Consider the following 57671-nt stretch of genomic DNA (forward strand, 5'->3'; position numbering starts at 1 on the left):
TTAATAATGTCTAGGGCTTGTGATACTTGCATAAAAATAAAGGCTTCTAAGTAAACTTAGAAGCCTTTATACAGGGTCTAGATGATCGTTCAACCGATCTGTTTTAGCTTAAATGATCGGCATTACTGCTATTGCCTAGCGTATATTTGGTACTAAAAAGAAAAGGGCAAAGTTAGTTCGCCTCAAGATTAATCATCTTGCTGTACTTTGTTTTAAGGGCATATTTCTGCATGCGTTGAAAGATGAACTCAGTCACAAAAACTATTTCAATTAACTATTTATTTTAGATGTTATGTTTTTAGGTAACTATTATTTTGAGGTTATTATGATTTTTAGGTAACTATGATTATTCAAATAACTAGCGTTCGAATAACTAGCGTTTAAATAATCAGTGTTCAAATAAGAAAAGCCTGCTTAATAGTATTAAGCAGGCTTTTATCGCGGGTCTAATTAATATTAATCATTAATGATTAATATCTCTACTCGTCTGTTTTCAGCGCGACCTTCCGGGGTTTCATTTGATGCCACAGGTTTGTTTTTACCAAAGCCACTAGAATCTACTTTATCTTCGGGAATAAGGCCCACTTGGGTAATGAAATTAGCAACAGTTTGGGCGCGTGCTTGCGACAGCGCCATATTCAACTCCTCGCTACCAAGGTTATCGGTATGTCCTGAAACCATAATGTTAGCACCAGGGAAATTCTTAATGGCTTCAATAATCTTATTCAGTAAAACAAAATTACTCGACTCTATTTCACTACTACCTGATTTAAACGCAAAGCCTTGGGCGCGAATAAGTACATTGTTTAACTGACGATATACATTGGCCTCTTCAGGGCTATACATTGACTGTACTCTAGAGAATCTTTCATCATCCGCTCTTTTTTGCGCCTGTGCCTGCTCATATTCCATCTTAGCTTCTGCTTTATCTTTTGCTAACTGAGTTTGTTTTGTTTCAGCAGATTCCATCCCCGTTAACAAGATTTTACGCTCTTCAACAACGTTTGCTACTGCTGCACTTAGATTATTCACCACTTCTTTGTTTGGCCGGTTGAAGCCAACATCAGTATCAATAGATTTAACGACTTGGCTCAGTTGATCTTGATACCAAAGAATTCTTTGTTCTGCATCAAAATTGGCATTTTTAAAGGCCGTTTCAATATTGACTATGCCCTTAGCCTTTTGTACCAACCATATTGCTCGGTTAGAATGCACGTTGGCTTTTTGAGTATCAGTCCGATCGGCTTCTATTGTCGCTAAAGCAAGACGGTATTCATCTTCTGCCATCGCCATAGTGCTTGGTGCTATATCAGCTACATCATTTTTCTTGGCGTTAGTTAGCGCTTGTTCAGCAACACTGAGCATATTACGCTTTAATGAATTTAGCTCTATGTCTAAATATTGATTGCGCAAGGCATTGATATCGCGTGTGGCTTTTTCATCCTCTCCAACTTCAAGTAAGGCTAATACTTTTGCCAGTTCTGATTCAGCTTTTTTAAAAGCAGCGGGCGCAGCTGAGCTAGCATTGACATTTATCGCTCGGTCTCGGGCATTGAAAACCTCCTCAAAAACATATTTTGCTTTTACGGCTTGTTTCTTCGCCGTTTCAATACGTGCTATAACTTCGCTGGCACTATCATTTACTTTTGGGCTACTATTTTGAGCTTGTTCAAGTGCGTTTTGATAAATATTTTTGGCATTTTTCAATTGTACGGGCGAGTAGAGTGCTAAGTTTTCACGCTCGGCGGCCTCAATGCTGGTTTTAGCCTGAGCCAATGTCGGGTGTTGTACTAACAGTTCCTGCTCAGACATTAGTGTTTGTGTAGCACAACCACTTAAGATGGTGATAAGTAAGGCTACCGCTGTATATTTTACTTTCATGTCATTATCCTTTTAACAGTGAATTTATTGAAGCGCTTATCTTGCGCTAAGTAACTAATAAAATTTGCTAAACTTCAACTTTGGCTCACCCGCTACAATATGAGTGTAAACTCGTTCAATTTACAGCCAAGTGGCAGGTGTTATTATTTCCTTATGCTGTCTGTTTTATCTAGATTAACATTAGCACCGCTAGAGATTTAAACCAGTAACTATCACCCAAAAAGCATGAAAATTTTGAGAAAAACTTTGTTGTTAAACGGGATGGTTTTATAAGCTTTGCCGTTGTTTTAGGGAGATTAAGACACATTCAAATGCTGTGAAGGGCTTAGCATGAGTTGCTGATAGGCTAAGCCCGCTAATGTGCGGTTGTTTACTTCTAATTTTAATAATATCGCTGAAACATGCTTTTTAACCGTAGTTTCTTTGATGTCGAGATCATAGGCAATTTGCTTATTTAACTGACCATCGGCTATTTGGGTTAATACTATGTATTGCTGAGGGGTGAGTTGGCTTAATTGTTTGGCCAGTTTCTGGTGCGCTAAATCTATTTTTTGGTCGGCATTAAATTCGATATTTTTTGGTAACCAAATCCCCCCGGCTAAAACGCTATCAATGGCTTGTGCTATGGTGGCTAAATCAGCTGATTTAGGAATAAATGCCGCTGCGCCAAAGTTAATTGCTTTTTGCATAGTTTCAGAATTGTCGTCTGACGAGACCATGATTACGACAATATCGGGAAAATGGTTTTGCAGTTGGGTTAAGCCGGTAAAACCATCATTACCTGGCATATGTAAATCTAGAAAAACGATTTCTAAGCTGTTGTTAAGGGTAACCGCTTTGAGTAGATCGTCAAAGTTGTCTACTTCTAAGCTTTCGTGATCCTCAATACATTCGACTATGGCTTGTTTTAATGCGGTGCGAAACAAGGGGTGATCGTCGGCGATAATTACTTTTGCTTGATTCATTACAGCAGCCTTTTATATGATGACAACACTAGGAGGTCGCCCAATACACTGAAAATAATGGGCGTATTATCAAGTCTATTCGCTTTATTCCCTCAGCGGGAACTAATTTAACAGACGGCTTAATTTTTTCTTATTAAAAAAAGCGCCAGTAAAAACCAGCGCTTGCTATGCGTTGAAAATAGCATGATTTTTAGAAACTATAACCTATGGTCAATGCAAGGGTTTCAGGATCCCCGTAATAACCAATCAGTGTCGTATCTCCACCTAAACCAGGTTGATAACTGCCATCATTATTTTGTGCGCCTAAGAAGGCGTAGTTACCGACTAAGTATTCTTCGTCGGTAATATTTTTCCAATGCAGTGCTGCAGTCCAGTCACCGTCATTGCTATACCAATTAACGCCAAAGTTAAGTAGACCATAGCCGTCTTGAGTTAATAGGTTTTCGGTAACGTTTAAGTCATACTCACTACGGTAATAGTAGTTACTATTAACAACAAAACTACCAACCGATGTGTCGATATTATAAGCAAAACCAAGGTTAGCGGTAGTTTCAGGCGTATTAGTAATAGTGAAGCTATCGCTAATATCTATCTGGTTACCGTCATTGTCAAATGATGTTACTTCGTCAAAAGATGAGTCAATCAAGCCTAAACTGGCAAAAATATTTAAATTATCTGTGGCGGCATATTCAATTTCTAATTCTAAACCTGATGCCGTCGAGGTACCTATATTACCTAAACGTTGACTCAATGCACTGTTGTCTGCTGTGGGTAATACCGTAACAAATTGTCGGTCTTTATGATCAAGATAGAAGGCTGTCGCATTAACCCTTAAATTATTATTCCACTCACTTTTCAGGCCAACTTCAAATGAATCTACCACTTCTGGATCTACCGCTGGCTCTGGACCACTGGCTCTTGGATTAAAAGTGCCTGATTTAAAGCCTTGTGAATAACTGGCAAAAAACATCATGTCGTCTGAGTATTGATACTCTGCGCCTACACGCGGGGTAAAGCGCGACCAATCTTCTTTATCATTAAGCACTTCAGGGAATTGAACATTACCACGTTCATAACCGGGTACCCAGCCACTTTCTGGATAAACTGTTTCAAATACCACACCATTACTAACGTTAGCTATTTTTTCTTCTTTGGTATAACGCGCACCTAAGGTCATGGAGAATTTATCGGTAATACTGTACGAACCTTGAGCATAAACAGCATAGCTTTCACTGTTATTACAACCCGTTACTTCTCGAGTTAGCCCAGGTAAAGCCAAAGACTTGCCAAAACTCTCTAAAATAGCATCGAACTGGCCACATGACTCACCATCAAAGTAGTACAGACCAGAGACAAAGTTTAAATTATCTGAGTTATAGTTTAGCTGAAATTCTTGCGTAAATTGTTCATCATCATAAATGGCGGGTACATCGAAAATACGTTCGGCGGTATTATCAAAATCAATATTTGTTTTTGAATAATTATCACGGCTTGAGGTGATTGATTTAACCGACCAAGTATCATTGATCATATATTCAGCTGTTAGGCTAAAGCCTTCTGACTCAACACTATTCCACGTAGGCATACTGGTGTAAGAATCATAAACACTATTGGGTACTGGCGCATCAGTCACTATGCTTGGCAGTAAACGATAACCGCCTTTTGCATTTGAGTCGTCGGAGGTTTTATCGTAATTAAAACGTAAGAATAAATCCTCTGTCGGTTCGAACTCAATGGTAAGTCGACCAGCAAAAATATCTTTATTATAGTTCTCTAAGCTTTGACCCGGTAAGGCAGATTGTAAAAACTCCCCATAACCACCTCTTTTTAGGTCAGCCAAAGCAAAGCCAACATATAATTTATCAGCTATTACTGGAATTTTACCCGCAACTTTATAATCTTTACGATCGTAAGTACCAAAGGTTCCTGTAAGATCAAGTTCTACATCGCCAGACATTTTTTTAGTGACATATTTAATCGCACCACCAATGGTATTTTTACCATATAAACTACCTTGAGGACCTCGTAATACTTCAATACGTTCAACATCAAGAATATCTAATACGGCTCCCTGTGGACGGGCAATATAAACATCATCAATATAAATGCCGACACCAGGTTCATAGCCCCAAAGTGGATCATCTTGACCAACACCACGAATAAAAGCCGTTAAGGTTGAGTTAGTACCACGACTGGCCTGTAAAGTCGTATTCGGTGAGAACTGTTGAACTTCTGTCATCACACTAATGCCATTTTGTGCTAATTGTTCAGCGCCAATAGAAGTGATTGCGACAGGTACAGATTGTAAACTTTCCAATGATTTTCGAGCGGTGACTTCAATCCGCTCCAATGTTGGATCATTGTTTAGCTGTTCATTCGCTTCTGCGGCCAAGATGCTTTGACTGGTCAGTGCGGCTGAAATGGTGATGGCCAAAACACTTAGCCTTAGGTTGTAATGCTTCATAATATTTCCCTGTGTTTTAAATCTAATCAATCGCTAATTTGCGCGGTTTTTATTTCTTCATTAGTGTGCTTAAAACTTTATAGTAAATTTGCCAGAAGACAATTTGTACTATAGTAGTATGTCGTCAGTATTCGTTTTTAAGTGACTGTAATTAAAGCTGTTAAATATAATTTTATTTATTGCTATAGCGTGGTTTTAGCGAAATAGCTAATAATTTATATCTCCCAAGCTTCGAGTAAGTGCAATACGGTGCTAATAGAGGTGTTAATGACAAACGGTGCTTCACTGCCGCCATCAATTTTCTGTGGCGCTACCGCAATGCCATGGCCCATATTTTCAATCTCAATGAGTTCGACATTCACTTGCTTGTTCTGCCCTTGCCATTGGCTAATTTTATAGCCCAGGTGCTTTGAGATAATGGGATTTTTTGACGACTGAGTTAACTCGGCCCAATGGATAGCAAGTTGTTGTGAATTTTTTGGGTTAACAATTATGTCTTGAGAGCCGGTCCAAATTGACAGCGTAGGCCAATGGTCTGCTGAGCTATTTATTTGATGCACTAATTGGGTTAATTGCTCAGGGTTTTGTGAGGGGCCGCTGCGCATGCAGGCAATAGCCGTGGTTAAATTATGGGCGCAAGGGTAGGGTATGCCAGCAATAATGGCACCGGCAGTAAATAGCTGTGGGTAATTAACTAACATCGAACTTGCCATCGCACCACCGGCTGACAATCCTATAATATAAATTTTGTTAAAATGATGTTCAGCATTAACGCTCGTGATCATGTTTTTTATTGACAGGCTTTCACCTTGGTTTTGCTCTATATCTTGTGAAGAAAACCAATTGAAGCAGCCTTGAATATTATTGTCTTGGCTTTGCTGTGGAATAAGTAGCGAAAATTGTTTTTTGTCTGCTAAAGCCATTAAGCCACTTTGCTGTGCGAGCACTTGCCCTTGTTGAGCACAACCGTGTAACAAAACAATAAGGTTTTTATTGTCTTTAGCGCCTTGAAAATAACTGGCGCTTAGCTCACCAGGATTAAGGCCAAATCCAATTAATGCCGTTGGCTTAGCTAGGCTGCTAGCACTTAACAAGCTGATGGCAATGATGATAAACATCGATAAATATTTAGTCATGTTAAATTTCCTCCATAGTAAAAAATCAAAAATCAAAAATCAAAGCTTACAATTAAGAGGCCAATAAAATCATTTCAGCTTAGCAGCATGGCTTATAAAACCAAGTTGTAAAATGCTACTTTAGGTCCAGAAAAAGAGCTGATAATTATGGTTAATAATAAAACTAGTGGTTTGAGTCTGCGGGCAAAAACGTTAAGCTGTCGAGATAATCACACTAGGTTATGACTGTGTGGTTAATCACATGAATCTAATATGAATGTGGCATGAACGTGATATGAAGGTGACAAGAAAGTTAAGTGAAATTTTATTAAAGTGACATTAAAACTAAGTTAAAGAGGCATAAAGTATGACAGTTAAAAAGTTGGCGCAGCGTTTGTTTATTATCAAGCCATTATTAAATTTTGCCTTTGTTGCCTGCCTGGTGTTTATTGTGATTTTATTTCTTAATGGCTCGATTGCTGAGCAAAATAGCTATGGTGTACCGAGTTTGTTATTAGCCACATGGAGCTTGTTATTAAGTGCGATATTAGGTTTATTAGTTAATACGCCAAATATTGACGATATGCCCAAAGGTTGGTTTGCCCGGATGAAACATTGGCTAGCAAAAAGTATATTTAAATTGGCCGCAATCGTTTTCATTTTTATCAGCTTAGCACTGCTCTATGTAACGATAAAACTGTTGAGTGTGTGAGATTTAATAAGCTATTTATTATGATGAACCTACCTACCTAGCACTTACCCATCAAGCCCTCTGCTAAAGCGACTTACTGATGTTCAATTTAATATCAACAGTTACTCGTGCAATAATTGTTGGTGAATACTGAACAGTTTTGTCATAAATTTAGCCAGATAATAGCCTTATGTAATAGCCCTATTTAATCGGGTTTATTTATTTTTAAATCGGGAGTTTTTAGCTTGTTTTAAAAGGAATTTCTCGGTTGAGGCTAAATGGAGTTGTAGGTAAATCATCATCAGTTAGTATACTATCTTTGCTTGTCAGTAAATTATTCCTTCAGAAAAAGAGCAATAAATAATGGAACATGAACAGCACCTAGCCTTACTTGGCGCTATAGCTCAAGGCGATAAAAAGGCGTTTTCAGCACTTTACCAAACCACTAGTAAACAACTTTATGCGGTTAGCTTAAAAATGTTAGCTCGTAAAGAATTAGCTGAAGAAGCTTTGCAAGAGGCTTATGTGCGTATTTGGCATAACGCATCAGAATATCGAGTGGGCAAGGGCACAGTGTTGACTTGGATGATCAGCATAGTACGTTATCGGGCGCTAGATATTTTGCGCTATAACAAAATTAGAAAGGAAGATGAATTCATTGAGCCAGACAGCGTTGATCTAGATACGCCCGAGAAAAACCATGATATAGAGCAGCTGTTACTAGACAAATGCTTACAAAAACTTGATCTTCAACAACGTCAGGCTATTTATTTGGCCTACTTCAATGGCTGCTCCCATCAGGAGGTGGTTAAACACCTAAATAATCCTTTGGGTACTGTTAAAAGCTGGATAAGACGCGGTCTTACGAGTTTACAAAGTTGCTTAACCTCATGAATTATTTATCTGAAAACCTCAAAAATGCCCTAGCGGCAGAATACGTATTAGGTACCTTGCGCGGACCTGCTCGTCAGCGCTTTCAAAAATTAATGATGCAATATCCACCGATCAGCGAGGCAACCCACACTTGGGAGCAGCAGCTAAATGGCTTAGGAGAAAAAATTCCACCCGTGACACCTGATGCTTCAGTTTGGCTGCGCATCGAACAGCAGCTAGGGTTTGTTACTGAACCAGAAAAAAATAATATTGTGTCGATAACCAAGGCCAAGCCAAAGGTTTGGCAAAGCATCGCGGGTTTAGCGTCAGCGGCTGCCTTGGTGCTAGCGGTATTATTAGTCAATGTTGAACCCATATCAGCACCTGATGCTCAGCAACTCGCTTTGGTCAATAATGAACAAACTGAGCTGCTATGGGCACTAGAAATTGGCAAAGACACTATTGATATTCAAGCGACTAAAACCTTAGTGGCGCAGGCCAATGCGGATTATCAATTATGGATAGTACCAGCAGATGGCACAGCGCCTATTTCTTTAGGCTTATTACCTAAAACGGGTAAATTGACCTTAAGTAAACCTCAGTTGTTTGATCAAATTGAAATTGCTGCTTTGGCGGTGAGTTTAGAGCCGCTAGGTGGCTCGCCTAATGGTTCACCTACTACCGTGCTATATACCTCTAAATTGGTTACGCTTTAGTTTATTAATCAGCGCTAATGAGTTTTACACCTAGCGCATGATTTGTGCTAAATAAGATGATAAGCGAAACGCAAGTTTCGCTTTTTTTTTAATTTTTTGTTATTACCCTGAATTAAATCTACCCATTGGCAGTCTGTTATTAGTGTGCTGTATAAATTGTCAAAAATTAAAAATATTGAGCGGGATTACAGCATAAGTTTAACTAGCTGGTACAAGTTGTGTAAGCCGCATAAGTTGAAAGCTCACCTAATCATAAAAGCACAAATGTATATAGTGTCATTGAGAGCTAGCTTTAAATCAGCTTGTGTTAATTAATATGTATAGGTTGGATGAACAACATAATAAATAAAACAGCACAAAAGTATAAAAGTATAAAACTATAGTGATGCTGCGGTAAATAAGAGCGCTATATAAGCTATGACACGCTTTTAATAGGGTAGGTAAATATGACCTATTAGCGTATTTAAGATGATTAATCTAGCGTGTTTAAGCTGATTAATCACTTGGAAAAATAATTAATTTAAAAAAAATGACTTTTTTGCATCCAATACTTAATTTCAAACGTTTAATTATATGAAGTCTAAAAAAAGTACGATTAATAATCATAAAATTAAAAAGGAAACGTCATGAAAAAATATAAATTAACCCTTATTGCCTCGATAATTATGAGTGCAACCTTGTCTCAAGCGGTTACAGCATCAAGTCATCGTGAAGCACCTAATGTAACGCGCATGCCGACAATAGATTCAACAGATTTTTATTCCTTCAATAGTTACGAAGCAGGACGTGGCGATTACGTCACCCTAATTGCGAATTATATTCCTTTACAAGATGCCTATGGTGGACCTAACTATTTCGCAATGGATCCTGCTGCGACTTATGACATACATATCGACAGCGATGGCGATGCCGTTGAAGATATTACTTTTAGTTTTAATTTTAGTCAGATGCTAGGCAATGACAATGCGGGTATTGCCTTGATGGTAGGTCCAGAAGGTGAACAAATATCTGTTGGTGTACCGCTTAAGAATGTGGGTAAGATCACGGCGGATAATCAGGGGGCAGCAAATTTTTCTGAAAAATACACGGTTAAAATGACTTCAGGCCCGATGCGCACCGGCACTACGGTTGATGTTACTAATATGGACACAGGTGGCACAAGTTTTCGCAAACCACTAGATTATATTGGTACTAAATCATTTGGCAGCGCCGCAGAGTATAAAACTTACGCCGATAGCTTTGTTTACTCAGCAACTATTCCTGGATGTGACGTCCCAGCTAAAGTGTTCGTTGGTCAGCGTAAAGATGCATTTACTGTTAATTTGGGTAAGGTATTCGATTTAGTCAACTTTGTGCCTGTTGAAGGTGACAGTGTTCGTGGTAATGGCGATGGAGAAGGTTTTCCAGACGGTATTACTCAGTCATCAATGAATGATGATTTAGCTGATAAAAACGTCACCAGTATTGCTATTGAAGTACCAACAGCTTGTTTAATTGGCGAAGGTAATGGTGTTATTGGTAGCTGGACTAGCGCAAGTTTGCCGCAAGCAAGAATTTTGAATCCTAATGCGAGTTTTGATAGCACTGAAGTGAACGGTGGTGCAATGACTCAGGTTTCACGTTTGGGTTCACCGTTAGTCAACGAGTTGGTTATCGGCTTAGCAGATAAAGACAAGTTTTCTAGTTCACATCCCAGTAATGATGGTCAGTTTATCAATTATGTCACACACCCAACATTACCAGAGCTACTGAATATTCTGTTTAAAGATGCGGTAAACACTAGACTGGGCACTGAGTTAGAAACACTGGCACCAACAAACTTTCCACGAACTGATTTAATCGCGGCATTTTTGACTGGTGTTGCAGGTGTTAACCAGCAATCAATCGTTACAGGGTCTGAAATGTTGCGCTTAAATACCGGTATTCCTGCCAAGCCAGTTAGTGAGCAATCTGCATTCGGCGTAGCTGGAAACGATTTAGCTGGTTTTCCAAACGGTCGTCGTCCAGGTGATGACGTAGTTGATATTGCACTTCGTGTAGTCATGGGTGCTTTATGTCATGACATTCCAGTGAATGGTGAGCCGACCAACTTAGGCTTTTGTATGCCAGAAGATGCTAGTGTTGGTAATGCCGCCTTTACTGATGGCGCACCTAGCGATGCATCTATGACAGGTACTAGCTTCCCATATTTAGCTATGCCGTTACCCGGTTCTGAATAAGGAGCACTTTAATGCAATATAATAAACGCAACATAGCATCGCCTATTATCGCAGCACCTAAACTTAAGGTGATAGCGTTAAGTTTAGCGACCACTCTGGTACTTGCCGGCTGTAATGATGGTTATCAAGCGCCAAGCGCGCCAGCCAATGCGGCACCTACTATCATAACGGTGGATTTGATTACTCAAACAGAAACGCCGATCACCGATATGTTAAGTGCAGCTGACGCAGATGGCGACGCTTTAAGCTTTAGCCTTGATCAACAGGCAATGTTAGGTGTGGTTACTGTTAGCGGCAACGGTGGATTTACTTACCAGCCAAATAACGAAGTAACCGGTAGTGACAGCTTTACTTTTTCGGTAACTGACGGCGTAAATACCGCGGTTACTGGTACAGTTAACATTACTATTGAAGCGCTGACCGTATCTTTTAACAGCACGAGTCGTGCAGCCTTTAATCAGCAATCTAATGATAAACCTTTGGCCGTAAATGGTCGTGCGTTTACTCAAGATGTTGAGGATCCAACGGCATACGACGACTTGCTTCCACAGTAACATCGAGCTTGACTGCGCCAAGGAAGGCGCCCTTTTATGGATAATAATATGCCAATACTAATTTATTTGCGACGTTACACCAGCTACTTTTTAGCCTTGGTTTTTATGACTAGCGCACACCTTGGATATTCAGCAAGTTATGTACCCCAATCAGACCAAAGTATCGTTGCCAGTTGGACGGTGCCTCAACCCGCAGCACAACCAAAAGTGTTTATTGCGCAACTGATCAGTGACGCGAGTAAACCAGGTTTAGCCAGTCGCTATTATGGCCGCACCAGCGCATTACTTAAGCCCTTACTGTTAGCGGCGCCTAATGATCTAGAGTTACAATTTTATTCAGCGACGGTATTGCAGCACTATCATGAGTTTGATCAGGCACAACAACTGCTTTCTCAGATACTTGATCTTCAGCCTGATCATGTCGGCGCTTGGTTAATGAAAGCCAATATTCACATGGTTCAAGGTGATTTAGTGGCGGCTAAACGCGCTTGTTTACAAGTGTTGGGGCAGGGCAGTCTTTTGCTAAGCACAGCTTGTGTACTGGAAGTTAATGCTGAACAAGGACAAGTTGCCCAGAGCTATCAGCAACTACAACGCGTGGTTAATATGGCGGGTAACATTCCACGTGAACAGCATGTGTGGCTTAAACAAATTTTGGCTGATCTTGCCCAACGCCAGCAGTTACCAGAGCAGGCAATTCAGCATTTGTCAGATTTTCCTTTAGCACAAGCGCCCGTGAGTTATTTGGCGTTATGGGCTGATATTCATTTGGAGCAACAACAAGGTCACATTGTATTAGATAAGTTAGGGCCAATTGTATTGGCCAGTGACAGTTTTGATGATGCATTATTACTGCGTTTAGCTTTGGCAGAGCAAGCAGATAATTCAGCTAGAAATTTAGCCAGTAGCTCAGCTAGTAATTCAACCAGTAATTTAGACAAAAAAGTGTGGCAACAGCGACTAAGCCAGCGCATTGAAATACGCTTGCAGCGCAATGACACAGCCCATGCCGCCGACATTGCCCGTTATTATTTAGATATTGCACCTGATGCTATTAAAGCGCTGCACTGGGCAAAAATTAACTGGCAACAAGCTAAATTAGGCCCAGATAAACGTTTACTTGACCGCGCAATGGCAAAACAAAATTCGTCTAAAAGCGCAACGCAGGCATAAGCCATCAACATTATTCCCATTAAGTCATAACAGTAGTGAGATCAAATATGCAACAGTGGTTAAAAATAGGCTTAATCGGACTGTCGTTCTTATTAGCGAATACTGTGGCGGCTCATCAGTTGAGCACCAGTTATATTATTGCCGAAATTGATGACACGGGTCGCATTAATGGCGAATGGCAATTGAGTTTAACTGATTTGGAATTGGCTGTGGGTTTAGATCTCAATGCTAACGGTGAGTTAACCTGGGGAGAAGTAAAAAGTCGCCAAGCTGAGATCGCCAGTTATTTAGCAGAAAATTTATTACTAAATCGTGACAAGCTTACATGTAACCTGCATTTTGACCTTGTAGAGCGATTACAAGATCATGCTAACGAAGCCTTTGCTGTGACTGACTTTTCAGGGCAATGTGCTATTAGTGGGCCATTAAATATAAAATATAGTGCGATATTTGCTTTAGATAGTAGCCATGAAATGGTGCTAAACATTGGTGATGGCAGCAATATGCACAGCTTTGTTTTGGATGATAACACCAGACAAATAGTGATAGATTTACGTGAGGGAAGTTGGCAGACCACCTTTAAGCAGTTTGTCTATCAAGGCATTATTCATATTTGGATCGGCATTGATCATATTCTATTCTTGTTAGCACTATTGTTGCCGGCGGTACTAGAACGTAAAAACAAGCAGTGGCAAGCTATTACCAGTGTTAACGTTATTTTGACTAATACAGTATGGATTATTAGCGCATTTACTTTAGCCCATTCGCTGACATTAACCGCAACCGCTTTAGGCTGGTTAAACCCAAGTAGTCGTTGGGTGGAGCTTGGCATTGCTTTATCCGTTTTATTTGCTGCCCTGAATAATATTTGGCCTCTAGTACTACGTTTAGCTTGGTTAACCTTTGCTTTTGGTTTGTTACACGGTATGGGATTTGCTGGCGTATTAAGCGAGTTAGGTTTACCTGCTGATCAACAATTGCTGAGTATATTAGCCTTTAATCTTGGCGTTGAAATCGGTCAGTTAGCTATATTAGCTATTTTATTACCGGTATTAATTTTATTGCGCAAGAGCAAACTCTATAGCAAAGGTGTGATGCCGATAGGTTCTTTATTCATTGCCTTGATGGCGGTGCAATGGAGTATTGAGCGTTGGTGAGTTTGATTAGCGTTTAGCTGCGCTACGTTAGCTGGATGTTAGCTTAGGTAGTAGCGGTTTAACGACAGTGTATTCTCACTAAGTGATCGATAAATTGAGTTATTATTATATATACCGCTTTTCTTGAAAATAAAAAGCCCTAGTTAACTTAATCACTAGGGCATTTTATTTGTTATTTTGTCTGCGCTTTAAGACTGCGCTTTACGATATTTCTCGCACGCTACTTCATCTTCACATTCGCCATACAAGTATAAACTGTGATTGGTCAATTTTACTTTATGAAATTTTGCCACGTCTTCTTGGCGCTGTTCGATTACATCGTCTTCAAATTCAATCACTTTACCGCAATTCAAGCACACTAAGTGATCATGGTGTTTCTTATGACTTAGTTCAAATACTGATTTACCACCTTCAAAATGATGACGAGTGACAATACCTGCATCATCAAATTGGTTTAATACGCGATATACTGTCGCCAAACCAATTTCTTCATTTTGCTCAAGCAAAAGTTTGTATACGTCTTCAGCACTGATGTGTTGGTTATTGGGGTTTTGTAAAATGGCCAAAATTTTAATGCGCGGCAGAGTAATTTTTAGTCCAGCTCTTTTTAGTTCTTCATTTTGTTCAGGCATTAATTTTGGTCTCTACATCTGCTTTAAATATAGGGAAAATTATAGGGGGTTATGAGCTTGGTTGAAAGGGCTAGTTGTAAATGATTGTCTGTTTTGTTGGTTTTATTGGCTTAAAACGTCATAATACTTTTCTGGTCTGATGAGTGTGATGTTATAAACCTTAGCCTTGATATCAGTACTCACGTTTTTATACCACTTTTGAGGAAAACCTATGTTTAAAAAAGCTTGGCAAATGAAATTATTACTAAATATCTGGCCACCATTTCTATTTACCGGCATTCGTGTTGTAGATGTTTCTGAGGATTTTCGTCAAGCCAAAGTGCGTTTAAAATTAAACATGTTTAACCAAAATGCGGTTGGTGTACATTTTGGTGGTTCGTTATATGCAATGACAGATCCCTTCTGCATGTTATTGGTAATGGCGCGATTGGGAAAAGATTATATCGTTTGGGATAAGTCAGCAGACATCGACTATATTAAACCCGGCAAGGGCACAGTAACCGCAGAATTTTTCATTACCGATGCTTTGATTGCCGATATTTTGACCCAGACCGCGCAAGGCGAGAAATACCTGCCTGAAATTCCGGTGTATGTAAAAGATGCGCAAGGCGAAATTGTCGCTAAGCTCAATAGAAAACTCTATATTCGCAGAAAAAAATCAGCGTAATAACGGCTGTAAAGTGGCTAATACTTAGGGTTGAAATTTTAATGATTTATGCTGATAAGTCGGCTAAGGTAAAGTAAGGCGTGAGCTTTATTTTGATTATGAGATAAAAAACGGGAACACATGGCTTAATGTGTTCCCGTGAGAAGCGTTAACTACTGTGCCGTTGATGCACTAGCATTTATGACTTAGACTGAAGACTTATGCTTTATGAGTCATCAGTTGATAAACCTAGCATGCTCTTTTTTAATCTTTCTAAATCAATCGCATTTGAACGTACGGTAAGTTTAATATGGCTGTACTCATATTCTTCTTTAATAACACTCATATTAGCACGAATTTCACCTATGATACCTTTAGCGGTATAGGGGATAATAACTTCGTCTTCAATCATCTCGTCCTGTGCAACGCCAACAATATATTTATGCAATTTACTGATATCAGCAGGATTACGGGTTGAAGTCATCATAGCATCAGGGAACTCTTCCATCAGCGCTTGTTGTTGCTCAAGGCTCAGTTGGTCTGATTTGTTGAGTACCAGTAATTTCTTACTGTCTTCAACACCCACTTCTTCTAATACGTCATGCACAACATCGAGTTGTGCACGAAATGAAGGATCGGCAGCATCAACCACATAGAGTAATAATGATGCATCATGAGCTTCTGCTAAAGTGGAATGAAATGAGGCGACTAAATCGTGTGGTAATTTTTTAATAAAACCGACAGTATCTGACACTAATATTCGTGGTTGAGTGATGGGATATAAGGCACGAACTGTAGTGTCAAGGGTAGCAAAAAGTTTGTTTTCACCTTCAACATCACTACCGGTAATGGCTCGCATCATCGATGACTTGCCGGCGTTGGTATAACCCACTAAAGCGACACAAAAAAGCTCAGAACGTTGGCTACGTCGGCCTTTCATTTCGTCTTGAACACTGACTAACTCACGCTTGAGTTCGGCTAATTGGTCGCGAACTGCACGGCGGTTTAGCTCTAGGGTGGTTTCGCCAGCGCCTTTACCCATTTGACGTTCTTTATCACCCGTTGATGTTTCACGAAGGCGCGGTGCAACATAATTAAGTCGAGCAATTTCAACTTGTAATTTTGCTGTTTTGGTCCGAGCATGGCGACTAAATATTTCAATAATAATGCCGGTACGGTCAAACACCTCTACGCCTAACTGATTCTCGACATTACGCAGCTGAGATGGGCTTAAATCACAATCAAATACCACCACATCAGCGCAGGCAAACGGCAGGTTATCCGACGGAACATTTACAGGGTTAAGGATAAATTCCGCTTCTTCTAAGTCTTCATCCTCTTCTAAGCCTTCAACCACACCCTTGTTACCGGTGAGTTGCGCTATTTCAGCTAGTTTTCCTAAACCGAGTACATTAACTTTTTGGGTAGAACTCAGCTTTTGCGATTGTGTGCCGACTACTTTAAAGCCTAAGGTAGTGACTAAACGGGCAAGCTCTGCAAGTGACTCGGTTGCTTCATCACCTTTAAAATTCGGTGTGCAAATAGAAATAAGTAACGCGTTAGTCAGTGATGCTTTTGCTGTTAGTTGCATAATTTTTTATGTTAGTGCACGTTAAGTGCAGCCCTAATTTATATCTAAAGTTACCTCATCCTACGCTGTTATAGGTAAGCTTTATAGAGTAATTGCAGACTAAATTGTTGTAAGCGAAAAATTGTCGATATATTGAGATATCAGTTAACTCATTAAAGAGCGTATTTAGGCCATAATGCCTTAAGGCCAAGGTGAGTAAGTGTTTTATGATGAACGCTTTTTAGCCACTGGTTCACCTTGTGAGTGTGTGAGGGGCGTAAAAACTAATCGTCAGCTCGACAGTTGGCCTGTTAGAAGTTAATAGCGTTAGACGTTATTAACCTTGTAAGTCATTACTGTTAAGAGTCAATACCGTTAGGAATCAATGCGATTGAGCTTTAACCTTAACGCGAGCTAGTTTGAAGGAAAACCGAGCTATTGTTGAACGAAAAAACAGCTCATATCTGACCGTGTTTTTTTGGCGAACTGGCACAGAACAAGCAATCATAAAAAAATTAAATGGCGATAAGCATCAAGTTAACTTAGTCAAAAAAAGTCACGCTTGTACTGTCATTAAAATAATGAAGAAATAAAGTTTATCTCATCCTGTTTTCGTCCATTTGCAGACAGTTTGGTTACTGTTAGGACAAGAAGTGGCCATAAAAGGCACAAGGGAATAATCCAGATATAATGTATATAAAATATACTTGCTGCTAAAATTTGCAGCGCAATGAACCAAGTATACATGGTGGTAATAATTCTAGGGATATGATTAATTTTTCCAAGAGGGGGGGCATCTTTGAAATAGATCAAATTAATCCGTCAGTTGTAGGAGAACAATGAAGTTGTTTACTCTACCTTTGCTAAAGCTATATTGAATAGCAACTACTTCATAGGCAATATAAATAAAGTTATTGACCAACCCCGTTAGTTAATACTCTGTGCCAATAGCCGAGCAATATAGTTCTTTACTGCAAATGAAGGAGCTCACTAATAATGACCATTGACCACAGAGCAGCAAAGCTAACAATTGCCACATAGAACTTGGCATCAGAATATTAATGATGGTTGAAATATTTATCTAAGGCTCACTAATGCCAACGGCTGTGTGAAAACTCTCAGAGTAAATTTTTTATGCGACGCTACGTGAATTAGCAGGTGGTTTTACCTCAAACGTACTACAGAATTTAATCTACAGAGCCTTTTTACGTTGATAATATCCAATTACGCAAGTTCGAAATAGTTTTCACACAGGCTTGCCACAAAGAAGACATTAGCTTTTAAAGACAATCAATACTTTGGATTAGGTTTTGTATCGCTAACGAGCTCGTAGAATAACTCGTTTATTATGAATTTCCCAAAAAGATCGGGGTACCAAATGCATTACCTATATCAAATAAATTGTCTACAGCGCGATACAGGAACACAAAAATTTAGAGATTTTGGCTGAATTAGTTATTCTACAGCCTCAACGCCAGGTTAAGCGGCAAAAATTGTTGGCTAAAATTGTGATCGAGTGAAACAGCCAACTGTTTTCTTATCCGTTTAGGCGCCTTATAGCAGTGCATTACACGTCTATTTTAGTTTTATTGGAACCAAAATAACTAGACAATACTAATGTAAAACAAAAAACGAATATAGGCTTATACCAATCAATAGCTTGTTCGCTATGAATTAGAAAGTCATATAAGAAAACGCCTGTTGTGGCAATTACACTGCTTATAATATTACGAAACATACTGATACTTCCTTGTACTACCAACGCCTAATTAACAGGCAAAAAATAGTTGGTTAAAATAAGCGACGCAGGAGCAAAAGCCAACTGTTTTTTGTCCTTTTAAATGACTTATAGCCCTACTTTTGTGCTTGCCTATAAACCTTTAATTCGTTTAACAACCAATCTTGACTTTTTACTGGAGCATTATTACTACAGTGAATTTTATAATACTTACCAGACATTTTACTTTTAGTTGCAGAATATTTTATAAAATCTTCTGTTGATTCGATATTGTCAGAATAGTATTCATATTTTTTGTTTATATGTTCTACAGCGTCCTTACCATTATGCATCGTACCATTACGCTCATACTTGCAATCAGTAGAGGCTACGAAACTTAAAAGGTGGTTAATTTCATCTTGAGTTGAAGCGATAACATTTAAAGAAAATGCAGATAATAAAATTATGAATATTTTACTCAGGTTCAAGTGACAATCTCCAGTAGTGCTAACGAGCTCGTAGAATAACTCGTTTATTATGAATTTCCCAAAAAGATCGGGGTGCCAAATGCATTACCTATATCAAATAAATTGTCTACAGCGCGATACAGGAACACAAAAATTTAGAGGAACGAAAAACTATTTTAAGTCCTAGTTGATTTGCTTGTTATATGCCCTTTACAATACGCATTAGAGTGCGCATAATTAATGCAATGATTACTTGGAGACATATTATGCAAGCATTATACGATTTTGACGCCCCAAAAAAAGCAACAAATCTTAGTTTAAATAGTGACTTACTAAAAAGAACAAGAGCACTTAACATTAATTTATCTGCGACTTTGGAGCAAGCATTAAAAGATAAATTGAAAAGTATTGAAGCTAAAAAGTGGGTAAAAGAAAATAAAAATGCCATACAAGCCTACAATGACTTTGTCGATGATAATGGATGTTTTGGTGATGAATTTAAAGAGTTTTAATGTCGCAATTTGATGTATATATAAACCCAAGTAAAAAAAGCCGTGAAGCATACCCGTATATTATTGATATTCAGAATGCCTTAATTAGCGATATTACAACAAGAATTGTGATTCCTTTAGGAAAATTCAACCATTTTAGAAATGAGCAAATGGATGGCTTAACTCCATTGATTAAGTATGAAGATGAACAATATGTTTTACTCACTCCTCAGATTGCTTCGATGCCATCCAAATTACTCAAAGATCCTGTTGGATCAATTGAGTCATTAAGAGATGAGATTATTGCAGCGATCGACTTTGCTATTACGGGCATATAACGAGCTTGTAGAATAACTCGTTTATTATGAATTCCCCTCAAAAATTGGGGGAGCAAATGCATTACCTATATCGAATAAATCGTCTACAGTGTGATACAGGAACACAAAAATTTAGTGATTTTGGCTGAGTTAGTTATTCTACAGCCTCAACGCCCTAATAACAGGCTAAAAATAGTTGGTTAATTTAGCGACGAAGGAGCAAAATCAACTGTTTTTTGTCCTGTTTGAATGGATGTTAGCCGTATTTAGCTCTGTAGAAGAAATCTACGAAGATCTCGCTCATGACGCATGACATGTAAAATATAAACTTTGTCACTATCCACTTTATAGAAAATACGACAAGGATTAACATTAACTTCACGGTAATTTAAGTTGCTTAATTCAAGTGGCCTTTTACCTGATTCAGGATGATCTTCTAGTCTAGATATTTTATCAAATATTTTGTGAGTCAATTTTTTAGCCGCATCAATATTACTTAAAGCAATATACTCAGCAATATCGTTTAAATTATCAAGAGCTGGAGATGTCCAAATTATTTCAGCCATTTGCCCATTTTCTCTTTTGCTTCTTGATTCGAGAATGTATTACCGCTTTTAATTGCTTGCTCACCACGTGCAACACCCTCAAGAATTGCCATTCGTTGTTGCATAAATTCATAATCTTCAACATCAACTAAATAAGCTGATGGTTGGCCATGCTCAGTAATTAACACTGGTTCTTTAGATATGTGGAGATCAGCTAAAATTTTGGTCGCTTGACGCTTAAGTGTCGTAACAAGTTCAACTCTCATGATAAATCCTATTTAGAACTCAAATAATGTATCACTATAGTATCACAAAAGCTTGAGGTTACAACTATACGGCTAACGCCCTCTTGATGACTTGCAGATAAAATTATAAAACACATAAAATCAAAGGCTTAAGAAAATAAATCCTATGCTTTATTCTTTATTTGTAGCACATGTGTAGCGTTTTTATTTACAAATTAATTTCTTAAATAGTATCACTGAAATGTCGCTAAATGCCACATTGCTGACATTAGCTTTAACTACCTAGGGTAGAGCTTGGATTAGTTTTTGTATCGCTAACGCCCAAATAACGGGCTAAATATTGTTGGCTAAAATAAGTGAACGTAGTGAACAAAAAGCCAACTGTATTTTGTCCCTGTTTATTTTCTTAGCTTGCTTTTAGCCCGCAAACTTTTTAACGATTTCCAACTCTTTAGGACAATGCTTAACAACCAATTCGTACACTTTGGAATAATCGACTTCTAACCCACTCACTGAGGGTAACTTCTGTTTAGTTAGGTTTTCTAAAACGCTATTTAAGACGATTTGTTTATAACTGACACCTTTATAGTTCTCTTGATCTAATGGAGCATTTTCCATGCACTCCATTAGATTAATAAAAACGTTATCTGGAATGGTGTCCTCTGTCGCGATTGAAGGGTTGGCAAAGACAAGACCAACAAATGATGAAATTAGTAGTACTTTTTTAAACATATAAACTCCTTTTTAAATGCCGCTATCGACAAGCATGCCAACGCCCATTTAAGGGGAAAAATGCAGTTGGCTAAAATAAGTGAGCGGAGTGAACAAAAAGCCAACTGTATTTTGTCCCTCTTGAAATTCTTGTTTATTATGTGTTTTTTGTGATCCAGTTGCCTGAAACAAGCATGATATAAACACCCACAGTTATAACAGCTAACATAAGACCAATAAAAGGGGATGAACTCCAAACTTGATAAGACATACCAAGTGAAGTCGTTAAGCATAAAGTTATAGCTACAAGGTTTACTCGATTGAGCTTGCGACTAAATTTCATTTTTGAATCCTCATCCTTTGAGTTAACTAATACACGTTGTAAACACCAACGCCACATTCAGAGGCTAAAAATTGTTGGCCAAAACAGCGAGGCACGAGCACGGCCAGCTGTTTTTAGTCCTTTGTAATGTCTTGTGTACTTGCTTTTTTAACTTTGGCATCAGCTAGTTTATTTGCTGTGAATAAAGCTGAAACTAAAGTCACAAGAATTGAAAAACTAATATGGCTAATAATTTCATATGTATTAGCACCAAATATAAAAGCAGAAAAATAACTTACTCCTAAAGTACTAAAGAACGTTAAGAATACATATACGACTTTATTTCTTTCAAAAATCAAATTAAATATTTCTTCCATGGAATACACCTTTACTTTGAATTGCCGTAGCAAGTTAACGCCCATTTAAGGGGCAAAATAGAGTTGGCTAAAATAGGTGAACGGAGTGAACAAAACAGCCAACTTTATTTTGTCCCTCTTGAAATTCTTGTTATATGTTAACTATTTGGTGAATAATTTATCTATTTCTTTAGGGTTTGATTTTACAAATAAATGAATAAAAAATGCTACCGTTAAGTAAAAGATAGTTAGAATAATTGCACCCACAATAGTGATGTTATCGAATGCACCTTAGGGATAAATACTTATTGTGTCAGTTAAACAAAAACCAACAAATAAAGCCCAGAAAGCAACTTTTTGATTACGACTCATAATTCAAATCCTTTGAAAACATATAACGCTTATTATGGAGACTTCTCAGTAATGTCCGTCCCATAAATATTATTTAATTGAAATTAATATCCCATAATTTCAGAGCTTTAGGAAATACAAATTTTGTATTTTTGTTAGAAAGTGGATATTACTGAGACTTCTCAGTAATATCTAACATTAAAATAAATATTATTATCTTAAATATCAATAAATTAGAATAACATAAGGTTGTTTTATGATTATTACTAAGACTTCTCAGTAATACGCCATGAAAAAATTCATTAGAAAATATAGGGCAAAAATTTTGAGGCTAAGGTCTCCTAAGCGCACAAAGTGATCATTAAAATATTGTTAAGAAAATCCAATGAAATTACCCCAAAGAAATATATGAGCTTTAATAAAGAAGTTTATTGTCTAGTAATAAACTATATTGTTCCCCTACATCAGTGTTGGACGCTGTAAATGATACCGCTAAACTGTATTGCTTTGTCTCTTTTGTCGATTAATGTCGATTATTCAGCGATGAAACTGCATCCAAACATTGGTCAAAAAGTCATTATATATAATATTCAAATGGATGGAATCAGGTTACGATTGAACATCACATAAGCATCACACAAGCATTTTACTGGCCAGTATCTGCAGGGCTGAAATAAAATATGCTACCGTTTAACCCACTTTCATCTTTATAGGCTTATTATTCATAATGTCATTTGAACTCATATTTTTGTTCTTTGCCGGTTTTTTTGGTGGTGTTGTTAACTCAATTGCCGGCGGTGGAAGTTTTATTACTTTTCCCGCGCTTATCTTTGTTGGTATTCCTCCTATTATGGCTAATGCGACCAATACTTTTGCGTCGTGCGCTGGTTATATGAGCGGTACTTATGCCCTTCGAAAAGAACTTGCTGCGCATAAAGATGAACTCTGGCTCATCATCGTTATCAGTTTAATGGGGGGTATTTCTGGTGCTTGGCTATTGCTGCAAACATCAGAAGTGGTATTTCGAGTCGCTATTCCTTGGTTGTTATTATTTGCCACTGTACTGTTTATTTTTGGTGGTCAGCTTAATGCAGGATTTAAAAAAATAGCGACTAAGCACCAACACGCATCGGCTATCGGTGGGGTCTTACTGTTAATACTACTCTTGGGGGTGTCTATTTATGGCGGTTTTTTTAACGCGGGATTGGGTATCATTATACTCAGCTATTTAGCATTAGCGGGCCATACCAACATCAATGCAATGAATGGATTGAAATTATTAGTGTCAGCGGCAGTGTCATTAATTGCCATCGTCCTGTTTATTTATAATGACGTTATTGTCTGGTATGAAGGCACTGTTTTGTTATGTGGCACGTTAGTAGGAGGCTATATGGCGGCGAATATATCACGCCAACTACCACAAAAGCAGGTCAGAGGTGTTGTTATTGTGATAAGTGTTGCGACGACATTATATTTCTTTTTCGCGACTTATTTAGCTTAACAATTAATTTTTAATAGAGGACAGAGGACAGCATTCTTATCCTACAACACTGCTAGTCGGTAACAAGGATAAATCGAGCTTGAATCAAGGTGAGTCGATTGCTGAAATACTTATCTTATATCTGATCAGGTAAGGCTTTTTAGAGGTGACTAGCCAAGTCACTTTTAACCATGAAAATTAGTAGCTAAAAAAAATCATTATCACTAAAGTCCTTTTATAGCTAAAAAACGTGCGGATTAGTACTCAGCTGGAGACAATTCATATTGTTGTTTAATCGTTAATCGCTGCTTAGCAATATTATCAAAGGCTCGCTGGTAGCTTTGTATTATGTGATCGGGTGTATTGATATTAAATACCAAGTAATTACCGGTTTTGTTAACCTGCCAAACCTGTTTATAGGCATTAGTATTTAAGTTGTTTTTTTTCGCTAAATGCTCAAAAGCATGGATAGAGGTAACCATCATGTCTACACGATCTGATTGCATCAACAAAAAGGCTTGTTCTAGTTGCGAAATTTCTGCGAGATTAGACGCAGGAAACCCCATTTTATGCAGCGAAATGCCTGAAATATCATCCTTTACTGCTGCAACCGTATGATTAAACACTTGCTGTAAGTTGGAAAAATTAAAGTTTTTTGATTTTTTGGCAATTAAGACATGAGTAGAATGAAAAAAAGGCCCAACCCATTTAAACAGTTTTTCACGTGGTTGAGTTTTAGACATAGTAAATAAAGCGGTATTACTTTTATCTAAAGTAAATTTATAGCCACGTGCCCATGGCACTAACAGCACTTTTTGTTCAGGTATGTCTAAATTTTTCCAGATAGCTTTTAAGGTATCTACTGAAATGCCTTTGAGTTCATCATTGATTAAATAATTGGCTGGCGGATAATTCTCAGTATAAAAGGTGATATTTGCAATGGCCGATGGTGGTTGAAATGCCTTCAGTTGAGGAAGCACTAAAAAAAACAACAAAATTGATTTTAAAATAAATATTTTCATTAGAAAGAGTAGTACTAAACCATCAGGAAATCATGATAGCAAAATTCACGATATTAATTAAGTTTAATTATTAAAATCAAATTATTATAAGCTTAATTGGGAGCAGCATTACTAAGTGATAAGTGCTAACTATCAAGTGTCTTGGACTATAGTCAATCGCCATTGCCTTTCTCTTAAGTGCTACTATGGCTGGATTTTTCTGTGCTAGGGTGTTTTTAAATGAAGGATTAAAAATTAATCTATATGTTTACAACTTACATTTATATAGTCGTACAAAATATTGTCTAAAACAAGCTTGAGCTACTAAGTCGATGCCATAAATGAAATGACAATTTATAGGTGTATATACCTTGAAAGGTATGGCCGGCTGCAAGCGTATAACATGATCTGTAGTGTTAGCTATAATAGCAACAAAAAAGCCAGCTAACCGCTGGCTCTTTCAATACAATGTAGTTTACTGTGTAAAGCGTTAGTCTGCTAACTCAGCTAAACATAGTTCATCGTAAATTTGTTTAACCCAAGTATCGACGCGCTCGGCGGTTAGTTCAGGTTGACGGTCTTCATCAATACATAAACCGATAAAGGTGTTTTCGTCAACTAAGCCTTTAGAGGCTTCAAATTCATAACCCTTGGTTGGCCAGTTACCAACAATAATAGCGCCCTTTGATTCCACGATATCACGCAATGGTTCCATCGCATCACAGAAGTACTCAGAGTAATCTTCTTGATCGCCTAAACCGAAAATAGCTACGAGTTTGTCGGTAAAATCAATTTCTTCTAATTCAGGTAAAAAGTCATCCCAATCACATTGGTTTTCGCCATAATACCAAGTAGGAATACCTAAAATTATTAAATCGAACTCAGCGATTTCTTCTTTGGTACTTTTGGCGATATCTCTAACATCGACAAGGCTTTTACCCAATTTCTTTTGGATCATTTTGCCTATGGCTTCGGTGTTGCCTGTGTCACTTCCGAAAAATAAACCTACAATTGCCATTAATTTAACCTTTTTATAGCTAACTAAATTTTAATATCGTTGGTATCAAGCGAATGAACTAATAGGGCTTCTATTAATTCACTTCGACTAACACCTTTATCATTTGCTAAAGCGTCTAAACGTTCATATACATCTTGATGTAATTTAAACTCTATTCGCTTTAAGCCATTGTTCTTATCGCGCTTTACCTGATTGCGTTTGTTTATTTTTATTTGCACGCTGCGTGAATGGGGGTTCGTTTTTGGTCGCCCCGGTCGCTTTTCATCGCTAAATAAGTCAATGGTTGTTAAATCTGCTACTTCTTTTGCCATTTTATTACTTACTTATCCAACGCCTTGGCTTTCCCAAATAAACTGAATGATGCCTTTTGCGATAAATCCAGCACACCCTAAAAATAATACAAAATAAACAACTATCTTTCCCATCTTAGGTACATCGTTTTTTTTCATCACATCATGCATTGATAAGCCAATGAAAATAAAGATAAAAGCAAAAAATAAATTTAGCCCAATGGTTTCAATTAATTCGAAGTGTTCTGCTAACATATTTAACCCTAAAATTTTCACGGCGCACTATAGCATATTGCGGCTTTTAAAGACATTATTTTTGTTACCTGAGTAACCACTTTGCCCGCATTATTTTGCTATTTTGTCGCCTATGAGTATAAAATAATTTCATCACGCTCATTATACAAAGTTATACTGTTTGGTATTAGCGCTAGATCAATTAATTTGTTAAAAATCCTTCAACGCTGCGATTAAAGGCAAGCGTTTTTTCAGCATGTAACCAATGTCCAGCCCCTTGAATAATACGGGCACGACTCTGTGGGAATAAGCGTAATATTACTGTGCGGTGTTCGGGTAATATGTAGTTAGAATTAGCCCCTTTGATAAACAGGGTAGGCCCTTGATAGCTATTGCTGCCTTGATAAGCGGTCATTATTTGTGGATAATTTTTTGCTATGTTTTCAAGGTTACATTTAAAAGAAAACTGGCCATTTTCGCTGCTTAAATTACGCAATAAAAATTGTCGCACGCTTAGATTGTCAACATATTGGCTGAGCTGTTTATCCGCGTCTTTACGTTGTTTTATCATGGTAAAGTCAAGTGACCTTAAGCCAGCAATTATTTGCTTATGGTGCGGTGGGTATTCAGCCGGGGCTATATCGGCAACAATTAACTTTTCAACTAGCGCTGGCGCAGTAAGGGCTAATTCCATGGCTATTTTTCCGCCCATAGAATGGCCCAAGACTACGGCACTATTGATGGCTAGGTGCTGCATAATATCAATAATGTCTTGTGCCATGGTTGAGTAGTTCATCACACTATCGTGAAATGAGTCGCCATGGTTACGGACATCAACACTGGTGACTCGATAATTTTCCGCTAAGGCTTTTGCCACCATATTGAGGTTTTCTAAGCGGCCAAATAAACCATGGATAAGGATAATGTTTTTACCGCTGCCAGATTGTTGATAGTTTAAAAGCTTTGCCATTGGGCTCTCTTATCGTGTTACTTAAGGAATAAAATTGTACTTATTTTGACATTTTGAGCTAATAAAATCCAAATTAAATTTTATTAAAATCAAGTGCTATATAGATTTTAGCGCGCTGATTGTGGTGGCTAATATTTAATTTTAATAGCTTACCCACTGACTTTTTGAAAAATATTTCCATCATTTGTTAATCCACTATAGAGACTTATTATTAACGCAAGTATAATCTTGGCGCGATCTACCATAATTTTCCTAGGGTCATCAATGAAAAACATCGAAATAGATGAAGAACTTTATCAACACATTGCCTCAAATACCCAGTTTATTGGCGAAAGTGCATCGTCGATATTACGTCGTCTAATTAACTTACCCAGCCAAAATAATGCTGAGGTTGTAGCTGCCGTTAAAGTAGAACTTGTTGAACAAATTGTAGAAGAAGTTGTTGAAGAGCCAGTAGCTGATGCAAAGGTTGATGTTAATGGCTCAGTATTTCATTACATCAATAGAGAAGAGTTGGCTATGCAGCGTGGCGCTGTAGGTCGATTTTTACTAGTATTAGCGGCATTACACCGGGTGCACGGCCAGCGTTTTTCAGTAGCTTGTCAGATCAGAGGTCGTGACCGTTTATATTTTGCGGCCAGTGAAGCAGAATTAGTGGCTAGTGGCAGCAGTACTAAGCCTCGTCAGATCCCAGAAAGCCCATTTTGGGTGATTACAAACTCAAACACTACCCGTAAAAAAATGATGTTGACCGAAGTCAGTCGAGCATTAGGCTATAACGAGCAAGATGTAGAAGACATTCGCGATTTACTTTAGTTGTCATGGTTATATTAATTGGTGATCAAGTAACGTACATAGCTTAAATTTTTACAAGGGATAAGGAGATTAAATGACCATTCATCAACATGCAGGCAAACTGGCAAGACCGATAGATAGAATTAACCTTGGTCGTTTAGTTAGCGACTATTTTTTACAAACACCTAATGTTGACATTGCCGAGCAAAAAGTGACTTTTGGTACTTCTGGGCATCGTGGTAACGCCAGTAAATTAAGCTTTAATCAGCAGCATATTGAAGCTATTTGTCAGGCAGTAGCTGAATATCGTTTAGCGCAAGGCTTTAATGGGCCACTTTATTTAGGTAAAGATACCCATGCGTTATCTGAACCGGCCTTTGCTTCTGCTATTTCAGTATTGATCGCCAATAATATCCCTGTTGTTATTCAAGACGATGATGGCTTTACGCCAACGCCGGTTATTTCACGCTTGATTATTGTCCATAATAAAACCCAGTCAAGCCAAGCTGATGGTTTGATCATCACGCCTTCGCATAATCCACCCAGCGATGGCGGCATTAAATATAATCCTCCTCATGGTGGTCCAGCTGAAGGTGAAATAACCCAAGTTATTGAACAGCGTGCGAACGAAATAATTGCGAATAAACTGCTTGATGTTAAACGCCTTGATTATACCCAAGCACTAAAGTCTGCATTACTGACGCGTGAAGACTTTATCACTTTTTATGTTGAGCAATTAAGCCAAGTAGTTGATATGGAAGCCATTGCAAAAGCAGGTATACATATTGGCGTTGACCCTTTAGGTGGCTCAGGTATTCATTATTGGCCGGTAATCGCTAAAAAATATGGTTTAAAATTAGAGGTAGTCAATCCAGTGGTTGATGCCAGTTTTGCTTTTATGCCCTTAGATAAAGATGGCAAAATTCGCATGGATTGTTCATCACCTTATGCCATGGCAGGCTTAATTGCTTTGAAAGACAAGTTTGATATTGCCGTCGGCAACGATCCTGATTTTGACCGTCACGGTATTGTGACTAAAACGGGTGGTTTGATGAACCCCAATCATTACTTAGCGGTGTCTATTCACTATTTAATGACTCATCGAAACTGGCCTAAAACCTGTAAAATAGGTAAAACACTGGTCTCTAGTTCGCTAATTGACCGTGTTGCCAAGCTTATTGACCGTCCTCTTTCAGAAGTACCTGTTGGTTTTAAATGGTTTGTTGATGGGTTACATGATGCAAGCTATGCCTTTGGCGGTGAAGAAAGCGCCGGTGCGACATTTATCGCCCGTGACGGCAGCTGTTGGACCACAGACAAAGATGGTTTTGTGATGGCCTTACTCGCGGCTGAAATGCTTGCTGTTACCGGTAAAGACCCTTATCAATTATATCAAGCATTAGCTAAGCAATTAGGCGAGCCATGTTATGGCCGTGTTGAGGCGGTCGCTAACTTGCAACAAAAGCAGGTACTGACGGCACTAACCGCGGATGCTATTACTACTGATGTGTTAGCGGGTGAGAAAATCAGCCAAATATTGTCACATGCGCCCGGTAACAATGCCGCTATTGGTGGTATTAAAGTGTGTACTGAAAATGGTTGGTTTGCGGCTCGCCCGTCAGGTACTGAAGATATTTATAAAATATACGCAGAAAGTTTTATTGATGATGCGCATTTACAGTTAATTATCAGCGATGCACAAAAGCTTGTCAGTGCTGCCTTTTTTGCCGCGGGTTTGTGATACAAGCATGTCGCTAGAATGGTGTTAAATAAAGTTGCCAGCGGGCCACTTTATTTACAGTTATGCCATTCTAATATTTATCTATTATTTGCTATTGCAAGAGACTTTTAATCAAAAATCATGTAATTTTATGCTTTATTTTCTGTTCTTATAGTATTAGGCAGACGTCAAGGTAGTCTTAAGTCTTATTTATGCTTAGCGTATTATCAAATATCGTGCTGCGGGTTAAGATAAATATAACAAGTTTTAGTCTTGTTATATTCATTGAAAAAAGAGCAAGTAGTCACTTAGTTAGCGAAATATTAGGCTTCCTAGTTATGGATAAATTCTAGCAATAGACATGGAGATTAAATGACGTCAATAAATTATTTTGAAAAATACGGCGGCTTTGCCACTTTATACCCTCTTGTGGGTGAGTTTTACGATGCAGTTTTAGCGTCAGATATTGTCGCTTATATTTTTGAACCTATTCGTATGGAGGCATTAATCGAACACCAAACCAAATATTTGGCGGCTATGATGGGAGGCCCAGGTGAATATGATGATGAAAAACTCAAATCAGCCCATAGTCAATTTAAGATAACTGAAATTGAATGGAATGAAGTGGTCAATATTTTTATCGCTACCTTGAACAATTTTAAAGTTGAAGACGACGACATCAATACATTAGCTAGCTTGATCGCGGCTCGAAAATCGTTAATTGTCGCGGAATAATAGCCATGGGATTTGATTTATTAAATAAATTAGACGTTGTCGTTGCAATATGTAACAGGCAAACATTGGCCCCATTTTATTCGAGTAGCAAGTTTAAGGCTATCATAGGAGAGTGTGGTGAGGCCATTTTCAACCTATTTGAGAGTAAATATCAAGCATTCTCTAGAGAGCAAGTCTTAGCTGTAAATTCACAAAGCCCTTATGCATTTACAATAGAATTAAAAGATGAACGCATGCGTAAAATCATCAAAATTACCATGAGTGATTATGCTGAAGACCAACTCATGATTGTTGGTCAGGATATAACCGAGCTGAAAAAACTAGAATATTCATTACAGTCCTACGCTTCTCTTATGGAAACACAAGAAAAGAGCCTGATTAAAATGGCCTATACCGACTCATTAACCGGTATTGCCAACCGTCGAGCTATGTTCAAAAGATTTAATGAATACATTCAAAACCAAAATAATAGTAAGGCGTCTATAGCCGTAATCGACATTGATCATTTTAAACAGTTTAACGACGATTATGGCCATGAGTTCGGTGATTATGTGTTAAAGTATTTTGCTGAAAAAGTTACACTAGCATTAGATAACGACTGTTATTTTTCTCGTATCGGTGGAGAAGAGTTTTGTGTATTTAGTTACACGCGCAATGGCGCAGAGTTAACTACGCTGATTGATACGGTTTTAGATACAATAAAATGTTGTGAAATACTGACACCAGAAAACAATATTACTCAACTTAGTTTTAGTGCTGGCATTGTCGAGTATACAAAACAGGGTACGACTTTAGATGAACTACTAAGTAATGCAGACAAGGCATTATACTTTGCTAAAGCGACTGGACGTGGTCAAGTTATTTCTTTTTCTACAAATTTATTGGCAAAGCATGGAGCTAAACCTATGCCTAACTTTCGAGAAATAAAGCGTTAAGTTATTTATTGCTATCAAAAATGAGCTTTGAATTTTTCAATCCTTTGTTGCTGGCTTTTGTGAGCAAATTAACGCTATTACGATATTAAGTTCAGCTTTTTTCAATGTAATTCTGAACAATAAAAACAAGCCGACTAAGTGATAAAAACTGGCCTTAAAAATCAACAGTTATGCCGCTGAAATTCACTTATGTACAATGAGTAAAGCGAAGCGATAAAATAGTCATTGATAATGATGGCATAAATTCTCAAATCTGCTGGTAATTGCTCTTCAACGTGACACTATCTAACCATGACTTTAATACGAAAGTTAGCCGCTATAAAAATACTACCTTAGCGCTTTAATCTTAATGCAGATTTTGATTTTAAAGATAACAGCTGAAAATATTGATCAATTTTCGCTAGTGGGCTAATAGCCATTTTAATAAAATATAACCTGAGCAGGTAGCTAATATTGTATGGGTATAATACCCGCTTAGTTGCCTTAGACTAAAATACAGAGGTTAAAGACACTTCACTCTTTAGAGCTATAAAGCGATATCATGACAAGAAAAATATTAACATTACCGGTAAAAAGAAAAAAAATACCCAAACAAGTGGATGAAGTCGTTAAAGATGCATCTTGTGATGACCCACAAAAGCGTTTTTTAAATGGCGTAGCCATTAATCCTTATCAGTGTATTGAGCTAGCATCAGGCTCTGAGCAACTTTCCATGCGAGCGATGGATTTGTTTACACCGCTTGGCAGGGGTCAACGAGGCTTGATTGTAGCTCCGCCAGGCTCCGGAAAAACCACGCTTTTAAAAGATGTTTGCCAAGCAGTGGCGACAGCTTATCCCGAAATAAAGCTTTATGCCTTACTTATTGATGAGCGTCCAGAAGAAGTGACAGACTTTAAGCGCAGCGTGTCGGCACAAGTACATGCTTCCTCTACAGATGAAAACCATGACCAACACGTTCGTGTCGCTAATAACCTGCTTAATATTGCGCGCAAGGAAGCGGGTGAAGGTCATGATGTTATGATTGTTATTGATTCTTTGACTCGACTGACAAGAGTACATAATGCCAATCAAAAAAGCAGTGGTCGTACTATGTCGGGCGGTCTTGACGCTAGCGCGATGGCGATACCACGAAAATTATTTGGCGCTGCAAGAAAGATTGAGCATGGTGGCTCACTGACTATTTTAGCCACCATACTGGTTGATACAGGCAGCCGGATGGACCAAGTGATATTTGAGGAATTCAAAGGCACGGGTAATATGGAAGTTGTTTTATCACGGGAAGCGGCACAACAACGAATTTTTCCCGCCTTGGATATGGCTAAAAGTAGTACGCGCCGTGAGGAGCTGCTGTTAAATGTTAAGGATCTCGAAAATATAAAAAATTTGCGAAGAGCATTTACCGGGCTTAAACCCACAGAAGGTGCGAGTAAACTTGTTGAGTTACTGAAAAAATATCCAAGCAATGCCGAGCTGTTAAATCGTTAGTGGCGAAAAAATTGCAGTGTTGAGTTAATGAAATGAATTAGCGTACAAAGCGATAACTTTATCTGCTAATTAGCTCTATTTTTTCTACTACTTTTGCTGCTAGATCGGCAAATAGCTAGTTAATAATCGATGGTAAGCTTAGTTAATGTGATGTGGTGTAATTGATACGACACGTCAGAGATTAAATTAGCAGCGCAAGGACGTTGAGTTTCAAATCAAGTACAATAGCGCGCAATCAGCAATCAGCAATCAATAATTAATAATTGTTAGCGTGATCCAATCTAGGCTACTCAATTAAACTCTTTTATGACAACAGGTGAAAACGCGTGAGTGATTTTTCAAGTTCAACCAATGCCTTCGCATCAACTTTACAACAAAGTGGTGATTTTCTCTCAATAACTCGTGCCAATGAATGGTCATTACCTGGTGGTACTTTTAGTTTTGATGTTACCCATCAAGCTTCTCAAACCTCAAGTAAAGTCACGGTATTAGATACTGGCTTAATTACCTTCGAACCGATTAATCGTGCTAGCAGCCAAGATATTGTTTTATCGAGTGCAGTCCATGGTAATGAAACCGCGCCTATTGAAATTTGCAGCGATATTATTGGCCAATTGATCCGAGGTGAATTGGCGTTAGCAGAGCGGGTGTTATTTATTTTTGGTAATCCGGCCTCAATGAATATTGCTGAGCGCTTTATTGAAGAAAACCTGAATCGTTTATTTTCTGGCGGCCATTCACAAGACCAAGGCCAAGGCGCGGGTTTAATTAATAAAGAGCGTCACCGTGCTTTGTTATTAGAAAACACAGTAAGAGACTTCTTTGCTGCAGGCAGTAAATTAGACTCAGCAGATGGTGTAGAACGCAGCCGTTGTCATTACGATCTCCATACCGCTATTCGTGGCTCAAAGTGTGATAAATTTGCAGTTTACCCTTTTTTGCATGGCGCGCCGCGTAAAAAAAGTCAGTTACAATTTCTTCATGCCTGCGGTGTTAGTACTATTTTGTTGTCGCACTCACCAACTACTACCTTTAGTTATTTTTCGTCACATGAATTTGGCGCCGATGCTTTTACCGTTGAGCTAGGTAAAGTGCATCCATTTGGTGAGAATGACATGAGCCAGTTTGTTCAAGTTAACGACACTTTGACCAAGCTAGTATCAGGTCAGCAGCTTGATTTAGTGCCATATAAAACCAGCGACTTTAACCTTTATGAAATATCACAAGTGATTGATCGCCAGCATGAAAATTTTTCGTTAACTTTTGCTGATGATGTTGAAAACTTTACTGATTTTCCTAAAGATCATGTATTAGCGATTGATGGTGAAAAAGAAGTTAAAACTCAGCAAGACGGCGAAGCGATTATTTTTCCTAATGCTAATGTCGCTGTTGGCCAACGTGCGATGCTAACCGTTACCCCCACAACACTTGCCTAAAGAGATTTAGGTACTTAGGTTATGTCTGAAAAAAATAACCTGTGCCTAGGTGAATCTCGTTATTTAGATACTTAGATTAGATCTGAAACTAAAAGTCTCCGTCTAAATGGAGTTCGGTATTTAGGTACTGAGTTTTTTAAACTAAAATGCTTTTTATCAATTACTTAGGGTGTCATGGCTTGATTATAGCGAGTATAACTGTAAAGAATTCTGCTCGCTGCAAAGGTTGCAGAACAGTTCATTTTGAGCACTAAACTTGTTTTTCAGTTTACGTAAAGGTAAAGTGCTTGCGATTATTACAACCAACAATTCATAACAACGACATAAATACTCACCTTGCGTTGAAAGCTTCTATACTTTCATTAATTAAAGCCAAGGTAGAATAGGCAATATCACCTTATATCCAAGGTTAATAAAAAAAGAGAAGGCTATGAACACTGACGTATATAGCGAAAGCCCGGTCGTACATCAACCCGCTTTTATTGATGGTCATTCAGTTGAAATTCCAATCCTTAAAATATTGAAACAAGATGGTAGCATTTATCAAGATGCTGCCATGCCAAACATAGATCAAGCATTGGCGACTAAAACCTATAAAACGCTCGCTTTTCATCGTGTATTAGATGAACGTATGGTGGCAGCACAGCGCCAAGGTCGCATTAGCTTTTATATGACGGCACTCGGCGAAGAAGCTGCTAGTGTTGGTGGTGCTGCTGGCCTGAAAGATCAAGACATGATCATGGCGCAGTATCGTGAGCAGGGAGCATTAATGTTTCGAGGTTTTAGCCTTGAAAACTTTATGAACCAAATGTTCAGCAATGAAAAAGATTTAGGTAAAGGTCGTCAAATGCCAATTCATTACGGTAGTCGTGAATTGAACTATATGACGATTTCATCACCGCTTGGTACACAAATCCCACAAGCTGCCGGTTATGCCTATGGTCAAAAACTGCAAGGTTTAGATGCGGTTACCATTTGTTATTTCGGCGAAGGCGCTGCGTCTGAAGGCGACTTTCATGCCGGCTTAAACATGGCTGCTGTACATCAAGCACCGGTTATTTTCTTCTGTCGTAATAATGGCTACGCTATTTCAACGCCATCAGAAGAACAATATGTCGGTAATGGTATTGCTTCACGTGGTGTGGGTTACGGTATGAAAACCATACGTATTGACGGCAATGATATTTTAGCTGTGATTGCTGCCGTACAATTGGCGCGTGAATATGGCATAAAAGAAGGCAAGCCGGTATTAATTGAAGCTATGTCTTACCGTTTAGGTGCGCATTCAACGTCTGATGATCCTTCAGGTTATAGAACACGTGAAGAAGAAGCCAAATGGCAAGAACATGATCCTATTCTTCGGATGAAGAACTGGATGCTTGCCCAAGGTTGGTGGGATGAAGCACAAGAAACTACCTTGTTTGAAAAGCTAAGAGATGAAGTTTTAGCCGCCGTTAAAGTGGCTGAAAAAATTGACAAGCCGCCAGTAGAAGATCTCATTACTGATGTTTATGACCAAGTACCACCTTTGTTACAAAGTCAATTTGATGATCTTAAAGCACATATCAAAAAACACCCTAAAGCTTACCCGTTTACGTCAGGGAGAATTAAGTAATGGCGCAAATCAATTTATTACAAGCGATTAATGACGCGCTTAATATCGTGATGGCAGAAAACGATCGTGCGGTTTGTTTTGGTGAAGATGTGGGTCACTTTGGTGGCGTATTCCGTGCAACCAGTGGTTTACAAGAAAAATACGGTAAAAGCCGTTGCTTTAATACCCCGTTGGTTGAGCAAGGTGTTATTGGTTTTGCTAATGGCCTAGCCGCGCAAGGTAGTACCGCCATTGCTGAAATTCAGTTTGCTGATTATATTTTTCCGGCCTTTGACCAAATTGTTAATGAATCAGCTAAATTTCGTTACCGTAGCGGTAATGAATTTGATGTGGGTAAATTGACTATTCGTACGCCATACGGCGGCGGTATTGCCGGTGGTTTATATCATAGCCAATCACCTGAAGCTTATTTTGCTCATACACCTGGTTTAAAAGTTGTTGTGCCTCGTAACCCTTATCAAGCAAAAGGTTTGTTACTGGCGTCAATTCGTGACGATAACCCGGTAATATTCTTTGAACCTAAACGTTTGTATCGTGCATCAGTTGGTGAAGTGCCAGAAGAAGACTACGAACTACCTTTAGGTAAAGCTGACGTTGTGCAAAAAGGTAGTGATATCACCTTACTGGCTTGGGGCGCTCAAGTTGAGATCGTTGAGAAAGCAGCCGCATTGGCAGCAAGCGACGGTATTTCATGTGAAATCATTGATTTACGTACCATTTTGCCTTGGGATATTGAAACAGTAGCAAACTCAGTGACTAAAACAGGCCGTTTTATTGTCAGTCAGGAAGCCCCTTTAACGGCTGGTTTTGCGAGTGAAATTGCCGCGACTATTCAACAAGAATGTTTCTTGCATTTAGAAGCGCCAATTGCCCGAGTTTGTGGCATGGATACACCTTATCCATTAGCACTTGAAAAAGAATACGCCGCAGATCATTTAAAGATCTTTGAAGCAATTAAAACCACTATGACCTACTAGGATTTATAAGCATGAGCATTGATTTTATACTGCCAGATATTGGCGAAGGTATCGTTGAATGTGAACTGGTTGAATGGCTAGTAGCAGAAGGCGATGTGATTGCAGAAGATCAGCCCGTTGCTGATGTGATGACCGACAAAGCCTTGGTTCAAATTCCAGCGATGCATTCTGGTGTAGTAGACAAACTTTACTACGCACAAGGTGAGATAGCGAAAGTTCATCACCCCCTATTTTCCATGACACCAGAAGGTAGCGCTGAAACGCAAAGCGCTGTTGCACCAGCAATAGTTGAAACAACAATTGCTGAAACACCTGTAGCGCCAGCGCCTATTACTGCTAGTGGCACTCAAGTAGAAGACTTTATTTTACCTGATATTGGTGAAGGTATTGTTGAATGTGAACTAGTTGAATGGTTAGTAGCTGAAGGTGATTTGATTGAAGAAGATCAACCGATAGCTGACGTTATGACCGATAAAGCCTTGGTACAAATTCCAGCTATGCATAAAGGTAAAGTGGTTAAGCTTTATTATGCCAAAGGTGAAATTGCCAAAGTTCATGCGCCCTTGTTTGCCGTTGAAATTGCCGCCTCTGGACCAGCGACTGTTGCTGCTGTAGTTGAAGCTCCAAAAGCTGCTGCCACTAATGCACCCGCTAAGGCTGAGGTTGTTGAAACTCAAGCAGTTGTAGCAAAAATAGTGAATAAAAAAGCTGTCGCGAGTCCTGCCGTGCGACGTGTTGCGCGTGAGTTAAGTGTTAACATTCATCAAGTACCTGGCAGTGGTAAAAAAGGTCGGGTTTATAAAGAAGATGTTTTAGCTTTTAACAAAGTACCAGCACCCGCAGTGGCGACCAACCCTAGCGTTGTTGCCGATAGCAATGTTACCAGTAGTGTTGTTGGTGGCACACGCGTTGAACCTATTCGCGGTATAAAAGCTGTGATGGCAAAAGCTATGGTGAGATCAGTATCGACTATTCCTCACTTTACTTACTGTGAAGAAATCGATATGACCAATTTGATTAAATTGCGTGGAGAACTAAAAGAAGTTTATGCCAAGCAAGATATTAAATTAACCATGATGCCATTCTTTATGAAAGCTATGTCGTTAGCGTTGAAGCAATTTCCGTTAGTGAATACGCAAGTGAATGAAGATTGCACCGAGCTAACTTATTTTGACGATCATAATATTGGTATGGCCGTTGACTCGAAAGTAGGTTTGTTAGTACCTAACGTTAAACAAGTACAAACAAAATCTATTTTAGACTTAGCTGCGGATATTACCCGTTTAACCAATGACGCGCGCTCAGGTAGAGTGCCAGCAGCTGATTTGAAAGGTGGCACGATCACCATTTCAAATATTGGCGCTATTGGTGGCACGGTGGCAACGCCTATTATCAATAAGCCTGAATCTGCCATTGTTGCGTTAGGTAAGTTACAAAAATTACCCCGCTTTAATGACAAAGGTGAAGTGGAAGCTCGCTCAATTATGCAAGTGAGTTGGTCTGGCGATCATCGTACTATTGACGGTGGCACCATTGCTCGTTTTTGTAATTTATGGAAGTCATTCCTTGAAGAGCCAAGCAATATGCTAGTGCATATGTCATAAGTTTTGTTCAATTATCTTGATTAAAAAAACCTGCATTATGCAGGTTTTTTTTATTAAAAATTAGGCTGAAGAAATGATAAATTTAAATAACTCAATGTTTTTGAATTACTTTAGTCACAAGAACTCAGCTAAAAGATATCAATTAGCCTTAAATTCAATGATAATTTATCTAGATCCAGATGTTTACAGTTAAGGAAGTCTAGTGGCGGAAAAGAAACTCCAGCATTTTTATATCGCTGAAGAACAGTCGATTTATTTATTAAATCATGAAGATGCAACCAAGTTAAAGCAATGGGTTGAGCTTTGTCAGCAGCAGTTAACTTTGTTGGGTTATCAAAATATCGCGCTCATTGGTAAAGGGGCTTATGGTTTTGTCTTTGGCGGTGAAGACGAACATGGGCAATCACAAGTCTTTAAGTTTTCCCGTATTAATCTGCCACAACATGTTCAAGACCGCTTAGCTGAAGAAGCCGATATTCAGCGAGAGTTATCTCATGAACGTATTCCTAAAATCATGGGTTATTACAAGATAAAGCGCCAATCAATTGTCCATATGCAGCGTGCTCCAGGCATAGATCTTGAGAAATTGTCCTATCAAGAAGGGCCTTTACCGAGTGAATTAATCGTTAAAATTGCTCTGCAACTTGCTGATATTCTGATTTATTTGCGCGATAGCAGTCAACACGAGAAGGGTAGACCTTATGTTCATGGCGACATAAAACCTTCCAATGTGGTGTTTGACCCTGAAACTGAGAAAGTCTACCTAGTTGATTGGGGCTCATCCGTACCTGCACAGCTTGATGTTAATGGCCAATCTACCGTTAATAATGTTATGGATTTAATGAGCAGCGATTTACAAAATAGTAATGCCCGCTTAGGCGATGTTTACTTTATTGGTGATGAGCAAATTAGCGGTGAAATGTCGTCACCCCGTTTTGACGAACAAGGGCTAGCGGCAACCTTATATGCCTTAGCTTCAGGGCAGTCTTGTCGCTATGGTAGTTCGGTGATAACGCCTTCATCTTTGGGCTTGCCTAAATTACTGGCGCAAATATTATCTGGTATGTTTAGCAAAGATAGAAGTCAGCGAAATAAAGCCGGGGACTATTTTTTTAAACATCTAGCCCTGTTAAAAAATACCGTGATGGCTGATCCGCCTTTGCCGGTTGAAATTATGCCTTTAGTGCCAGTTTGGTGTAAAAGTTATCACAAAAATATGGATACTGTGGTTTATGGTTCGCGTAAATCTTTCCTGCGAGAATCTGCAGAGGTAGACGAATTAAATGATATAGACGACGTGCAATTAGAAAAATACTTTAAGAATTTTCTGATGGGTATGGGCGATACTGAGAAGGCTTTTGTTGCTGCGGTTAGCCGTCTAGCTAATTTTCCTGTTGTGGGTGGCTTAGCGGTGCGTTGGGAAAAAAATGGCGTGTATATTGACTCAAACTTATCGTTATTTGACCCTAAACTGAAAACATCGTTTCAAAGTGCAGTGAATAATATGGTGCGCTTGGCTCAAGGGATATACAGAATAGGGGTTTTTAAAAGTTGTTTATTCAATGCCAGAAATACGTTGCATGTTGAGCGTGAAAATGAAGAGCAACCCTTTCAAGCCTTAGCCAATCAAGCTATCCATTTTGATGTCAGTGATATTGCCGATATTGACGATATAACACGACTGCATTCTTACTTTGAAGATGGTGTCGACCCAGATGAGTATTTATATTTACCCGACGAAGTTATGGTGGTGCTAGGGCGTTTAAATCAGATCCATCACACAGGTTGTATTATTTTTGAGGTCTTGCCACGACACCTTAAAATTCACAGTTATTTAATGTTACTAAATCACGATAAAGAAGCCGAGTTTACGCAATGCTTGACAGAAATATTACAGTTGCTACCAACGATTACCGGTATTGGTATTTCTGGTTTTATGAAGCTGCCTTACAAAGACACACGATTTTTTGAACACATAAATGGCTTACCGGATAAGTTTTATCCGAGAAACCCCAAGCAAACAGCACAACCTTAACTCTGTCTAACAATAAAATAGCCATAAAGGCTTGATTCAAATAATACTAAACGGACTAAATTAGTCCGTTTAGTATTAAGCTCATTCAATAAGTTTAATATGTTCGGTGTTCGGTTTAGCTACGCATGCTGAAAATTCATCCGCTAAACATTCAGATGCTTTTAACACTGCTTGCCAATATTTTAGCCGTGTTGCAGGCGCTAGATTAATAAAATCTTTCCGATCAGGTATTTTTGCAAAAGGTAATTGAGCAATAAAGGCTGCAGAGGGCACTAACATTACGGTGTTTTTGTAATACTCGGTATTGACCTTACGCGCTAAATTTTTATCAAACCAACCGGCTTTTGGCGTTGGTGAAAAGTGTGGATACAGGGTAAGGCCAGATGCTGGCTTGATATCAACATCAAAGTGGTAATCAATAATACCACCGTCGCGATACATGCCTTTTGGCGAATCAGCAATGTTTTTTACACCGCCCATAACAACAGGGATAGAGCCAGAGGCAAGCAAACTGGTGGTTAAGTTTTTGTGACTCAAGGCTTGATATTGGGTATTAAAATTATAAGGGTCATTAATCGTTAACTGGCTTTTAGGATGATGGTAAACAAAGCGTTGATATTGTTTGGCAAGTAAACCTCGATTGATTTGATTGAATACCATGCTTGATATTAACCCCAACATTAACGGCGTTTTTTGCTCAAAAGCAGTTAAGCCACGGCATTTTGCGACAATAAAGTGTGCTTTGAAAATTGGATTTTTGATAATTTCCTCACTGCCGCTTGCACCTAAGACTTCTTCAAGTAGGGCTATTGCTTTGGCGGTAATTTCTTTATTTTTGGCTTTTTCCGAATAGGTGGTTTGTGAATAGAGTGTCGCTAAGCGCTTAATCGCCGCAACGGGATCTTGCTGGCTAAGGGCGGCAAAGCGAAATGCCCCTGCTGACGAACCGACTAAATTTAATTCAGTGCGACGATCTTTAAAATATTCACCAAAAAGGTATTTGTCTAAGCCAAATAAGCTAAACCATTTTGGCCCACCACTGGCGCCCAGCATAGTGGTAAAAAGTTCTTGTTTAAAACCGTGTTCTTGTATTGTTTTTAAGGCGTTGCTGCCACAATAAATATCTAGCATATTAGCCATCGTTAGAAAAACCTCTCCATGGGTTATTACAGTGCATACTATTTTTTAGTGGTACTTAACTTACTCAGCACCTGCTTAGGTTATCCGCTGGATAAGTTAATAGTCGTGTTGACCCAATTCAGTTTGTCCTATGGGTAAAAATAAGGTTTGATAAAGTTTGGTGGCATATTCATCTGTCATCCCTGCGACATAATCAGCGATAACACGGTGTTGATTGAGCTTGTTTTCTTTTGCTTGTAGCCAACGCATGGCGGTATTTTTAGGTAATAAGCGCTCAGGGTCGGAAGACAAAGCTTGAAATAATTCCATCACAATTTGCTGACCACGATATTCCAACTGTTGAATTGACGTTTGCTTGATCACAAACTGATAAACAAAGTCTTTGAAAATCTGTAGCACTTGCGCGGCAATTAACGGATGCACGGCATTATAGCGTAAAAGTGGTTCTTGAAAGTTACACACTTTGGTTGCGTTAATATCATCTAATTCGACGGCCGTTATTAAGTAATTCACTAAACCGCCAATGGCTTCTTTTTGCTGATAGCGTTGAGGACTAAAAAGATTATCCGCTAAGCTTAAGCTATAATCGTGCAGCCAATCATCGTCTATTTTTAGTAGACTTTTGATCACATTTTCATCAAAGTCTTGTTGATTAACCACGCCGGTAACTATGGCATCTTCTAGGTCATGAATGCCATAGGCAATATCATCGGCTAATTCCATCATCGAGCAATCTAAAGATTTATAATTGGTTTTACTATGGCTATTCGCTTTGCTGGTAAATTGTTGAAAAAGTGCTTTGTCTGACTGACATAAAGGCGCTAATACCCAATGAAACATTTCAATGTCGTCAAGATATAAGCCTTTGGGTGGATGCCATTTCGACGCTTCTAATTGGCGAAAAGATGCGGGTATTGCTTGCGGAATATTTTGTTGTAAATTGTTTAAGGTTTGTGGATATTTTATTAAGCCCAGTAGTGTTCTGCGGGTTAAATTCATCCCAAAATGTTCACTAAAAGGTTCTAAGTGCGCCACGATACGAAAGGTTTGTCCATTGCCTTCAAAGCCACCATAATCACGCATCATATAATGTAGGGCAATTTCTCCACCATGGCCGAAGGGGGGATGGCCGATATCGTGCGCTAAACATAATGCTTCTATTAAACTGTCGTCAGTAGGTAGTAGGGCAGCGCTATGCTCAGGATATTTACTGCGAATTTGCGCGATAATGCCGCTACCAATTTGTGCCGCTTCTAAAGAATGGGTTAATCGGGTGCGATGAAAATCACTTTGACCACTGCCCATCACTTGGGTTTTTGATTGTAATCGTCGAAATGCGGCTGAATGGAGAATACGTGCTCGGTCACGTTGAAATGGGCTGCGGTGATCTTGATGTCTTTTTGCGACTCGCTCTAATCGTCTTATTTGCCAAGGATTGTCCATGATGCCTCTGTTTTCAAGCTGAATTAACCGTATGATACAAATAGTATATTATTCTTTAAAGGAAGGTAATACCCAAGCCATTAAGTTAGCTCTTACTTAGCACTTGCTAGCCGTTTGACCACGACTTTAATTTCTTCCCTCTAGGTGCAGAGCCAAGTCTCTCGGTGGTGAATTTTTTTTAGTATTTTACAGGGAGGAAAGCATGAGAAAATAAGGAGTCAATACTGAATAAATTTAATGGCGGTAAGTTGATATTGAGCAAGACATTACTTTAATGTATTTTGCTTTTCTCGGTGTAGGACAAAGTCCCTCGGTGGTGAAATGGGGTAGCATTGTTTTACCTCATTCATTCCTCATTCACTTCTTCCTGTGAATTTTTTTATTATTTACAGGGAGGAAAGCATGAGAAAAGAAGGAGTAAACACTGAGTGAATTTAATGGCGGTAAGTGGATGTTGAGCAAAAAATTACTTTAATATATTTTACTTTTCTCGTGTTGGATAAAGTCCCTAGGTGGTGAAACGGGCTAGTATTGTTTTACCTTATTCAGTCCTCATTCACTTCTTCCTGTGAATTTTTTTAAAATTTACAGGGAGGAAAGAATGAGAAGAGAAGGAGTCAATATTGAGTAAACACGGAGTAAATTTAATGTCGAAAGTTATGACATTGCTTTAATTTTTTACTCTTCTCACCGAAGGACGAAATCCCTCTGTCCCTTGTGGTGAAATAGCATTGTGTTTTAGTGACAGTTAACCAACATCAGGCTATTTATTGGCAATAAATATTGCCCGTTTTGGCGCAGGGTAGCCTTCAATGGTTTTACTGTTATCATCAGGGTCAAGAAAGTCTTGTAATGATTCAGTATCTATCCAATCAGTTTTACGTTGTTCGTCAAGGGCAGTGATATCCGTATTAACCACGCGAATATTTTTAAAACCACAACGTTCAAGCCATGCACACATAGCCTGACAACTGGGTAAGAACCAAACATTACGCATTTTCGCGTAGCGCTCGCCCGGCACTAACACGGTATTTTCATCGCCATCGACCACTAAGGTTTCTAAGACCAGTTCGCCGCCTTTAACTAATTGCGCTTTTAGTTGGTAAAGAAAATCTATTGGCGAGCGTCGATGATACAAAACGCCCATAGCAAATACCGTATCAAAGGCATTTAACTCAGGCAACTGTTCAACACCTAGCGGTAATAAGTTAACGTGATCATCTTGAACAAAATGTTGTATGGCTTGAAATTGTGATAAAAACAATTGTGTTGGGTCAATACCCACAACAAACTCAGCACCTGCACCGCGCATGCGCCACAAGTGATAACCACTGCCACAGCCAATATCGAGTACATAACGATGAGTTAAGTCACTAATATGTGGCGCTAAGCGATCCCATTTAAAATCAGAACGCCATTCAGTATCTATGTGCAGCCCATGAATATGATACGGGCCTTTACGCCAAGGTTTAAACTTTTTCAGTAAATTCTCTAAACGTTTATATTCACCGTCATTAATGTCAGCGCGTTCGCCTGCCCGTACTGTGGTACTAATATCAACACTTGATGGTGATGTTTTTGGTAGCGCCATTAAGGTTTTTTGCCATTGGGCAAACTCGCCGTGTAAATGTTGTTCACGCCACTGAGTCAGTTGCGCGGGTAAAATGTTAAGCCAGTGGCTTAATCGATTACTCGCTATTTTTTGATAGAAGTTGTTAAATGAAATCATGGGGTTATTTAATCGCGATCAGAGAAAAGAAGTTAAAACATTGAAACCAAGGGGCGCTATGGTTAAAGCCAGCCAGTTTCAAACGCTTTAAATGGGTGTCTAAATTATCAGTGAGCATGACGTTTTCTAGTGCGGTACGTTTTTGGGCGATTTCTAATTCGCTATAACCATTGGCACGCTTAAAGTCATGATGTAAGTCGACGAGTAATTCATTACAGACGTTGTCGGTATGAGCTATTTTCTCTGACAGTAGTAATAAACCACCGGGATTAAGGCCTTTAGCTATTTTATTTAACAATAATTGGCGTTGTTCTGGCGCGATAAATTGTAAAGTAAAATTAAGCACTACCATAGAGGCATTTTTAATTTCAATATCAAGAATATTAGCTTCTATTATCTCAACCGGTGTTTCACCTTTAAAAGCACTCACATGCATTTTACAACGTTCAACCATAGCGCTTGAGCTATCAATACCGACAATTTTACAGTTTTTTGCTGTAATACCTTTACGCATCGCCAATGTTGCCGCGCCGAGCGAACAGCCCAGGTCGTAAACTTGGCTGTTATCGGTGACATAGCGCTGACTGAGTCGGCCTATGGTATCAATAATAGTGCTATAACCAGGCACTGAGCGGCTGATCATATCGGGGAAAACTTCTACGACTTGTGCGTCGAATGCAAAGTCTTTGATTTTACTTTGTTTATTAGAAAAAATTAAATCGGTATCTGATGTTTTCATGATGTCAAAACTATACTAACGTTTGAGGCTATAAAAGCGTATTTTACCTGATATATTCTCTGATAAACAAGGTAATGTGTTTTTATGTTTTGCTTAGGGCGTTATAGCCGACTTTACGCCATTATTGGCAGTGCTTAGCATAGAATGCAAAACCTGCTTAAAGCTTGAGGGGGCCAGCATTATCAATATCATTAACCGGCATACTGAAGTGGAACGGGTCTAATTAGACTATTCATTGAATGTCGGGTGACTTTACTTAGCATTGCTTTATAATGTTGGCAATTTTTATCATCACAAGTTATAGATTTATAAAACATCTGTTAACTTGTTCAGCTTATTCGAATTTTAGGGTAAATACATGCGTAGTCTTTATTGTGGTGAGGTTAATGAATCTCATGTGGGTCAGGAAGTCACACTTTGTGGTTGGGTTAATCGTCGTCGTGACTTAGGTGCGGTAATTTTCTTAGATTTACGAGACCGTGAAGGTATTGTACAAGTTGTTTACGACCCGGACTTTCCTGAAGTGCTTGAAAAAGCCAACACTTTGCGTAATGAGTTTTGCGTGCAAATCAAAGGTAAAGTGCGCGCTCGTCCTGATGGCCAAGTGAATAAAGATATGGCAACGGGCGCTATTGAAGTGTTGGGTTTAGAGTTGACTATTTTAAATAAGTCAGCACCGCTACCTTTAGATTCAAATCAGAAGAACTCTGAAGAGCTACGATTAAAATATCGTTATCTTGATTTACGTCGCCCAGAAATGACTGAGCGTATGCGTTTTCGCGCTAAAGTGACTTCAGCGGTGCGTGCATCACTTGAGTCACAAGGCTTTTTGGATATAGAAACACCCATTCTTACAGCAGCTACACCTGAAGGTGCGCGTGATTATTTGGTTCCTAGCCGTACTCATAAAGGGCAATTTTTTGCTTTACCACAATCGCCACAATTATTTAAACAATTGTTGATGATGTCAGGTATGGAACGCTACTATCAAATCGTTAAGTGTTTTCGTGATGAAGACTTACGTGCAGATCGCCAACCAGAATTTACTCAAATTGATATTGAAACCTCATTTATGAGTTCAGATCAAGTGATGCAAGTGACTGAAACTATGATCCGCGGCTTATTCCAAGAGCTACTTAACGTAGACTTAGGTGAATTTCCGCGCATGACTTATTTAGAGGCGATGACTCGTTTTGGCTCTGATAAACCAGATTTACGTAATCCACTTGAAATTGTTGACGTGGCTGATATCTTAAAAGATGTTGAGTTTAAAGTGTTCTCTGGCCCGGCTAACGACGATAAAGGCCGAGTTGCCGTTATTTGTATACCGGGAGGCGCCGCTAAATTCTCTCGTAAAGGTATTGACGAGTTAACTAAATTTGTTGGTATTTACGGCGCTAAGGGCATGCCATGGTTAAAAGTTAATGACCTTGATGCCGGTCTTGAAGGCTTACAATCACCGATTTTAAAATTCTTAGATGAAGCCGCCGTTAATGCCTTATTAACTCGTACTCATGCTAAAACCGGCGATATTATTTTCTTTGGCTCAGACACTTATAATGTGGTGACTGAATCATTAGGTGCCTTGCGTTTAAAAGTGGGTGAAGAGCTTGGGTTATTGCAAGGTGATTGGAAACCATTGTGGGTGGTAGACTTTCCAATGTTTGAAGAAGCTGACGGCAACATGCATGCTATTCATCACCCATTTACCGCGCCAACCAATTTAACCGCGGCTGAATTAGAAGCAAATCCAGTGGGTGCTTTGTCTGATGCCTATGACATGGTGCTTAATGGCTGCGAATTAGGTGGTGGTTCAGTGCGTATTCATAATCAAGATATGCAAGCCGCTGTATTTCGCATTCTGGGTATTAGCGATGAAGAAGCGCAAGAAAAGTTTGGTTTCCTATTAGAAGCATTACAATATGGCGCGCCACCACATGCCGGTTTAGCCTTTGGTTTAGACCGTTTAGTGATGCTGATGACTGGAGCTAGTTCAATTCGTGATGTGATGGCATTCCCGAAAACAACGACTGCGGCGTGTCCGTTAACTAATGCCCCAGGCCATGCAAACCCAGCACAACTGGCTGAATTAGGCATTGCTTGTTTGGCAAAAGAAATTGATACTGAGCCAAAAGCAGAATAACGTCTGTTAGAAAAATTTTAACGTGACTAAGCGTTAATGTTAACACAATTAAAACGCACGAATTAATGCTACTTAGGCCTTATTCGTGCGTTTTTTTTCCATAGTATTATTTTTAAAGTTAACGCTTTTATTAAGGTAAATAACGAGTGAGTATTATTTTAGGTATTGACCCAGGGTCACGTTTAACCGGCTATGGTGTCATTAAACAATCGGGCCGTAATTTTACCTATTTAGGCAGTGGTTGTATTAAAGCCACAGCGGCAGGTGAAGACTTAGGTATGCGCTTGCAAACAATTTTTGCTGGCGTTAGTGAGCTTATCTTGCAATTTCAACCTGACATGTTTGCTATTGAGCAAGTCTTTATGGCGAAAAATCCTGATTCTGCATTAAAGTTAGGCCAAGCCAGAGGTGCGGCTATTGTTGCGGCGACGAACAATGGTTTAATGATTGCAGAATACTCTGCTAGACAAATTAAGCAATCGGTTGTGGGTACAGGTGCGGCAGATAAAACTCAAGTGCAACATATGGTGAAAACTATTTTGAAATTACCAGGTACACCTCAAGCTGATGCAGCCGATGCACTGGCGGTTGCACTTTGTCATGCGCACAGTCACGACTCGATCAGTAAACTTTCAGGCCAAGCCACTAAAACAGTACGCGGACGCCTACGCTAATGGTTATTGTTTTAGTATCATCGTTATTTATGCACCGCTTTAAATAATTCAGGGCGTAAACTTTACTGTATAAATATCTAGTGGTATGGTGTTGTTATATAGTATATCAAGCAAAGGTTAAGCCGTGATTGGACGTTTACGTGGCATATTAATAGAAAAAATGGCCCCCGAAATTTTAATTGAATGTAATGGTGTTGGCTATGAAGTGACTATGCCAATGACCAGCATTTATGCCCTTGGCGAGGTTAATCAAGAAGCGACTTTATATACCCACTTTGTGGTACGCGAAGATGCACAATTACTTTATGGCTTTGCTAATAAAGTGGAGCGTAAACTGTTTCGCTTACTGATCAAGGTTAATGGTGTTGGGCCTAAATTAGGTTTGGCTATTTTGTCAGGCATGTCTGCCGATCAATTTGTCAGTTGTGTTATACATGACGATTTAACCACCATAGTGAAAATACCCGGTGTTGGCAAAAAAACAGCGGAACGCTTGTTGATTGAAATGCGCGATAGATTAAAAGATTGGCAAACTGACAGTAGTGACGCTTTGGTGCACATGATGCCAACGGATGTTAATCAAGCCAATGCCTTTATCAGTGATAGTAAAGGCGATGCTATTAACGCCTTAGTTTCTTTAGGGTATAGTCAACTACAAGCAGACAAAGCAGTTAAATCAGCTTTTCATCCTGACAAAAGTAGCGAAGACTTGATCCGTGGCGCCTTAAAAGCCATGTTATAAATATTAATTACTTCGCCATATTGACGATAACAAGTTTGGGCCAAAGGTAAATGACGATAAAATTTTTCAATGAGTTTTTCAATGATTTTTTACAATGAGTAATACATGATAGAAGCAGACAGATTAATTGAACCCGTAGCCACCCGTGAAGATGAAACGGTTGACCGAGCTATTAGGCCTAAAATGTTGTCCGACTATACTGGGCAGGCTCATGTAAAGTCTCAAATGGAAATTTTCATTGCCGCGGCCCTGAAAAGAGGAGAGCCGCTTGACCACTTATTAATTTTTGGTCCACCGGGTTTAGGTAAAACCACCTTAGCTAATATCGTCGCGAATGAAATGGGCGTAAGTGTTCGGGCTACCTCAGGTCCGGTATTGGAAAAAGCCGGTGATTTGGCGGCATTACTGACTAACCTTGAAGAAAATGATGTCTTGTTTATCGATGAAATTCATCGTTTAAGTCCTGTGGTAGAAGAAATTCTTTACCCAGCGATGGAAGATTATCAGTTAGATATTATGATCGGCGAAGGGCCAGCAGCCCGCTCTATAAAACTTGATTTACCGCCCTTTACCTTAATTGGTGCAACAACTCGCGCAGGCGCGTTAACCTCACCACTTCGCGATCGTTTCGGCATAGTGCAACGGCTAGAATTTTATAACACGCAAGAGTTAACCGAAATTGTCATGCGTTCAGCACATTTCTTAGATTTAGACATTGCTCAAGCGGGAGCATTTGAAGTTGCAAGGCGTTCTCGTGGTACACCGCGCATTGCCAATCGTTTATTACGCAGAGTCAGAGATTACGCTGATGTAAAAACTGACGGTATAGTCAGTAAAGCAACCGCTGCCAGTGCCTTAGATATGTTAGAGGTAGATAATGAAGGTTTCGATTTAATGGATCGAAAATTATTGGAAGCGATCATTGATAAATTTGCCGGCGGCCCCGTTGGTCTTGATAACATTGCCGCTGCCATTGGCGAAGAACGTGAAACCATTGAAGATGTACTAGAGCCTTTTTTAATCCAGCAAGGTTTTTTACAACGTACACCCCGCGGGCGAATTGCCACGAGTAGAGCTTACCTACACTTTGGCTTAGACTTTCCAAGTTAACCGCTAAGTTTTTACCATTATAAAAAGCACCTTAGGGTGCTTTTTATGTTCAGGATGAACGGTATGGCGTGGTCACATGGATGTGAAAGAACGTCGATGTTTATTCTTTGAATTTTAAGCAAAAAAAAGCCCACATAAATCTATGTGGGCCAACTTAAAATATAAGCTGATAAAAGGAAATGGGGATCCTAGAAAATATATAACAGAGAAAGGTAACAACACCTATCAAAACATTTGTGGGCTAAGATGAAAAATGTAAAAACAAAATTCGTGCGCTAGCTCAAACAACAAGGCTATTTTAGTCCGATGAGTAGAGTAACGCAAACAAAAATAATTTATGTTAATCATTAGAAAAACTAATGCGAAATGATTTGCAGGAATATAGGGGAAGTAACCATTTACAGTCGCTGATCAGTAATGATTTTTTATAATATTACACTCATAAAAGATCCGTAATTAGATTTATTGTTGAAATTTTTACAAAGAAAGTACCTTAGCTCTTGTTCCGTGTGAGCTTTATCTATTAAGATAAGGACTTAAAGATTTTATACTAAGATAAATCGAATAAATTTAATGTCATTAAGCAGTCATCAACACACCGTACGTGTTTACTATGAAGATACCGATGCCGGCGGTATCGTTTATTACGCGAACTATTTAAAGTTTTTTGAACGCGCTAGAACAGAATGGCTGCGCGAACTTGGCATTAATCAATCAATATTTTTAGAACAAAACATCGGCTTTGTGGTCACAAAGGTGGCAATGGACAATAAGGCATCAGCAAAACTTGATGACTTGCTAACAATCACCACAACAATAAGCCGGTTAAAGTCTGCCAGTTTGGTATTTTCACAGCAACTTGTGAACCAGAACCAGATAACATTATGTGCGGCTGAGATTAAAGTCGCTTGTGTTAACTTGGCTATGGCTAAACCTAAACCTTGTATTATCCCCAAAAGCATATTAGGAGCATTAAAACGTGTCAGCTGAAATTTCGTTTTTTGATTTATTTTTACAGGCCAGTTTATTAGTTCAACTGGTCATGTTGACCTTATTAGGATTTTCAATTGCTTGTTGGACCATGATTTTTCAACGTCGTAAAGTATTGCTTGCAGCTCAAATACAATTAAAAGACTTTGAAGATAAATTTTGGAGTGGTGCTGACTTAAGTAAGCTCTACAGTGAAGTATCTGCCAAAGAGCATATTGACGGTATTGAAAGTCTTTTTGTTTCTGGTTTTCGTGAATTTGCTCGTTTACGTAAATCGCATGGCTATGCACCGCAAGTGATTGTTGACGGCACGCACCGAGCAATGCGCGTAGCAATGTCAAGAGAAGTCGATAACTTGGAAACACACTTGCCCTTTATGGCCACCGTTGGCTCAATAAGCCCTTATATTGGTTTGTTTGGTACCGTGTGGGGTATCATGAATTCATTTATTGCCTTAGGTGCGGTTGAGCAAGCCACTCTGGCTATGGTTGCGCCCGGCATTGCCGAGGCATTAATTGCCACTGCAATGGGGTTGTTTGCCGCCATTCCTGCCGTAATGGCATTTAACCGTTTTAGTCATAATGTTGAAAAACTTGAAAATAGCTATGGTAACTTTATGGACGAATTTTCAAGTATATTACAAAGACAAACAGCGACAGAGCAACACGGCTAAGGTAGAGATTAACTATGTATAATCGAGTCAGGCGCCGCAAGGTTGCTGAGATAAATGTAGTGCCTTATATTGACGTAATGTTAGTGTTGCTGATTATTTTTATGGTAACGGCACCGCTGATAACACAAGGCGTTAAAGTTGATTTACCGCAAGCGGATGCACAACCTCTTAGTAAAGACATGAAGCCGCCTTTAGTGGCTTCAGTTGATGCCAATGGCAACTATTATTTGGCGGTGGGTACTAGCAAAAATGAACCTATGTCGGCAGAAGAAGTTGCCACCTTAGTTGCTGCACATTTAAAGTTGGAGCCTGACACCCCCGTGGTGGTTAATGGCGATGGTGCGGTTTCTTATGATGCGGTGATTCAATTAATGGTGATGTTACAAAAAATAGCAGGTGTACCATCTGTTGGTTTAATGACTGATACCCCGGAGAGTAAGTAGTGTCATCGAAGTATTCAACTCCCTTAGTGTTAAGTTTTGCCATACACATAGTACTGGCTGTTGTTTTGTTGTGGGGTGATTTCTCATCACCACCAAAATCGACGCCAACGTCAGTACAAATGGAGCCCATTCAAGCGGTTGTTGTTGAAAGAAGTAAAGTAGAGGCGCAAATTAATAAGATCAAAAAGCAAAAGGCCGATGACGCTCAAAAGCTTAAAAATCTTGAAAATAGTATTGCCGCCGCAAAAGAAAAACAAGTAAATGAAGAAAAACGCATTAAGAGTCTTGAACGTCAACGGAAGAAAAAAGAGCAAGAAAAAAAGGCCGCTGACAGCGCGGCTAAAAAGTCTCAAGCTAAAGCAAATGCGGCAGACAAACAGCGCAAACAAAAAGAGCTTGAAAGAGCGCAAGCTGATAAAGCGGCAGCAAACGCGCAAGCTAAGCGAATAAAAGAAGAGCAAGCGGCTAAAAAAGCAGAAGATTTGCGTAAAAAGAAAGCGGCCGACCAAAAACGTAAACAGCAAGAAGATCGAGAACGTGCCGCTCAGCAAAAGTTATTAGAGCAACAAATGGCTGAAGAAATGGCCGACCGTCAACAGGCTCGTCGCCAACAAATGATGACAGAAATTGGTCGCTTTACCGCCTTAATAACACAAACCATAAAGCGTAATTTGATTACTGACCGTAGTACGATGGAAGGTAAATATTGTAAATTAACCATAAGTCTAGCACCATCAGGTTTTGTGACCAATGTGGTCACAGGCAAAGGCGACAGACGAGTTTGTGAAGCCGCAAAAACTGCGGTTTATAAAGCGGGTACTTTACCTGTTTCTAAAGACCCTGAAATATTTCGAGAAATGAGAACGATCAGTTTAACGGTAGCGCCAGACAAATTTAATTAAGTTTTTGTATATATTAGGAAGATAATCGACTCTATGAAAAATGTAACTTTATTTTTACTATTCTTTGCTGTAGTTTTTTCGCAGCAGGTAAGGGCAACGTTAGAAATTGTTATCACCGAAGGTGTTGATAGTGCACGACCCATTGCTGTGTTGCCATTTAAATGGACAGGAACGGGCGTCATGCCAGAGCGTTTATCTACAGTGGTCAGTGATGATTTACTACGCAGTGGTAAATTTAGTCCAATTAAAGCCTCACGTTATCCTCAGATACCTAACAAGGATAGTGAAATTGATTACAGCGCTTGGGCAAGTGAAGGTGTTGAAGCCGTTGTTATTGGTGAAGTTAGCGAAACCACGATAGGTCGTTATCAAATAAAATACCAATTGGTTGATGTTATTCGTGGCCAAGTTACCGGTGGTGAAACGCAAATGTTAAGTAATGGTAAGTTAGTGCGTACCTCAGATCATATTTTGGATGAAAGTACGGTTGAGATTGGTGCCGATCAATTTCGTCGTTATGCCCACCGTATTAGTGATGCTGTTTATGAAAAGCTCACAGGTACACGTGGTGCATTTTTAACAAAAATTGCCTATGTTATTGTACGCGATCAAGGTGAATATCCTTATCAGTTAGCTATTGCCGATTATGATGGTTTTAACGAACATGTTTTATTAAGTTCAAAAGAGCCATTAATGTCACCATCGTGGCACCCCAGTGGTAATCAGTTAGCTTATGTAACCTTTGAAAATCGACAAGCACAAATTCATATTATTGATATTTATTCCGGGCAACGTAACTTAATAAGCTCGTTTGAGGGTATCAACAGTGCACCTAGTTGGTCACCAGATGGTAAAAAACTGGCAATGGTATTGTCTAAAGATGATAATCCTGAGCTTTACGTGATGAATGTTGCAACGAAAAAGTTACGACGTATAACCCGTCATCGAGCCATTGATACTGAACCGAGTTGGACACCAGATGGCAAGTCATTAATATTTAGTTCAGAACGAGGTGGAAGAGCGCAGTTATATCGCGTAAGTTTACTAGATGGCAAAATCAGAAGGCTAACTTTTGATGGCGAAATGAACCTAGGTGGCTCATTAACACCTGATGGTCGTCAATTAGTGATGGTAAATCGTACAAACGGTAAGTATCATCTAGCCAAGCAAGAATTTGATTCAGGGATTTTTCAAGTGTTAACCACAACACGTTTGGACGAATCACCAAGTATATCCCCTAACGGTGGTATGATTATTTATAGTACTTTACATAATAATCGTCAGGTACTAAGTTTAGTTTCCGTAGATGGAAGATTTAAGGCAAGGTTGCCAGCACTTAATGGCGAAGTGAAGTCACCTTCATGGTCACCATTTTTATAATAATTAATAATTAATAATTAATAGTAATTTAATTTGTAAATAATAAGGACACATAAAATGCGCTTTAATAAAACAGTAAAAGCCTTAGCGGTTGTTTTACCTATCATGGCTTTATCGGCTTGTAGTTCATCTGACTCAGCTAGCGAAGACGCTAGTGCGATGCAAAAAAATGAAGCTGTTATGGCTGAACAAAAAGCTCGTGAAGCAGCAGAACTTGTAAAAGTTGAAGCAATGCAACGTGCCGATGCTATTGAAGCTAAAAAACGTCAAGAAATTGAAAAATTACGTTCAGAGCATATTGTCTATTTTGATTTTGACAGATCAACAGTAAGTGGTGATTTTGTCGCTATTCTTGAAGCACATGCTGAGTTTCTTAACGAAAACTCAACGGTTAACGTGTTAATTGAAGGTCATGCTGATGAACGTGGTACACCTGAATATAACATTGCATTAGGCGAGCGCCGTGCAAAATCTATTGAAACGTTTTTAGAAAACATGGGCGTTTCAGCTGCACAATTGAGCACAGTAAGTTACGGTGAAGAAAAACCAATGGTTAAAGATCGTAGCGAAGGCGCGTTTGCTAAAAACCGTCGTGCAGTGTTGGTCTACTAATCAGGTAATGAAATGAAACCCAATAGTATTCTATTCGGGATGACGTTTGCTGTGGCTGCCAATTTGGCAGTAGCAGCTGAACGGGCTCCTGTTATTGAAGTAACCGCTGGCGCGCCTACCAAGGCTGCCAAATTAAGCTTGAGTGAGCAGCTGGTTAGTCTTGAGCGCAAACTTGATGCCCGTAACAGAGCCCAAGTTAACGTTCAACGACAACTCGATGAGCTGCAAAACGAAGTTAACGAGCTTCGTGGCATCACTGAGTTACACACTTATCAATTGAGTCAGGTACTTGACCGTCAACGTGAGTTGTATCAAGAGCTTGATCGCAGAGTATCAGAAGCACTAAAACCAGAAAATCAAATACCCGCAACAATCATTGCACCTAGCGGTAGTAATGCAGGTAAGGTAAATTACAGTAATAATTTAACTGAAAATGAAGCCTATGATCGTGCGGTCAATATGGTGTTAAAAGATAAGCTTTACGAACAAGCTATCCCTGAGTTTGAAGCGTTTAATCAAAGGTACCCTAACTCGACTTATGCAGCGAACGCCCATTATTGGTTAGGACAGTTATTGTTTAACAAAGGTGAGTTAACTAAAGCAGGTCAAGAATTTGATGTAGTGGTGAGTAATTATCCTGATTCCAGTAAACGTAGTGACGCAATGTTAAAGCTTGCTATGGTTGAGCAAAAAGAAAATAATGAAACCAAAGCGATTGCCGTATACAAAAAGCTGATAGCGCAATACCCTAATTCAAGTGCTGCAAAACTAGCGCAACCACGATTAAATAGTATCAAACCATAATTTTTGCTTATAAGTTGTGCGCTTTGGTGGCTTTTTGTTCGAACAAACAATAAAGTGCAAAAAAGTGGACGATTGTTGTTGCACTTAAAAATATTATGAGTATTATATGCCCCGCATTGGACGAGTAGTCCAGCGGGAACAAATACCGGTCGTTAGCTCAGTTGGTAGAGCAGTTGGCTTTTAACCAATTTGTCGAAGGTTCAAATCCTTCACGACCGACCACTTTTTTACCAATAAAAGTGTTTGGTATTTGTTTCAGAATATATGACGGTCGTTAGCTCAGTTGGTAGAGCAGTTGGCTTTTAACCAATTTGTCGAAGGTTCAAATCCTTCACGACCGACCACTTTTCTTAACCTTAATAGTTGATGGTTAAGAACCTAGTGGTATTGAAATCAGCACCATGCGGTTTCATTTTAAAAATTAAAAGTAGTTTATCGGTCGTTAGCTCAGTTGGTAGAGCAGTTGGCTTTTAACCAATTTGTCGAAGGTTCAAATCCTTCACGACCGACCACTTTTAATGATCTTATCTTATTCTGCAGTACTGTTTAAACTTATCTAATCACCTACATTATTCTTCATCTGATTAATTTAATTTTTATATCTCTTATCCACCTTGAACCATATTCGTAGTACACTTTTATTCTTCTATACCTTATAATTCTTACGATTTTTAAGGCACTCATTGAGAAGACATATGACCCAAGCAAATTTAGCCGTTGATTTTGATTTTCAATTCCCCAAAAAGGCTACGCCACTAAGTGCTGTTGAGCGTGAAGAGTATAAAGCACGTATCAAATTATTATTGAAAGAAAAAAACGCTGTACTGGTTGCACATTATTACACTGATCCTGAAATTCAAGCATTAGCAGAAGAAACCGGTGGTTGCGTTGCTGACTCATTAGAAATGGCAAGATTCGGTAACAACCATCCTGCAGAGACTTTGATTGTAGCGGGTGTGCGTTTTATGGGTGAAACGTCCAAAGTACTGACCCCAGAAAAAACAGTGGTAATGCCTACATTGGAAGCCACATGTTCGTTAGATTTAGGTTGCCCAATTGAAGAGTTTAGTGCTTTTTGTGATCAACACCCTGACAGAACCGTTGTGGTCTATGCTAATACTTCCACCGCTGTTAAAGCTCGTGCTGATTGGATAGTGACTTCATCATGCGCTTTAGACATTGTTGAGCATCTTGATGACCTGGGTGAGAAAATCATTTGGGGTCCTGATCGCCATCTAGGTGCATACATTGAAAAGCAAACCGGTGCCGACATGATCATGTGGCAAGGTGCTTGTATTGTTCATGATGAGTTTAAAACCAAAGCACTCATTGATATGAAGGCGCTTCATCCAGATGCTGCCGTGCTTGTTCATCCGGAATCACCAGCAGAAATCATTGATCTGGCCGACTCGGTGGGGTCAACTAGCCAATTAATTAAAGCGGCTCAAGCGCTAGCCAATAAAAAATTCATTGTAGCGACGGACCGTGGTATTTTTTATAAAATGCAACAGTTATGTCCTGATAAAGAATTCTTTGAAGCACCAACAGCTGGCGAAGGTGCTACATGTCGTAGTTGCGCACATTGTCCGTGGATGGCAATGAATGGTTTAAAGGAAATTGAACAAGCACTGTTAAATC

Annotated in this window: 53 protein-coding genes and 3 tRNA genes (1 of these 56 running past the window's edge); 36 read left to right on the forward strand and 20 right to left on the reverse strand. The window is 39.1% G+C overall.

What is annotated here, in order from left to right:
• Positions 1-456 precede the first annotated feature (456 nt).
• The 4 genes from H4J59_RS08325 to H4J59_RS08340 form a co-directional block, all read right to left on the reverse strand.
• On the reverse strand, positions 457-1881 hold the full coding sequence (locus H4J59_RS08325) for an OmpA family protein (RefSeq protein WP_182238465.1): 1425 nt from the start codon (positions 1879-1881) through the stop codon (positions 457-459).
• A gap of 296 nt (positions 1882-2177) precedes the next feature.
• On the reverse strand, positions 2178-2846 hold the full coding sequence (locus H4J59_RS08330) for a response regulator transcription factor (RefSeq protein WP_182238467.1): 669 nt from the start codon (positions 2844-2846) through the stop codon (positions 2178-2180).
• Between the two features lie 190 nt (positions 2847-3036).
• Positions 3037-5310, reverse strand: coding sequence for a TonB-dependent receptor (locus H4J59_RS08335; protein WP_182238469.1), 2274 nt, complete (start codon positions 5308-5310; stop codon positions 3037-3039).
• Between the two features lie 215 nt (positions 5311-5525).
• Positions 5526-6446, reverse strand: a complete 921-nt coding sequence (locus H4J59_RS08340) for a PHB depolymerase family esterase (protein ID WP_182238471.1) — start codon at positions 6444-6446, stop codon at positions 5526-5528.
• Positions 6447-6792: 346 nt separating this feature from the next.
• On the opposite strand from H4J59_RS08340, the gene H4J59_RS08345 reads away from it, so the two are divergent.
• The 7 genes from H4J59_RS08345 (at position 6793) to H4J59_RS08375 (ending at position 13808) form a co-directional block, all read left to right on the forward strand.
• A complete protein-coding gene (locus H4J59_RS08345; protein WP_182185276.1) occupies positions 6793-7137 on the forward strand; it encodes a hypothetical protein in 345 nt (114 codons plus the stop codon).
• 342 nt (positions 7138-7479) lie between these two features.
• Positions 7480-8010, forward strand: coding sequence for an RNA polymerase sigma factor (locus H4J59_RS08350; protein WP_182238472.1), 531 nt, complete (start codon positions 7480-7482; stop codon positions 8008-8010).
• Complete coding sequence (locus H4J59_RS08355) at positions 8007-8705, forward strand: anti-sigma factor domain-containing protein (protein ID WP_182238474.1); 699 nt, start codon at positions 8007-8009, stop codon at positions 8703-8705. The genes H4J59_RS08350 and H4J59_RS08355 overlap by 4 nt, the downstream gene beginning before the upstream one ends.
• A gap of 665 nt (positions 8706-9370) precedes the next feature.
• Complete coding sequence (locus tag H4J59_RS08360; protein ID WP_404852013.1) at positions 9371-10924, forward strand: DUF4331 domain-containing protein; 1554 nt, start codon at positions 9371-9373, stop codon at positions 10922-10924.
• Between the two features lie 11 nt (positions 10925-10935).
• Positions 10936-11478, forward strand: coding sequence for an Ig-like domain-containing protein (locus H4J59_RS08365; protein WP_182238478.1), 543 nt, complete (start codon positions 10936-10938; stop codon positions 11476-11478).
• A 36-nt stretch (positions 11479-11514) separates the two neighbouring features.
• Complete coding sequence (locus H4J59_RS08370; RefSeq protein WP_220469769.1) at positions 11515-12651, forward strand: lipopolysaccharide assembly protein LapB; 1137 nt, start codon at positions 11515-11517, stop codon at positions 12649-12651.
• 47 nt (positions 12652-12698) lie between these two features.
• Entirely contained in the window at positions 12699-13808 is a 1110-nt protein-coding gene (locus tag H4J59_RS08375) for a HupE/UreJ family protein (protein ID WP_182238482.1), read from the forward strand.
• 188 nt (positions 13809-13996) lie between these two features.
• Here the strand turns inward: H4J59_RS08375 and fur are convergent, their stop codons facing one another.
• The gene (gene fur / locus H4J59_RS08380) at positions 13997-14440 is read right to left on the reverse strand and encodes a ferric iron uptake transcriptional regulator (protein ID WP_182238484.1); all 444 of its coding nucleotides are present in this window, start codon (positions 14438-14440) and stop codon (positions 13997-13999) included.
• Positions 14441-14651: 211 nt separating this feature from the next.
• Here fur and H4J59_RS08385 point away from each other — a divergent pair, with 211 nt between their 5' ends.
• A complete protein-coding gene (locus tag H4J59_RS08385; RefSeq protein ID WP_182238486.1) occupies positions 14652-15107 on the forward strand; it encodes a DUF4442 domain-containing protein in 456 nt (151 codons plus the stop codon).
• A gap of 205 nt (positions 15108-15312) precedes the next feature.
• Here H4J59_RS08385 and hflX read toward each other — a convergent pair whose 3' ends face one another.
• Positions 15313-16677 carry a GTPase HflX gene (hflX, locus tag H4J59_RS08390; RefSeq protein WP_182238488.1) on the reverse strand — a complete coding sequence of 455 codons (1365 nt, stop codon included), beginning with the start codon at positions 16675-16677 and terminating at the stop codon, positions 15313-15315.
• A 1833-nt stretch (positions 16678-18510) separates the two neighbouring features.
• The gene (locus H4J59_RS08395; protein WP_259369449.1) at positions 18511-18861 is read right to left on the reverse strand and encodes a DUF5329 domain-containing protein; all 351 of its coding nucleotides are present in this window, start codon (positions 18859-18861) and stop codon (positions 18511-18513) included.
• A gap of 245 nt (positions 18862-19106) precedes the next feature.
• Here H4J59_RS08395 and H4J59_RS08400 point away from each other — a divergent pair, with 245 nt between their 5' ends.
• Entirely contained in the window at positions 19107-19352 is a 246-nt protein-coding gene (locus H4J59_RS08400) for a type II toxin-antitoxin system CcdA family antitoxin (protein WP_182238490.1), read from the forward strand.
• Complete coding sequence (locus H4J59_RS08405) at positions 19352-19669, forward strand: CcdB family protein (protein ID WP_182238492.1); 318 nt, start codon at positions 19352-19354, stop codon at positions 19667-19669. Before H4J59_RS08400 ends, H4J59_RS08405 begins: the two co-directional genes overlap by 1 nt.
• A gap of 245 nt (positions 19670-19914) precedes the next feature.
• On the opposite strand, the gene H4J59_RS08410 is transcribed toward H4J59_RS08405, so the two are convergent.
• The 4 genes from H4J59_RS08410 to H4J59_RS08425 form a co-directional block, all read right to left on the reverse strand.
• Positions 19915-20214, reverse strand: a complete 300-nt coding sequence (locus H4J59_RS08410; RefSeq protein ID WP_182238494.1) for a type II toxin-antitoxin system RelE/ParE family toxin — start codon at positions 20212-20214, stop codon at positions 19915-19917.
• Complete coding sequence (locus tag H4J59_RS08415) at positions 20202-20459, reverse strand: type II toxin-antitoxin system Phd/YefM family antitoxin (protein WP_182238498.1); 258 nt, start codon at positions 20457-20459, stop codon at positions 20202-20204. Before H4J59_RS08415 ends, H4J59_RS08410 begins: the two co-directional genes overlap by 13 nt.
• 396 nt (positions 20460-20855) lie before the next feature.
• A complete protein-coding gene (locus H4J59_RS08420) occupies positions 20856-21170 on the reverse strand; it encodes a hypothetical protein (RefSeq protein ID WP_182185533.1) in 315 nt (104 codons plus the stop codon).
• Positions 21171-21605: 435 nt separating this feature from the next.
• Positions 21606-21848 carry a hypothetical protein gene (locus H4J59_RS08425; protein WP_182238500.1) on the reverse strand — a complete coding sequence of 81 codons (243 nt, stop codon included), beginning with the start codon at positions 21846-21848 and terminating at the stop codon, positions 21606-21608.
• Positions 21849-22905: 1057 nt separating this feature from the next.
• Here H4J59_RS08425 and H4J59_RS08430 point away from each other — a divergent pair.
• A complete protein-coding gene (locus H4J59_RS08430; protein ID WP_182238502.1) occupies positions 22906-23679 on the forward strand; it encodes a sulfite exporter TauE/SafE family protein in 774 nt (257 codons plus the stop codon).
• Between the two features lie 236 nt (positions 23680-23915).
• Here the strand turns inward: H4J59_RS08430 and H4J59_RS08435 are convergent, their stop codons facing one another.
• The 5 genes from H4J59_RS08435 to H4J59_RS08455 form a co-directional block, all read right to left on the reverse strand.
• Positions 23916-24680 carry an ABC transporter substrate-binding protein gene (locus H4J59_RS08435; protein WP_182238504.1) on the reverse strand — a complete coding sequence of 255 codons (765 nt, stop codon included), beginning with the start codon at positions 24678-24680 and terminating at the stop codon, positions 23916-23918.
• Positions 24681-25149: 469 nt separating this feature from the next.
• A complete protein-coding gene (fldA, locus tag H4J59_RS08440) occupies positions 25150-25677 on the reverse strand; it encodes a flavodoxin FldA (RefSeq protein WP_182238506.1) in 528 nt (175 codons plus the stop codon).
• Between the two features lie 23 nt (positions 25678-25700).
• Positions 25701-25988 (reverse strand): LexA regulated protein, encoded by a 288-nt coding sequence (gene ybfE / locus H4J59_RS08445; protein ID WP_182238508.1) that lies wholly within the window; start codon positions 25986-25988, stop codon positions 25701-25703.
• 12 nt (positions 25989-26000) lie between these two features.
• Positions 26001-26222, reverse strand: coding sequence for a DUF2788 domain-containing protein (locus tag H4J59_RS08450; protein ID WP_146878424.1), 222 nt, complete (start codon positions 26220-26222; stop codon positions 26001-26003).
• Positions 26223-26403: 181 nt separating this feature from the next.
• The gene (locus tag H4J59_RS08455) at positions 26404-27171 is read right to left on the reverse strand and encodes an alpha/beta fold hydrolase (RefSeq protein ID WP_182238510.1); all 768 of its coding nucleotides are present in this window, start codon (positions 27169-27171) and stop codon (positions 26404-26406) included.
• A gap of 264 nt (positions 27172-27435) precedes the next feature.
• Between H4J59_RS08455 and seqA the strand changes: the two genes are divergently transcribed.
• From seqA to H4J59_RS08505, 10 genes are all read left to right on the forward strand, one after another.
• Positions 27436-27987: a replication initiation negative regulator SeqA gene (seqA, locus tag H4J59_RS08460; protein WP_182238512.1), complete on the forward strand. Its 552-nt coding sequence runs from the start codon at positions 27436-27438 to the stop codon at positions 27985-27987.
• A 73-nt stretch (positions 27988-28060) separates the two neighbouring features.
• On the forward strand, positions 28061-29707 hold the full coding sequence (pgm, locus tag H4J59_RS08465) for a phosphoglucomutase (alpha-D-glucose-1,6-bisphosphate-dependent) (protein WP_182238513.1): 1647 nt from the start codon (positions 28061-28063) through the stop codon (positions 29705-29707).
• Positions 29708-30058: 351 nt separating this feature from the next.
• Positions 30059-30421 (forward strand): group 1 truncated hemoglobin, encoded by a 363-nt coding sequence (locus tag H4J59_RS08470; protein ID WP_182238515.1) that lies wholly within the window; start codon positions 30059-30061, stop codon positions 30419-30421.
• Between the two features lie 5 nt (positions 30422-30426).
• Positions 30427-31356 (forward strand): GGDEF domain-containing protein, encoded by a 930-nt coding sequence (locus H4J59_RS08475; protein WP_182238517.1) that lies wholly within the window; start codon positions 30427-30429, stop codon positions 31354-31356.
• Between the two features lie 541 nt (positions 31357-31897).
• Positions 31898-32842 (forward strand): transcription termination factor Rho, encoded by a 945-nt coding sequence (rho, locus tag H4J59_RS08480; protein WP_182238519.1) that lies wholly within the window; start codon positions 31898-31900, stop codon positions 32840-32842.
• 326 nt (positions 32843-33168) lie between these two features.
• Complete coding sequence (gene astE / locus H4J59_RS08485) at positions 33169-34278, forward strand: succinylglutamate desuccinylase (protein ID WP_182238521.1); 1110 nt, start codon at positions 33169-33171, stop codon at positions 34276-34278.
• Between the two features lie 430 nt (positions 34279-34708).
• The gene (locus tag H4J59_RS08490; RefSeq protein ID WP_182238523.1) at positions 34709-35893 is read left to right on the forward strand and encodes a thiamine pyrophosphate-dependent dehydrogenase E1 component subunit alpha; all 1185 of its coding nucleotides are present in this window, start codon (positions 34709-34711) and stop codon (positions 35891-35893) included.
• The gene (locus H4J59_RS08495; protein ID WP_182238525.1) at positions 35893-36870 is read left to right on the forward strand and encodes an alpha-ketoacid dehydrogenase subunit beta; all 978 of its coding nucleotides are present in this window, start codon (positions 35893-35895) and stop codon (positions 36868-36870) included. Before H4J59_RS08490 ends, H4J59_RS08495 begins: the two co-directional genes overlap by 1 nt.
• 11 nt (positions 36871-36881) lie before the next feature.
• The gene (locus tag H4J59_RS08500; RefSeq protein WP_182238527.1) at positions 36882-38474 is read left to right on the forward strand and encodes a dihydrolipoyllysine-residue acetyltransferase; all 1593 of its coding nucleotides are present in this window, start codon (positions 36882-36884) and stop codon (positions 38472-38474) included.
• 202 nt (positions 38475-38676) lie between these two features.
• Positions 38677-40509 carry a protein kinase domain-containing protein gene (locus tag H4J59_RS08505; RefSeq protein ID WP_182238529.1) on the forward strand — a complete coding sequence of 611 codons (1833 nt, stop codon included), beginning with the start codon at positions 38677-38679 and terminating at the stop codon, positions 40507-40509.
• Between the two features lie 81 nt (positions 40510-40590).
• Here H4J59_RS08505 and H4J59_RS08510 read toward each other — a convergent pair whose 3' ends face one another.
• The 4 genes from H4J59_RS08510 to cmoA form a co-directional block, all read right to left on the reverse strand.
• Positions 40591-41640: a patatin-like phospholipase family protein gene (locus H4J59_RS08510; protein ID WP_182238557.1), complete on the reverse strand. Its 1050-nt coding sequence runs from the start codon at positions 41638-41640 to the stop codon at positions 40591-40593.
• Between the two features lie 105 nt (positions 41641-41745).
• Positions 41746-43092: an anti-phage deoxyguanosine triphosphatase gene (locus tag H4J59_RS08515; RefSeq protein ID WP_182238531.1), complete on the reverse strand. Its 1347-nt coding sequence runs from the start codon at positions 43090-43092 to the stop codon at positions 41746-41748.
• Positions 43093-43855: 763 nt separating this feature from the next.
• Positions 43856-44821, reverse strand: coding sequence for a tRNA 5-methoxyuridine(34)/uridine 5-oxyacetic acid(34) synthase CmoB (gene cmoB / locus H4J59_RS08520; protein ID WP_182238533.1), 966 nt, complete (start codon positions 44819-44821; stop codon positions 43856-43858).
• A 4-nt stretch (positions 44822-44825) separates the two neighbouring features.
• Complete coding sequence (gene cmoA, locus H4J59_RS08525; RefSeq protein WP_182238536.1) at positions 44826-45560, reverse strand: carboxy-S-adenosyl-L-methionine synthase CmoA; 735 nt, start codon at positions 45558-45560, stop codon at positions 44826-44828.
• A 358-nt stretch (positions 45561-45918) separates the two neighbouring features.
• Here cmoA and aspS point away from each other — a divergent pair, with 358 nt between their 5' ends.
• The 15 genes from aspS to nadA form a co-directional block, all read left to right on the forward strand.
• Positions 45919-47703 carry an aspartate--tRNA ligase gene (gene aspS, locus H4J59_RS08530; RefSeq protein ID WP_182238538.1) on the forward strand — a complete coding sequence of 595 codons (1785 nt, stop codon included), beginning with the start codon at positions 45919-45921 and terminating at the stop codon, positions 47701-47703.
• A gap of 146 nt (positions 47704-47849) precedes the next feature.
• The gene (gene ruvC / locus H4J59_RS08535; protein WP_182233673.1) at positions 47850-48377 is read left to right on the forward strand and encodes a crossover junction endodeoxyribonuclease RuvC; all 528 of its coding nucleotides are present in this window, start codon (positions 47850-47852) and stop codon (positions 48375-48377) included.
• 124 nt (positions 48378-48501) lie between these two features.
• Complete coding sequence (ruvA, locus tag H4J59_RS08540) at positions 48502-49119, forward strand: Holliday junction branch migration protein RuvA (protein WP_182197454.1); 618 nt, start codon at positions 48502-48504, stop codon at positions 49117-49119.
• 105 nt (positions 49120-49224) lie between these two features.
• A complete protein-coding gene (gene ruvB / locus H4J59_RS08545; protein ID WP_182238540.1) occupies positions 49225-50229 on the forward strand; it encodes a Holliday junction branch migration DNA helicase RuvB in 1005 nt (334 codons plus the stop codon).
• A gap of 573 nt (positions 50230-50802) precedes the next feature.
• A complete protein-coding gene (gene ybgC, locus H4J59_RS08550; protein WP_182238542.1) occupies positions 50803-51219 on the forward strand; it encodes a tol-pal system-associated acyl-CoA thioesterase in 417 nt (138 codons plus the stop codon).
• Positions 51209-51892: a protein TolQ gene (gene tolQ / locus H4J59_RS08555; protein WP_182189767.1), complete on the forward strand. Its 684-nt coding sequence runs from the start codon at positions 51209-51211 to the stop codon at positions 51890-51892. Before ybgC ends, tolQ begins: the two co-directional genes overlap by 11 nt.
• 14 nt (positions 51893-51906) lie before the next feature.
• A complete protein-coding gene (gene tolR / locus H4J59_RS08560; protein WP_182238544.1) occupies positions 51907-52335 on the forward strand; it encodes a protein TolR in 429 nt (142 codons plus the stop codon).
• Positions 52335-53237, forward strand: coding sequence for a cell envelope integrity protein TolA (tolA, locus tag H4J59_RS19655; protein ID WP_182238546.1), 903 nt, complete (start codon positions 52335-52337; stop codon positions 53235-53237). The genes tolR and tolA overlap by 1 nt, the downstream gene beginning before the upstream one ends.
• A 33-nt stretch (positions 53238-53270) precedes the next feature.
• Positions 53271-54617: a Tol-Pal system beta propeller repeat protein TolB gene (gene tolB / locus H4J59_RS08570; RefSeq protein WP_182238548.1), complete on the forward strand. Its 1347-nt coding sequence runs from the start codon at positions 53271-53273 to the stop codon at positions 54615-54617.
• Positions 54618-54674: 57 nt separating this feature from the next.
• Positions 54675-55229, forward strand: coding sequence for a peptidoglycan-associated lipoprotein Pal (pal, locus tag H4J59_RS08575; protein WP_182238549.1), 555 nt, complete (start codon positions 54675-54677; stop codon positions 55227-55229).
• A 12-nt stretch (positions 55230-55241) separates the two neighbouring features.
• Positions 55242-56033: a tol-pal system protein YbgF gene (gene ybgF / locus H4J59_RS08580; protein WP_182238551.1), complete on the forward strand. Its 792-nt coding sequence runs from the start codon at positions 55242-55244 to the stop codon at positions 56031-56033.
• Between the two features lie 146 nt (positions 56034-56179).
• A tRNA-Lys gene (locus tag H4J59_RS08585) sits at positions 56180-56255 on the forward strand.
• A 46-nt stretch (positions 56256-56301) separates the two neighbouring features.
• A tRNA-Lys gene (locus H4J59_RS08590) sits at positions 56302-56377 on the forward strand.
• Between the two features lie 92 nt (positions 56378-56469).
• Positions 56470-56545, forward strand: a tRNA-Lys gene (locus H4J59_RS08595).
• A 183-nt stretch (positions 56546-56728) separates the two neighbouring features.
• Positions 56729-57671, forward strand: partial view of a quinolinate synthase NadA gene (nadA, locus tag H4J59_RS08600; protein ID WP_182238553.1) — the 5' portion only. It continues 104 nt past the right edge of the window; the window shows 943 of its 1047 coding nt (coding positions 1-943); its start codon is at positions 56729-56731; the stop codon falls past the right edge of the window.

The sequence above is a fragment of the Colwellia sp. MB02u-10 genome (assembly GCF_014077185.1).
Lineage (GTDB): Bacteria > Pseudomonadota > Gammaproteobacteria > Enterobacterales > Alteromonadaceae > Cognaticolwellia.

What these genes read in the sequence shown, in the direction of transcription:
- H4J59_RS08325 (WP_182238465.1), bottom strand. Translation starts at nt 1,881, where the DNA reads ATGAAAGTAAAATATACAGCGGTAGCCTTACTTATCACCATCTTAAGT.
- H4J59_RS08330 (WP_182238467.1), bottom strand. Translation starts at nt 2,846, where the DNA reads ATGAATCAAGCAAAAGTAATTATCGCCGACGATCACCCCTTGTTTCGC.
- H4J59_RS08335 (WP_182238469.1), bottom strand. Translation starts at nt 5,310, where the DNA reads ATGAAGCATTACAACCTAAGGCTAAGTGTTTTGGCCATCACCATTTCA.
- H4J59_RS08340 (WP_182238471.1), bottom strand. Translation starts at nt 6,446, where the DNA reads ATGACTAAATATTTATCGATGTTTATCATCATTGCCATCAGCTTGTTA.
- H4J59_RS08345 (WP_182185276.1), top strand. Translation starts at nt 6,793, where the DNA reads ATGACAGTTAAAAAGTTGGCGCAGCGTTTGTTTATTATCAAGCCATTA.
- H4J59_RS08350 (WP_182238472.1), top strand. Translation starts at nt 7,480, where the DNA reads ATGGAACATGAACAGCACCTAGCCTTACTTGGCGCTATAGCTCAAGGC.
- H4J59_RS08355 (WP_182238474.1), top strand. Translation starts at nt 8,007, where the DNA reads ATGAATTATTTATCTGAAAACCTCAAAAATGCCCTAGCGGCAGAATAC.
- H4J59_RS08360 (WP_404852013.1), top strand. Translation starts at nt 9,371, where the DNA reads ATGAGTGCAACCTTGTCTCAAGCGGTTACAGCATCAAGTCATCGTGAA.
- H4J59_RS08365 (WP_182238478.1), top strand. Translation starts at nt 10,936, where the DNA reads ATGCAATATAATAAACGCAACATAGCATCGCCTATTATCGCAGCACCT.
- H4J59_RS08370 (WP_220469769.1), top strand. Translation starts at nt 11,515, where the DNA reads ATGGATAATAATATGCCAATACTAATTTATTTGCGACGTTACACCAGC.
- H4J59_RS08375 (WP_182238482.1), top strand. Translation starts at nt 12,699, where the DNA reads ATGCAACAGTGGTTAAAAATAGGCTTAATCGGACTGTCGTTCTTATTA.
- fur (WP_182238484.1), bottom strand. Translation starts at nt 14,440, where the DNA reads ATGCCTGAACAAAATGAAGAACTAAAAAGAGCTGGACTAAAAATTACT.
- H4J59_RS08385 (WP_182238486.1), top strand. Translation starts at nt 14,652, where the DNA reads ATGTTTAAAAAAGCTTGGCAAATGAAATTATTACTAAATATCTGGCCA.
- hflX (WP_182238488.1), bottom strand. Translation starts at nt 16,677, where the DNA reads ATGCAACTAACAGCAAAAGCATCACTGACTAACGCGTTACTTATTTCT.
- H4J59_RS08400 (WP_182238490.1), top strand. Translation starts at nt 19,107, where the DNA reads ATGCAAGCATTATACGATTTTGACGCCCCAAAAAAAGCAACAAATCTT.
- H4J59_RS08405 (WP_182238492.1), top strand. Translation starts at nt 19,352, where the DNA reads ATGTCGCAATTTGATGTATATATAAACCCAAGTAAAAAAAGCCGTGAA.
- H4J59_RS08410 (WP_182238494.1), bottom strand. Translation starts at nt 20,214, where the DNA reads ATGGCTGAAATAATTTGGACATCTCCAGCTCTTGATAATTTAAACGAT.
- H4J59_RS08415 (WP_182238498.1), bottom strand. Translation starts at nt 20,459, where the DNA reads ATGAGAGTTGAACTTGTTACGACACTTAAGCGTCAAGCGACCAAAATT.
- H4J59_RS08420 (WP_182185533.1), bottom strand. Translation starts at nt 21,170, where the DNA reads ATGTTTAAAAAAGTACTACTAATTTCATCATTTGTTGGTCTTGTCTTT.
- H4J59_RS08425 (WP_182238500.1), bottom strand. Translation starts at nt 21,848, where the DNA reads ATGGAAGAAATATTTAATTTGATTTTTGAAAGAAATAAAGTCGTATAT.
- H4J59_RS08430 (WP_182238502.1), top strand. Translation starts at nt 22,906, where the DNA reads ATGTCATTTGAACTCATATTTTTGTTCTTTGCCGGTTTTTTTGGTGGT.
- H4J59_RS08435 (WP_182238504.1), bottom strand. Translation starts at nt 24,680, where the DNA reads ATGAAAATATTTATTTTAAAATCAATTTTGTTGTTTTTTTTAGTGCTT.
- fldA (WP_182238506.1), bottom strand. Translation starts at nt 25,677, where the DNA reads ATGGCAATTGTAGGTTTATTTTTCGGAAGTGACACAGGCAACACCGAA.
- ybfE (WP_182238508.1), bottom strand. Translation starts at nt 25,988, where the DNA reads ATGGCAAAAGAAGTAGCAGATTTAACAACCATTGACTTATTTAGCGAT.
- H4J59_RS08450 (WP_146878424.1), bottom strand. Translation starts at nt 26,222, where the DNA reads ATGTTAGCAGAACACTTCGAATTAATTGAAACCATTGGGCTAAATTTA.
- H4J59_RS08455 (WP_182238510.1), bottom strand. Translation starts at nt 27,171, where the DNA reads ATGGCAAAGCTTTTAAACTATCAACAATCTGGCAGCGGTAAAAACATT.
- seqA (WP_182238512.1), top strand. Translation starts at nt 27,436, where the DNA reads ATGAAAAACATCGAAATAGATGAAGAACTTTATCAACACATTGCCTCA.
- pgm (WP_182238513.1), top strand. Translation starts at nt 28,061, where the DNA reads ATGACCATTCATCAACATGCAGGCAAACTGGCAAGACCGATAGATAGA.
- H4J59_RS08470 (WP_182238515.1), top strand. Translation starts at nt 30,059, where the DNA reads ATGACGTCAATAAATTATTTTGAAAAATACGGCGGCTTTGCCACTTTA.
- H4J59_RS08475 (WP_182238517.1), top strand. Translation starts at nt 30,427, where the DNA reads ATGGGATTTGATTTATTAAATAAATTAGACGTTGTCGTTGCAATATGT.
- rho (WP_182238519.1), top strand. Translation starts at nt 31,898, where the DNA reads ATGACAAGAAAAATATTAACATTACCGGTAAAAAGAAAAAAAATACCC.
- H4J59_RS08490 (WP_182238523.1), top strand. Translation starts at nt 34,709, where the DNA reads ATGAACACTGACGTATATAGCGAAAGCCCGGTCGTACATCAACCCGCT.
- H4J59_RS08495 (WP_182238525.1), top strand. Translation starts at nt 35,893, where the DNA reads ATGGCGCAAATCAATTTATTACAAGCGATTAATGACGCGCTTAATATC.
- H4J59_RS08500 (WP_182238527.1), top strand. Translation starts at nt 36,882, where the DNA reads ATGAGCATTGATTTTATACTGCCAGATATTGGCGAAGGTATCGTTGAA.
- H4J59_RS08510 (WP_182238557.1), bottom strand. Translation starts at nt 41,640, where the DNA reads ATGCTAGATATTTATTGTGGCAGCAACGCCTTAAAAACAATACAAGAA.
- H4J59_RS08515 (WP_182238531.1), bottom strand. Translation starts at nt 43,092, where the DNA reads ATGGACAATCCTTGGCAAATAAGACGATTAGAGCGAGTCGCAAAAAGA.
- cmoB (WP_182238533.1), bottom strand. Translation starts at nt 44,821, where the DNA reads ATGATTTCATTTAACAACTTCTATCAAAAAATAGCGAGTAATCGATTA.
- cmoA (WP_182238536.1), bottom strand. Translation starts at nt 45,560, where the DNA reads ATGAAAACATCAGATACCGATTTAATTTTTTCTAATAAACAAAGTAAA.
- aspS (WP_182238538.1), top strand. Translation starts at nt 45,919, where the DNA reads ATGCGTAGTCTTTATTGTGGTGAGGTTAATGAATCTCATGTGGGTCAG.
- ruvB (WP_182238540.1), top strand. Translation starts at nt 49,225, where the DNA reads ATGATAGAAGCAGACAGATTAATTGAACCCGTAGCCACCCGTGAAGAT.
- ybgC (WP_182238542.1), top strand. Translation starts at nt 50,803, where the DNA reads ATGTCATTAAGCAGTCATCAACACACCGTACGTGTTTACTATGAAGAT.
- tolR (WP_182238544.1), top strand. Translation starts at nt 51,907, where the DNA reads ATGTATAATCGAGTCAGGCGCCGCAAGGTTGCTGAGATAAATGTAGTG.
- tolB (WP_182238548.1), top strand. Translation starts at nt 53,271, where the DNA reads ATGAAAAATGTAACTTTATTTTTACTATTCTTTGCTGTAGTTTTTTCG.
- pal (WP_182238549.1), top strand. Translation starts at nt 54,675, where the DNA reads ATGCGCTTTAATAAAACAGTAAAAGCCTTAGCGGTTGTTTTACCTATC.
- ybgF (WP_182238551.1), top strand. Translation starts at nt 55,242, where the DNA reads ATGAAACCCAATAGTATTCTATTCGGGATGACGTTTGCTGTGGCTGCC.